46 protein-coding genes and 5 pseudogenes (1 of these 51 only partly in view) are annotated in these 57,671 nt (G+C 59.5%); 33 read left to right on the plus strand and 18 right to left on the minus strand.

Going from position 1 to position 57,671, the window contains the following annotated elements:
• Positions 1–1,071: the 5' portion of a MocR-like pyridoxine biosynthesis transcription factor PdxR gene (gene pdxR / locus H1B27_RS24260; RefSeq protein WP_197967816.1), read on the minus strand. 456 nt of this gene lie to the left of the window's left edge; the window shows 1,071 of its 1,527 coding nt (coding positions 1–1,071); the start codon lies at positions 1,069–1,071; its stop codon lies off the left edge, out of view.
• Positions 1,072–1,113: 42 nt separating this feature from the next.
• Between pdxR and H1B27_RS24265 the strand changes: the two genes are divergently transcribed.
• Both H1B27_RS24265 and H1B27_RS41070 read left to right on the plus strand, forming a co-directional pair.
• A complete protein-coding gene (locus tag H1B27_RS24265; protein ID WP_197967775.1) occupies positions 1,114–1,740 on the plus strand; it encodes an FMN-binding negative transcriptional regulator in 627 nt (208 codons plus the stop codon).
• A gap of 184 nt (positions 1,741–1,924) precedes the next feature.
• Positions 1,925–2,131, plus strand: a complete 207-nt coding sequence (locus H1B27_RS41070; RefSeq protein ID WP_311976981.1) for a LysE family transporter — start codon at positions 1,925–1,927, stop codon at positions 2,129–2,131.
• 1,645 nt (positions 2,132–3,776) lie between these two features.
• Here H1B27_RS41070 and cysN read toward each other — a convergent pair.
• From cysN to H1B27_RS24300, 6 genes are all read right to left on the minus strand, one after another.
• On the minus strand, positions 3,777–5,681 hold the full coding sequence (cysN, locus tag H1B27_RS24275; RefSeq protein WP_197967776.1) for a sulfate adenylyltransferase subunit CysN: 1,905 nt from the start codon (positions 5,679–5,681) through the stop codon (positions 3,777–3,779).
• Positions 5,682–6,617, minus strand: coding sequence for a sulfate adenylyltransferase subunit CysD (gene cysD / locus H1B27_RS24280; RefSeq protein WP_197967817.1), 936 nt, complete (start codon positions 6,615–6,617; stop codon positions 5,682–5,684).
• Between the two features lie 535 nt (positions 6,618–7,152).
• Positions 7,153–7,398 carry a hypothetical protein gene (locus H1B27_RS24285; RefSeq protein WP_197967777.1) on the minus strand — a complete coding sequence of 82 codons (246 nt, stop codon included), beginning with the start codon at positions 7,396–7,398 and terminating at the stop codon, positions 7,153–7,155.
• A gap of 1,431 nt (positions 7,399–8,829) precedes the next feature.
• Entirely contained in the window at positions 8,830–9,099 is a 270-nt protein-coding gene (locus H1B27_RS24290) for a hypothetical protein (protein WP_197967778.1), read from the minus strand.
• Between the two features lie 98 nt (positions 9,100–9,197).
• Positions 9,198–9,473, minus strand: a complete 276-nt coding sequence (locus H1B27_RS24295; protein ID WP_197967779.1) for a hypothetical protein — start codon at positions 9,471–9,473, stop codon at positions 9,198–9,200.
• A 189-nt stretch (positions 9,474–9,662) separates the two neighbouring features.
• A complete protein-coding gene (locus tag H1B27_RS24300) occupies positions 9,663–10,355 on the minus strand; it encodes a response regulator (RefSeq protein WP_197967818.1) in 693 nt (230 codons plus the stop codon).
• Positions 10,356–11,081: 726 nt separating this feature from the next.
• Here H1B27_RS24300 and H1B27_RS24305 point away from each other — a divergent pair.
• A complete protein-coding gene (locus tag H1B27_RS24305; protein WP_197967780.1) occupies positions 11,082–11,276 on the plus strand; it encodes a 4Fe-4S binding protein in 195 nt (64 codons plus the stop codon).
• A 272-nt stretch (positions 11,277–11,548) separates the two neighbouring features.
• Positions 11,549–11,683 (plus strand): annotated as a pseudogene (locus H1B27_RS24310) (aminotransferase class V-fold PLP-dependent enzyme); the annotation flags it as partial.
• A 647-nt stretch (positions 11,684–12,330) separates the two neighbouring features.
• Here H1B27_RS24310 and H1B27_RS24315 read toward each other — a convergent pair.
• Positions 12,331–13,128 (minus strand): calcium-binding protein, encoded by a 798-nt coding sequence (locus tag H1B27_RS24315; protein ID WP_197967782.1) that lies wholly within the window; start codon positions 13,126–13,128, stop codon positions 12,331–12,333.
• 475 nt (positions 13,129–13,603) lie between these two features.
• Between H1B27_RS24315 and nifD the strand changes: the two genes are divergently transcribed.
• The 8 genes from nifD (at position 13,604) to fdxB (ending at position 21,306) form a co-directional block, all read left to right on the plus strand.
• Positions 13,604–15,106 carry a nitrogenase molybdenum-iron protein alpha chain gene (gene nifD / locus H1B27_RS24320; protein ID WP_197967783.1) on the plus strand — a complete coding sequence of 501 codons (1,503 nt, stop codon included), beginning with the start codon at positions 13,604–13,606 and terminating at the stop codon, positions 15,104–15,106.
• A gap of 71 nt (positions 15,107–15,177) precedes the next feature.
• Entirely contained in the window at positions 15,178–16,734 is a 1,557-nt protein-coding gene (gene nifK, locus H1B27_RS24325; RefSeq protein WP_197967784.1) for a nitrogenase molybdenum-iron protein subunit beta, read from the plus strand.
• A 96-nt stretch (positions 16,735–16,830) separates the two neighbouring features.
• Positions 16,831–18,501, plus strand: coding sequence for a nitrogenase iron-molybdenum cofactor biosynthesis protein NifE (gene nifE / locus H1B27_RS24330; RefSeq protein WP_197967785.1), 1,671 nt, complete (start codon positions 16,831–16,833; stop codon positions 18,499–18,501).
• Positions 18,502–18,510: 9 nt separating this feature from the next.
• Positions 18,511–19,914: a nitrogenase iron-molybdenum cofactor biosynthesis protein NifN gene (gene nifN, locus H1B27_RS24335; RefSeq protein WP_197967786.1), complete on the plus strand. Its 1,404-nt coding sequence runs from the start codon at positions 18,511–18,513 to the stop codon at positions 19,912–19,914.
• Positions 19,911–20,306, plus strand: coding sequence for a nitrogen fixation protein NifX (nifX, locus tag H1B27_RS24340; protein WP_197967787.1), 396 nt, complete (start codon positions 19,911–19,913; stop codon positions 20,304–20,306). The genes nifN and nifX overlap by 4 nt, the downstream gene beginning before the upstream one ends.
• Before the next feature lie 6 nt (positions 20,307–20,312).
• A complete protein-coding gene (locus H1B27_RS24345) occupies positions 20,313–20,783 on the plus strand; it encodes a NifX-associated nitrogen fixation protein (protein ID WP_197967788.1) in 471 nt (156 codons plus the stop codon).
• 10 nt (positions 20,784–20,793) lie between these two features.
• Complete coding sequence (locus H1B27_RS24350) at positions 20,794–20,994, plus strand: CCE_0567 family metalloprotein (RefSeq protein WP_197967789.1); 201 nt, start codon at positions 20,794–20,796, stop codon at positions 20,992–20,994.
• 12 nt (positions 20,995–21,006) lie between these two features.
• Entirely contained in the window at positions 21,007–21,306 is a 300-nt protein-coding gene (gene fdxB, locus H1B27_RS24355) for a ferredoxin III, nif-specific (protein WP_197967790.1), read from the plus strand.
• A gap of 506 nt (positions 21,307–21,812) precedes the next feature.
• On the opposite strand, the gene H1B27_RS24360 is transcribed toward fdxB, so the two are convergent.
• From H1B27_RS24360 to H1B27_RS24370, 3 genes are all read right to left on the minus strand, one after another.
• Positions 21,813–23,543, minus strand: a complete 1,731-nt coding sequence (locus H1B27_RS24360; RefSeq protein WP_246515668.1) for a carbohydrate porin — start codon at positions 23,541–23,543, stop codon at positions 21,813–21,815.
• Between the two features lie 132 nt (positions 23,544–23,675).
• Entirely contained in the window at positions 23,676–24,593 is a 918-nt protein-coding gene (locus H1B27_RS24365) for a TauD/TfdA dioxygenase family protein (protein ID WP_197967791.1), read from the minus strand.
• 1,040 nt (positions 24,594–25,633) lie between these two features.
• Positions 25,634–25,924 (minus strand): hypothetical protein, encoded by a 291-nt coding sequence (locus H1B27_RS24370; protein WP_197967792.1) that lies wholly within the window; start codon positions 25,922–25,924, stop codon positions 25,634–25,636.
• 1,022 nt (positions 25,925–26,946) lie between these two features.
• Here H1B27_RS24370 and H1B27_RS24375 point away from each other — a divergent pair.
• The gene (locus H1B27_RS24375; protein ID WP_376708996.1) at positions 26,947–28,716 is read left to right on the plus strand and encodes an ABC transporter ATP-binding protein; all 1,770 of its coding nucleotides are present in this window, start codon (positions 26,947–26,949) and stop codon (positions 28,714–28,716) included.
• 542 nt (positions 28,717–29,258) lie between these two features.
• Here H1B27_RS24375 and hemN read toward each other — a convergent pair.
• The 3 genes from hemN to H1B27_RS24390 form a co-directional block, all read right to left on the minus strand.
• A complete protein-coding gene (gene hemN / locus H1B27_RS24380; protein WP_197967794.1) occupies positions 29,259–30,593 on the minus strand; it encodes an oxygen-independent coproporphyrinogen III oxidase in 1,335 nt (444 codons plus the stop codon).
• A 102-nt stretch (positions 30,594–30,695) separates the two neighbouring features.
• Positions 30,696–31,568, minus strand: a complete 873-nt coding sequence (locus H1B27_RS24385) for a xanthine dehydrogenase (protein WP_246515669.1) — start codon at positions 31,566–31,568, stop codon at positions 30,696–30,698.
• Positions 31,569–32,180: 612 nt separating this feature from the next.
• Positions 32,181–32,771 (minus strand): hypothetical protein, encoded by a 591-nt coding sequence (locus H1B27_RS24390; RefSeq protein WP_197967795.1) that lies wholly within the window; start codon positions 32,769–32,771, stop codon positions 32,181–32,183.
• A 277-nt stretch (positions 32,772–33,048) separates the two neighbouring features.
• Between H1B27_RS24390 and H1B27_RS24395 the strand changes: the two genes are divergently transcribed.
• The 17 genes and pseudogenes from H1B27_RS24395 (at position 33,049) to H1B27_RS24475 (ending at position 48,215) form a co-directional block, all read left to right on the plus strand.
• On the plus strand, positions 33,049–33,363 hold the full coding sequence (locus H1B27_RS24395) for a HesB/IscA family protein (protein WP_197967796.1): 315 nt from the start codon (positions 33,049–33,051) through the stop codon (positions 33,361–33,363).
• Between the two features lie 17 nt (positions 33,364–33,380).
• Positions 33,381–33,671, plus strand: a complete 291-nt coding sequence (locus H1B27_RS24400) for a NifU family protein (RefSeq protein ID WP_197967797.1) — start codon at positions 33,381–33,383, stop codon at positions 33,669–33,671.
• Positions 33,668–34,852 carry a cysteine desulfurase NifS gene (nifS, locus tag H1B27_RS24405; protein ID WP_210343473.1) on the plus strand — a complete coding sequence of 395 codons (1,185 nt, stop codon included), beginning with the start codon at positions 33,668–33,670 and terminating at the stop codon, positions 34,850–34,852. The genes H1B27_RS24400 and nifS overlap by 4 nt, the downstream gene beginning before the upstream one ends.
• Before the next feature lie 17 nt (positions 34,853–34,869).
• Positions 34,870–35,094: a putative nitrogen fixation protein NifT gene (gene nifT, locus H1B27_RS24410; protein ID WP_197967798.1), complete on the plus strand. Its 225-nt coding sequence runs from the start codon at positions 34,870–34,872 to the stop codon at positions 35,092–35,094.
• Positions 35,091–35,956: pseudogene (locus tag H1B27_RS41435) on the plus strand (SIR2 family NAD-dependent protein deacylase). Before nifT ends, H1B27_RS41435 begins: the two are co-directional and overlap by 4 nt.
• A gap of 386 nt (positions 35,957–36,342) precedes the next feature.
• Positions 36,343–37,839 (plus strand): nitrogenase cofactor biosynthesis protein NifB, encoded by a 1,497-nt coding sequence (gene nifB, locus H1B27_RS24420; RefSeq protein ID WP_246515678.1) that lies wholly within the window; start codon positions 36,343–36,345, stop codon positions 37,837–37,839.
• Positions 37,840–37,851: 12 nt separating this feature from the next.
• Entirely contained in the window at positions 37,852–38,076 is a 225-nt protein-coding gene (locus H1B27_RS24425) for a 4Fe-4S binding protein (protein ID WP_197967799.1), read from the plus strand.
• 136 nt (positions 38,077–38,212) lie between these two features.
• Complete coding sequence (locus H1B27_RS24430; protein ID WP_197967800.1) at positions 38,213–38,533, plus strand: nitrogen fixation protein NifZ; 321 nt, start codon at positions 38,213–38,215, stop codon at positions 38,531–38,533.
• A gap of 253 nt (positions 38,534–38,786) precedes the next feature.
• Complete coding sequence (locus H1B27_RS24435) at positions 38,787–39,146, plus strand: DUF3024 domain-containing protein (protein WP_197967801.1); 360 nt, start codon at positions 38,787–38,789, stop codon at positions 39,144–39,146.
• A gap of 36 nt (positions 39,147–39,182) precedes the next feature.
• The gene (locus H1B27_RS24440) at positions 39,183–39,452 is read left to right on the plus strand and encodes a DUF6129 family protein (protein ID WP_197967802.1); all 270 of its coding nucleotides are present in this window, start codon (positions 39,183–39,185) and stop codon (positions 39,450–39,452) included.
• A 956-nt stretch (positions 39,453–40,408) separates the two neighbouring features.
• Positions 40,409–41,293, plus strand: coding sequence for a nitrogenase iron protein (gene nifH, locus H1B27_RS24445; RefSeq protein ID WP_197967803.1), 885 nt, complete (start codon positions 40,409–40,411; stop codon positions 41,291–41,293).
• A gap of 160 nt (positions 41,294–41,453) precedes the next feature.
• The gene (locus H1B27_RS24450; protein ID WP_246515681.1) at positions 41,454–42,134 is read left to right on the plus strand and encodes a nitrogen fixation protein NifQ; all 681 of its coding nucleotides are present in this window, start codon (positions 41,454–41,456) and stop codon (positions 42,132–42,134) included.
• Positions 42,135–42,822: 688 nt separating this feature from the next.
• Positions 42,823–44,010, plus strand: coding sequence for a homocitrate synthase (gene nifV, locus H1B27_RS24455; protein WP_376708998.1), 1,188 nt, complete (start codon positions 42,823–42,825; stop codon positions 44,008–44,010).
• Between the two features lie 195 nt (positions 44,011–44,205).
• Positions 44,206–44,553, plus strand: a complete 348-nt coding sequence (gene nifW / locus H1B27_RS24460) for a nitrogenase stabilizing/protective protein NifW (protein ID WP_197967824.1) — start codon at positions 44,206–44,208, stop codon at positions 44,551–44,553.
• A gap of 903 nt (positions 44,554–45,456) precedes the next feature.
• Positions 45,457–46,566, plus strand: a complete 1,110-nt coding sequence (locus tag H1B27_RS24465; RefSeq protein ID WP_197967804.1) for an electron transfer flavoprotein subunit alpha/FixB family protein — start codon at positions 45,457–45,459, stop codon at positions 46,564–46,566.
• An 11-nt stretch (positions 46,567–46,577) separates the two neighbouring features.
• The gene (locus tag H1B27_RS24470; protein ID WP_197967805.1) at positions 46,578–47,885 is read left to right on the plus strand and encodes an FAD-dependent oxidoreductase; all 1,308 of its coding nucleotides are present in this window, start codon (positions 46,578–46,580) and stop codon (positions 47,883–47,885) included.
• Positions 47,886–47,918: 33 nt separating this feature from the next.
• Complete coding sequence (locus H1B27_RS24475; protein WP_197967806.1) at positions 47,919–48,215, plus strand: ferredoxin family protein; 297 nt, start codon at positions 47,919–47,921, stop codon at positions 48,213–48,215.
• 195 nt (positions 48,216–48,410) lie between these two features.
• Here H1B27_RS24475 and ahpD read toward each other — a convergent pair.
• Positions 48,411–48,957, minus strand: a pseudogene (gene ahpD / locus H1B27_RS24480) (alkylhydroperoxidase, AhpD family).
• Between the two features lie 6 nt (positions 48,958–48,963).
• Positions 48,964–49,518, minus strand: a complete 555-nt coding sequence (locus tag H1B27_RS24485; protein ID WP_197967825.1) for a peroxiredoxin — start codon at positions 49,516–49,518, stop codon at positions 48,964–48,966.
• A 1,600-nt stretch (positions 49,519–51,118) separates the two neighbouring features.
• On the opposite strand from H1B27_RS24485, the gene H1B27_RS24490 reads away from it, so the two are divergent.
• Together H1B27_RS24490 and H1B27_RS41245 are read left to right on the plus strand one after the other, a co-directional pair.
• Complete coding sequence (locus H1B27_RS24490; protein ID WP_197967807.1) at positions 51,119–51,322, plus strand: hypothetical protein; 204 nt, start codon at positions 51,119–51,121, stop codon at positions 51,320–51,322.
• Positions 51,323–52,113: 791 nt separating this feature from the next.
• Entirely contained in the window at positions 52,114–52,236 is a 123-nt protein-coding gene (locus H1B27_RS41245; protein ID WP_376708999.1) for a cold-shock protein, read from the plus strand.
• Between the two features lie 694 nt (positions 52,237–52,930).
• Here H1B27_RS41245 and modC read toward each other — a convergent pair.
• Together modC and H1B27_RS24505 are read right to left on the minus strand one after the other, a co-directional pair.
• Positions 52,931–54,015: pseudogene (gene modC, locus H1B27_RS24500) on the minus strand (molybdenum ABC transporter ATP-binding protein); the annotation flags it as partial.
• Positions 54,012–54,682: pseudogene (locus H1B27_RS24505) on the minus strand (molybdate ABC transporter permease subunit). The pseudogenes H1B27_RS24505 and modC, both read right to left, overlap by 4 nt.
• Between H1B27_RS24505 and H1B27_RS24510 the strand changes: the two are divergent.
• Positions 54,621–54,782, plus strand: coding sequence for a hypothetical protein (locus H1B27_RS24510; protein ID WP_197967826.1), 162 nt, complete (start codon positions 54,621–54,623; stop codon positions 54,780–54,782). The pseudogene H1B27_RS24505 and the gene H1B27_RS24510 sit on opposite strands and share 62 nt — an antisense overlap.
• Positions 54,783–57,671: the final 2,889 nt, after the last annotated feature.

Genomic DNA, 57,671 nt, shown 5'->3' on the forward strand with positions numbered 1-57,671 from the left:
GACATACCCCAGACGAAGCAAGGGCGAGAGCGTCTTTGAGAGTGTTCCGAGATAGATGACGTGAGCCGCCTCATCGAAGACATGCAAGGGCTGAATCGGACCAATATCGTATCGGTACTCGCCGTCATAGTCGTCCTCGATGACATAGGCTCCCGCCTTGTCGGCCCACTGCAGCAGTTGAGCACGACGCGATGCTGAGAGAACGTGACCTAACGGAAATTGATGTGAAGGCGTCACGTAGCAAAGCCGAGCCTTTTTGACATCCTTGAGGGCTTGTGTCTGCAAGCCGTCTTCATCGACCGGGACGAACTGAGGCATGGCTCCGGAACTCTCAAAAACATGGCGGGCGGCCCAATAGCATGGCGTCTCGATCACGAAGCGATCGCCGGGATCGAGCAATATTCGCGAGCATAGATCCAGACCCTGCTGTGATCCGTTGACGATGATGATCTGCTCGACGCCGCAGCGCAGACTGCGCGCACGCCACAGATAAGCCTGCAGCGCCGTTCGCAGCTCCATTGATGCCTGCGGGTCCTGATAGCGCAGGCTGCGCGGACCAGACGCCGTCAAGACTTTCGTTAGAGCGCGCCGCCAAGTCAGGCTCGGGAAATCGGCAGCTGCAATATCGCCGTAGCGAAAGTCGACCTGCTGGGCCTCGGTCGCGATCGGCGGTCCGGACAAGTCGAGGAGCCGTCGCCCGAACGCCGATAGACGCGCCGTTCTTGTCGCCTGGTTGCCGGCCGCCCGCGACAGGCGCCCCGATCGAAGCGCAGGCGCAACAAAGGCCCGACGTCCCTGCCGCGTCTCGATGAAGCCTTCCGCCAGAAGCTGCTCGTAGGCTGCCGTAATCGTGGTTCGTGAGGCTCCAAACTCGGCTGCGAGGGCGCGGGTCGAAGGAAGCTGGTCGCGCGGTCTGTAGACGCCATCCTCGATCTGGGCCTTCAATGCTTCATAAATTTGCCGCGCCCCATTTGGCTTATGGCACCGCTTTCCTGTCTCTGACTGGCCCACCAATATCGCTCCAAACTGGTCCTTCAAAGTGGCCTGTGTGCGGCCTAGATGATCAAGCATCAAGATCCGATCGAGGTGTTCGGATGCGGAGGAGTTCTAGTAATGTATATGCCGCCAGCCTTTCGCGTCGAGGACGTCGCCGAGATTCACCGGACCATGCGTGAGGCCCGCTCGGCAACCCTTGTCACTGCAACCGAAGAGGGGCTGATCGGAACGCCGGTCCCGATGCTTCTCGACGAGACGGAGGGTGCGAATGGCACGCTTTACGCGCACGTGGCAAGGTCTAATCCTCAGTGGAAGCTGCAGCCTTCCTGTGAGGCGATGGCCATCTTTGCGGGGCCTGAAGCCTATGTCACTCCGTCCTGGTACGCGACGAAGCAGGAGACGCACAAGGTCGTGCCAACGTGGAACTACGTTGCGGTACATGCTTACGGCCCGGTCGAGTTTTTCGACGACGCGGACCGGTTACTCGACATAGTGAGGCGACTGACGGACCTGCACGAGCAGTCGCAAAAGGACCGCTGGGCAGTCGCGGACGCTCCGGCTGATTTCATCCAAGCGCAGCTCAAGGCGATCGTCGGCCTGCGCATGCCGATCACAAGGTGCGACGCCAAACGGAAGGTGAGCCAGAACCGCAACGCAGCGGATCGCGCCGGCGTCATCGATGGATTGTCGAGGAGCGATCGCCCTGAAGACCATATTGTGGCCGCTCTGATACCGAGAGGATGACGCTGGAGGCTGCCGGGAGGGGGGTGAATGATCGTCGAATTTCAGGCGTTCCTGCTGTTCTTGGGAGCTGCGCGCCTGGTGGCGATCACACCAGAACCCGGATGTTTTACGTTGCGGCACGAACGTTTACAGGTGGCCGTGCGCATGGTCTGGCATCGAGCTTTGGTACCGGTGTTGGAGTCTGGTGCATGTCATTGCCGGGGCGGTCGGGATCTCTGCACTCGTTATGGCGAGTGCGGAAGCCTTCACTCTGCCCAAGCTCGCCGGAGCTGTCTGTCTGATCTGGCTTGGCTTCAAGACATGGAACGAAGCCGAGATCGTCGACCCGATCGGAGTGGAGATAGCCGGTGTCAGAGGGCATTTCGGCAAGACATTATTGTCGAAGCGCTGAATCCGAAGTCGGCTGCATTCTTTCTCGCCTTCACCCCGCAATTTATCGAACAACCGCCGATGTCGCCCGGCAGTTTGTCATCCTTGGGATCGTTTCAGTTGCGCTCAATACTGCTGCCGATGTGGTCGTGACCCATTAGGCGGCCAAAGCACGAGCGGGCCTGGCCAAGCGACCATCTGCCCTCGCCAAAATGCGACCGGTATCTGGTGCAGCTATGTGGACGCTGGGATCTTCACGTCGAGCTTCACTTCTTGTTGCGCGGCGGCTGGTTGATCACCCTGGGGTCCATTCTGTCAGCTGCGGCCTGTCTTCCGACGTTGCAGCGCAATCTTTCGGCTGACCGCTTAGGAAAGACGACACCATCTATGAAGACCACGGCGTCCATACGTCGTTCGCCTCAGATCGCGCTAGTTTGACGAGAGTGGATGTGCAGCATGTGGGTGATCGGTTCGCTCCGTCGCCGTAAGGGCCGGTCGCCAACCTTCACATCCCGAACAGCTCGGACATGAGTCCTGAATCAGCCGAACCGCGAGCCGCGTTAGAGTTTTTGGATTTGTTTCGCCGCCCGCGGCGAGATTTAAAATCTTCTCGGCAAGGCATGCTTTTAAGGAAGACGTCCGCGCAGGTTCCGGTGCCATTTGGACAGCATCGTCCAGGACGCGCCGCAACACGGCACGCAAGTGAGCGTCTGAACTCGCAGCTGTCATGGGGCTCATCCAACGGATCAAATCTGTGCGCGTTGGCTTCGGCTCTCAGCCAGTGTTCCTGAGAAGATCCGTCGAAGCCCACCGTTCGATAATACCGTGTCGTCTAGTGATTGGTGCAGTCGGCTTGGTTGCCGTCTCACCGACACATACAAGAAACATGTTTAGCGGAGGTGACACTGAAGCCTTGGAATGCGATTTCTTTGTTGGGTTCGCTTTGTCCAGAACGAAGGCGACAGGAGTTGTGTAACGACCGACCGAGTCTCGGTAGATCGTGCGGCCTGCAGCTCCGTTCAAGAGCACGTGGTAGAGGTGATCAAGGAATCTCTCTGCGGCGACATTTTTCTGCGTAAACTATCCGAACCGGCGGAGTATCGTCGCATGCAAGCAGCTCGTTTGGGTAGGAGCATCAGGCGGACGCTTAATTCGGCAGCAGGGTCGTTTTCCAAGAACTGCTCAGAACCCTGTCGCACTTCAGCAGCAAAGGCCAGGGCGTACCTATCCCACGCGGCGCGATGCGGCGAGCCGGGCTGGCAGGCAGCGCGTTTGATCGACAAGGTCGTCTGAACCGAAGACACGAGCCTGTGAGGGTAAAGCTAGTGCCGGAGACGAGCTCTACCACAACACCAAGGCGTCTTTTACAAGAGCGACCGTAGTCAGCTGTTGATCGGTGCCCCGACTGACGCAGGAAGGCAGGACATGAACCAGAGAAGCCAAACCGAGCGCGCCGCGTCTGGCCGCGCCTTTCATGAAGGAGAATGTCAGGCCAGTCTAGACCGATCCAGGCTCACTAGCGATGTAAAGCCCTTAAAGCTCGACGTCGGCGGATGGTGCAGGAGCTTGGCATCATGTGACGGCGTGGTGTTTGGGCCGATCAGCCGGATCAGGTTGGAGGTGAGCAATGTCAGCCCGTGCGCAAACAGCTCTGTCAGCCGAGCCGGCTAATTCTCCGTCCGGTTGGTCGGCACGATGATCCCTCGTGCGGCCAGGCAGTTTAGCACCGTATCGGCCAACCGTTCCGGCTGCTGGTTCAGTGTTGTCAAATGGATCTCTGGCGCGCTCGGCGCCTCGTACGGCGCATCGACGCCGGTGAAAGTCTTGACCATGCCTGATTTCGCCTTGGCGTAGCGCCCCTTCGGATCGCGCCGCACGCATTCGCCGATCGGCGTGTCCACAAAGACCTCGATGAATTCGCCGTCGCTGACGAGATCGCGCACCATGTCTCGCTCAGCCTTGTAGGGCGAGATGAACGAGCAGATCACGAGCAAGCCGCTATCGACCATTAATTTGGCAACCTGGCCTGCACCGCGGATGTTTTCAGCCCGATCGGATTCGGTCAAGCCGAGATCCCGATTGAGACCGTGCCTGAGATTGTCGCCGTCCAAGAGCATGGTGTGATACGACATCGCAAATAGCTTCTGGTCGACGAGATTGGCGATGGTCGATTTGCCCGCGCCGGAAAGCCCGGTAAACCAGATGATGCAGGCTCTTTGGTGCTTGAGAGCGGCGCGCTCCTTCTTGCCGAGTGAGAGCGGCCGCCAGGCCATGTTGACGGCACGCCGCAAGGGGAAGGCAATCATGCCTGCGCCGACGGTCCGGTTTGTCTCGCCGTCGATCACGATGAAGGAGCCGGTACGTCGGTTCGCTTCATAGGCATCGAAGGTTGCTGGCAATAGGGTTGCAATCTTGCAGAAGCCGATTTCATTGAGGCGCAAAGTGCGGGCTGCCACGTGAGCGCCTGTGTTGACGTCGATCCTGTATTTCATCGCGGTGATGCTGCCGGACGCGCTTGATTGCGTGCCGATCCGGAAGCCGTACGATCGGCCCGGGACCATGTCCTCCTGGTCCATCCAGATCACGTGGGCGGCAAACTGATCAGCGACCTCCGGTCGTTCCGTCGGCTTGGCGATGACATCGCCGCGGCCGATGCCGATCTCGTCAGCCAGTGTAATTGTCACCGCATCGCCGGCTTCGGCGCGCACAAGGTCGCCATCGTACGTCACGATCTGCTTGACGCGCGAATTGCGTCCCGACGCCGGAACGACGATTTCGTCGCCAACCGCAATGCTGCCGGAGACCACCGTTCCAGCGTAGCCGCGAAAATCCATATTCGGCCGGTTCACCCATTGGACCGGGAAACGGAACGGTAAGCCAGCCGTCTCGGACTGGATGTCGATGCTTTCGAGATAGTCCAACAGGCAAGGGCCGTGAAACCAGTCGGTATTGCGGGACCGGTTGATGATGTTGTCGCCGTGTCGTGCGGAGATCGGGATAGCCGCGATCGACGTGAAGCCAAGATTCGAAGCGAACTTGACATAGTCGCCCACGATGCGATCAAACACTTCCTTGCGGTACTCGACCAGATCCATCTTGTTCAGGGCCACGACCACGTGCCGGATGCCCAAGAGAGAGCAAATGTAGGAATGGCGTTTGGTCTGCACCAGGACGCCTTTGCGCGCATCGATCAGGATGACCGCGAGTTGGGCATTGGAAGCGCCGGTCGCCATGTTCCGCGTATATTGTTCGTGACCGGGCGTGTCGGCCGCCATGAACGATCGGCGCGGCGTGCTGAAGAAGCGATAGGCGACATCGATGGTGATGCCCTGGTCGCGTTCGGCCTCGAGTCCATCGACCAGCAGGGCAAAGTCGATAGCGTCTCCGGGTGTGCCGTGCTTGACGGTGTCGCGCGCAAGCGCCTGCAGCTGATCCTCATAGATTGCCTTGCTGTCGTGCAGAAACCGGCCGATTAGCGTCGACTTTCCATCGTCCATCGAGCCACAGGTGATGAAGCGCAGCTGATCCTTGCTGTCGGTGAAGGTGAGCTCTCGCAGCGCATCAGTATCCATTCAGAAGTAGCCTTCCCGCTTCGTTTTCTCCATCGACGCCACTTCATCGCTATCGATCAGCCGTCCCTGACGCTCGGAGAGTGTCGCAACCTGCATTTCCGCGACGACGTCTTTGATAGTGGCGGCGTCGGACTCGATGGCGCCGCTCAGCGGATAGCAACCAAGCGTGCGGAAACGCACCATCTTAAGCTCGGGCGTCTCGTTCGAAACCAAGGGTAGGCGCTCGTCATCCACCATGATCAGCGCGCCATTGCGATGGACCACCCACCGCTTTTTCGCGAAATAAAGCGGAACGACCGGAATGTTTTCCAGCATGATGTATTCCCAGACATCGAGCTCCGTCCAATTCGAAATGGCAAACACGCGCATCGTCTCGCCTTTCCAGCTGCGGGTGTTGAAGAGATTCCACAGCTCCGGCCTCTGGTTGCGCGGGTCCCAGACATGTCCGTGCGAACGGAAGGAGAAGATGCGCTCCTTCGCCCGGCTTTTTTCCTCATCGCGCCGGGCGCCCCCGAACGCTGCGTCAAAGCCGTAGAGGTCGAGCGCCTGCTTGAGCGCGTCTGTCTTCATCACCTGGGTGTGCAGCGTCGATCCGGAATCGATCGGGTTGATGCCGCGCTCGATCCCGTCCCGGTTCACATGAACGATCAGGTTGATGCCAAGACGCTGGGCCGTCTCGTCGCGAAAGCTGATCATCTCGCGAAACTTCCAGGTTGTGTCGACATGCAACAGCGAAAACGGGACCTTCGCCGGATAGAAGGCCTTCTGCGCCAGGTGCAGCATGACGCTCGAATCCTTGCCGATCGAATAGAGCATTACGGGCTTTCGAAAGTCGGCAACCACTTCGCGCATGATCTCGATGGACTCGGCCTCCAGCCGCCGCAGGTGCCGCGGCAGCGTGCGAGACTGTGGTTTAGCGATATTTTGTGCGTGCATTGTGAACATCTGCGGTTCGCTGCGCGGCAGGTCGCCGTTTCGATGATCTAGCTTGCCGTAGCTCATGGGCCGCTCTCAAGGTTCGTCACGGTGAACAGCAATCACGCCGAATATCCGCGTGCGCTTCTCGAAACTCATCCAGATCAAGTGCCTTGCTTACGTGCAGCTTTCGTTTCCGTATCCCGCCGGCGCAAGGGTTGAGAACGGAGAAAGGTGCCAACAGATTGCATCTGCAATGACCACCTCACTCGCGTGCTCGAAGCCGTTTGTTATGAGATGAGGAGATCAAGATCAACTCCATTTCAAGACCGAAACCCTGGAGCGATTCTCTCCATTTATTGTCTGGATGTGCGCCATCGACAGAATCGATTTTACCGATCGTGCGGGATGGCGGATAAAAAAAGCTCAGCTGGAGAAATAGATCATCAGGCCGGTTTGCCTCGTTTCATGTAAGACCGTCTCAGATGCCGATTGTCGGTTCTTGAGGGGCGTGCCATCACGCATCTTTGCGGCGGGCGTCATCCGGCAATGGCCTTCATTTTGACGTGTTGAAGGCCTCATGAAGAAACACGACGTCGATGGTCGACTTGTCGACGCGCGAGTGTGCGGAAGAATTGTTGACTCGCGCCATCAATAGAAAAATCGCAAGCGACAGCACTTTGTGTTCGTAATGGATATCGGCCTGCTCGTCGCCACGGTTAACGGCGAATGCCCTCGCCGTAAATGAACCGCCGGCAGCCCTCCATCTGCCGACGGAAGCTGGTGCGATGTCTTGAAGCATCGCTCCTCCCAGACTGAACTTCGCCCGGCCCCCAAAGGGTCGGGCTCTTTTTTATGCGGCCGGATCCATCCGCGTTTAGCGGGCCAGGGTTCGCAAGCGAGCTCAACGTCTTTCAGCGCACCCTTTGGGACGCGTCTGTCCATTCTGCCTGAGCCTGCCCGTTGACACGGATTGACTCCGACGGCCCAGGATGTTGTTGGGACTGCTCAATCGATCCAGCAGATGATGTCTTGCAAAGCCAAAGCTGATCGTCCGGAGGGTCCACCAAATTAACTCGATCGAGCACGAGGTGTCCCGGCATGAGTGAGTTTCCAAGTCGTGTGCTGATGCGGAACGCGCAATCGGGCATAGGAGACCGCGGCCATGCCCGTGTTCGAAGCCGTCCGAGCCGGCTGTCGCGCGGCCGTGATCGTCAGCGATAAGCATCATTGACAAAGACGGCCAGCCCGCTAGCCTACCTCAGCACTCGCGCTTTGATCAGGGTTCGTGGTCCGATGTGCCGCGCGGTGTAAGCCTCCTTGCGGAGGACCTCTCATAATCGGCGGGCGGGCGGGCGAGCAGTGGTGCGCCGCCAATCAAGAGAGTCAAGGCAACACCGTCTACGGTTTGAATGGTACAACGGTCCGCCTTTGCATCCATGCTGTGGATACATTCGATCAGAACAATCGATTTTACCGATCGACCTGGACGCCTGATAGTCAAGCGCCGGCTGAGATGGAATTGAGGCACGGCAGGTCGTCAAGATCGATCGTCGATCGGTGAGGCAGCCGGGCAGCCCAACGCGATCTGCGAGCCGGCAGGTCTCAATCTTTGAATTCGCGTGCAAGAAGGGTGCATGAGGCAGTCATGACTATGAGCGTGGACGGGTCCGGAGAAGGGACTAAGAGAGCGCCTGAAATAAGCGTATCGAGTGACAGCGTTTTGGGCGCTGCCACTTCGGCTATTCGCATTTCACCTGCTCAGGCGCGTCAAGCGTTTTTCGTAGTTCCAGTGAGGACACGTCAACAGCCGAGTCCAGCTGAACCTCTCCCCGTGGAGCGCATCGCGCAGTTTCATCGCTGCAAGTCGGGTGTCCAGCGCCTTAAGCAGAGGATTGGGCAGCAAGTCGAAGAGATTAGGAGGCTGATTGAGGATGGCAGGAACGAGCGTGAAGCGACGCAATTGCTGACTGAACTCACAATCGAGCTGATATCCGCAGGGCTCGGGCCGGAACGAGACGAGCGATCCGACAAGGCGGTCATAAGTGATGGGACAGGGCGAGTCTTACAGGATCACTGCAGCGTATGCGATCCAGAACAGCTGTCGGCTCTCGGACGTATCTTTGACGACGCAGTTGCGGCTCTACCGGAAGATATGCGAACTCCTAATTATCGAACGGAGGTCGCCAAACTCATTCTAGGACGTGCTGTAATAAATCAGCTTGAGCCGGGATCACTCATCAAAATTGTAATAGCCGTTGCCTCTGCCGTTTGATCGTTGATCACTTATTGCGCCGCCTGGGATGTCGTTGGATTTAGCTCGGAATCTTGCCTGGAACATGAAATACGTATTGTAAGGTCCTAAAAAGATGTCGGGGCGGTTCGTCGGGGACGTGACTTCTGCACGAGTGTGGACGACATAGAGAGCTAGCTCGTTGCGAGTACTGCTCTGTGGTTGCCCGATGCGAACCTCGGCTGCGTGCGGTGAGAACAGGTAGGCCATCGCGCGAATATCGTTCGCGTGCCATCGATGCCTGAACGTCGGAGGAGCCGACGTCCGTCAGCTCTCGCACTGTCCGCCGAGACCCAGCTGACAAGGATTCAGCACCAGATCATGATCTCGTCCGAGGTGTAGGTCTTGGTCTTGTCGCACGCGCCGGCCAATGTTCTATCCTGTCTTGAACGCACCGTTGCTTTGAAAGGCTGTGAACTACCGAGAGGAGACAAGGGGACGAAGACCGTCTGGTGTTCGGGCGCCTGATGATCCGCGAGCGTCGGGTCGGCTAGGAGGGGTGTGGCGACCGGCACGGACAAGTGAATCTTCTTGCCGAGCGAGCAGAAAAGCCGGCCTGCCGATGATGCGATGAGGAGCGGCACGCGTCTGCGCCGCTTGATTCATTGCGCTTGATCCGGACTGCGGCACGAACTGGACATAGCAGGAAGGCCGCAAAGAGGTCACACAGATAGAGCAAACCAACGGGGCCGAGGCTCAACGATGATCATCGATCGTCGCCGGAATGATTGTCACGGCCGATGTTCAAGGAAGCCGTGCTTGTCTAGTCCGACTCAGGGCGGGACGGATGCCGCGCCATTCAATTCAACTGAGTAGCCGATGCCGCGCGCGGTGGTGATCCGTAGCGTCGCAACGGACTTCCTCAAATGCCCGCGCAAGCGATAGATTGCGACTTCAAGCGCATTGGTCGAGACCTCATTGTCGAACGAATAGATGCTATCCTCCAGTGACGCGCGCGGCACCGTGCGGCCTGCATGACTGAGCAGATGCTCCAGAATGCACAATTCACGGCGTGCGATCCTTAGCGGCCGGCCATCAACCCAAGCTTGCCGGCCGATCGGATCGAACTCGACATTCCCAAGCCCGATAAGTGGCGCCGTCATTTGGTTTGATCGCCGCAACATGGCTCGCATCCGGGCGATGAGTTCTTCAGTGGACACAGGCTTGGACATGAAATCGTCCGCGCCACCGTTGAAACTTGCAATCCGGCGATCGAGATCGTTGAGATCGCTTATCACCATCGCGGGCATCGCCTTTCCGTTTCGCCTCAACTGCTTCAGCCAGTCCAAGCCGTCCCCATCGGGTAGAGCCAACTCGAGAAGAAGAATGTCGTACCGCGCGCAACCAACAGCGGCCGCCGCTTCATCCAGAGTGTGCGTCACGTCGACGGCGAACCCGCAATTCAACAGAGCTCCTTGGACGGAACGCGCATAGCCGGTGTGATGATCAACCAAGAGTGTTCGCATTTCATCTTCTTTCGTCAATCTGCGACGAATTCAGGTCGTTCACCGATCCGACAAGAGCCACGCCAACACAGCCATCTTTGATCTCCAACTGACCGTCCTGGTCCTGGCGCAAGTGGGTCGGCGGTGGTTCTCCCGCTTCCCCACCGGCCATGTTGATAACCTGCAACCGCGCGAAGCTTGAAGAGGTTGCGGTGCAAGCTTAAGGGTTCGAGACATTCGCAAGTCTGCTAGCTGTCAGGATGTTCCGATGCGACCGACGCGTCTCGCAGTCCGTGTCGGAAAACCTACAATCTGACGCTACGTGCGATTCAAGCCCATCCGTGGACCCCTTTCGAGATTATCCAGATATTCGCCAGGGCTTGCGCAACGAGAACGAAATGTTGAGGGGTGCAAGCCGTCGAGCGCCGACGGAATTGGTTTGGATTGTGGGGGTAGAGCCCGCTGCGTTGATAGTCGGGATAACGGGCGTCCAGCTCGATGCTGCGCTCAGCGAGAGCAAGTCGAGAGACTAAAGGCATCCCGGTTAGGGCGGCCTTTCCGAAGGGGCGGAGCGTGCTGCCATTTTGAGATGAGGCCTCGGGCCCCCAAGGTCCGGCTTGTGACACGCTGCTCGGCCCATACACCTGCAAGACCAGAAAATACGCAAGACAACTGGAGCGTTGGAGTTGGCACGTGCCTTGAAAGGGCGAAAGCCGTCCCGCATCGCATTCCCAGGAAATCACCATTATGGCTTACAAGATAGTCGCGTCCCAGTGCACCGCCTGCGGCGCATGTGAGTTTGAATGCCCCAACGCAGCAGTCAACCTCAAGCGTGACATATATGTGATCGATACGAAGAAGTGCACCGAATGCGAAGGACATTCTGACACGCCACAATGCGCCGCTGTCAGCCCAGTTCCCAACACGTGTGTTGCAGTCTAGCGGAGCGCTGATGAGGATGGCCGGTGCGAGCAGCACGGTCCCACAATCGAGCGCTGCAGCCTGTCTTATCGGCGACTTGGTTGTCGGTGAGCTGGCAAAGAGAGTTCCAGTCCGTGGTGGATCCCGGCCATTCCGTGTTCCAGGAGCGCATCATCGGAAACCCACGGAAATCGCAGGGCAGGGTAAACGCGGGCGCTGCTCCTGTCTGACGAGACCAAGATCGGCGACAAGCTGGAGCTGCAAATCTTCGGGATTTTGGGCGCGCCGGCACCCTTTGCGCGATGCCGCTGATCGAGCGGTTCGGCGTGCCGGCCACGTGCCGTGCGTCATTGGCGCTGTACAACACGCATGCAGATGTTGATGCACTCGCGCGGGCTGCTATTGCGGTCGATGAATTGCTCGCATAAACGGAGGGTGGTGCCCCAAGCGGCAACGGATGGCTCCGTCGCATCGCCGCATCAATACGTGTAATCCTATTAGCGTGTGGCCTCTGCCGGCGTGGTTGAGGCGGTTCTTCGGCGCGACCAAAAACGAGGGCACGCGCGCTGGAGGACAATGGCGCGGCATTGGCCGATGCGAGCGACATGAAAATCCGGTTGCAATGCTGGAGCTTTCACGATCATCCCTGCCAAGTCACGTTTCAATCCGCAGGTCCTGCTCGCGGTGATGCGCGCTACGACGCGCCGGATCCAGACCGGTCTTCGCCCTTGCTGTCGTCGGGATGAAGACGGTGGCCGCTATTTTGCCACCAAAACGACCGAACCGGAGACCCGGACTGCACCCGACATACCCTTCGACGCGAAGCGTACTGCGGCTTCGATGAAGTCATCCTGATCTCGGACAGAGGCAAAAAAGATCAAGTGGCGGCAGCAAACTCATGGATTGACTTTGGGGTGTTCGCCCGACGAGCTTCAGGGGATCGGGCCTGCGGGCAGCGCGCTTCGCACAGCTTCATCAAGCAGAACACGCTGCGCCGGCCATTGCCCTGGCAGCAGCGGAAAACGAAAGCGCCCGCCCGAAAAGGGCGGGCGCGGTTCAGCATGGGTTGCGCGGGTCAGTGGAATGTGAAGTCCGATGCGCTCAGGCCCAAGCTGGCCAGGCCGTCCACGCTGTGCACATTGCTCAGGTGGGCGAACTCATCCACGTGGTTCGCGGAGGTGACGTAGGCCAGATTCGCACTCATGCTATTGTATCCAAAGTAGACGATAATGTCGCCGGGGGCCGCGGAAATGGCGCTGGCTGCGTCAGAGCCGTTGGAGAAACCCCGATCGGTGATCACCACGACATGTTCCCCGTGAGCACCTGACGTCGGGCCACTGTAGAAGGTGTCCACCTGATTGCCAGAGCGCGCGTGATTGAGGAAGTTCGCGTTGAGCCCGTCGCTGCCAAAGCCGACCGCGTCGAATGAGAAGGTGTCCTGTGCCGGGTCGAAATCCACGATAGTGGTATGGTCGGGGTCCGGCCCGTACTGTTTGTCGAATCCGGAGATCGGGTTGTGGAACTGGAACGCAAAGGTGTCGTTGCCGGTGCCTCCCGTCAGGGAATCCCTGCCGTCACCGGCGAAGAGGACGTCGTCGCCGGGACCGCCGTAGAGTTTATCATTGCCCTCATTGACGATTCGCGGTTTGTCGGGGCCGATGTCACCGTAGAGGAAGTCGTTACCCTCGTCGCCGAAGACGTTGTCGTTGCCCTCGCCACCGAAGACTCGATCATTGCCCTCGCCGGCCGAGATGACGTCGTTTCCGGCACGACCGTCGATCCAGTCATCGCCCTTGGGGTCGATGATTATATCGTTACCGTCGCCGCCAAAGAGACTATTGCTGCCCGGACCGCCAACAACTGTTTTGTCCACCGCGAATACTCCTTGTTAGACAGCCCCACCACGCCACCTGGCTCGCTCATATTGCTCATCGGCCGATTAGAATAATTCATTGTTTTGATAGAACGCATCGACCTGGCGGATACATCCACGCGCGCTTCTTTGGCCTAACACCTCAGCGCATCAGCTGGTGCGACCGGTTTAAGCTGGTGCCCGCCCGGCCACGATGCAGTTGGTGGCGGGCGCGCCAAGCCCACCCAAGGCTAACGCTTTGCAGCCGAATATCAGCGGTGCATGACACGCTAGTCCTGTTTTCTATCGAACAGGCGCAAACGAGTCCGTCTATGGGGAAGCTCCCGATGTCGGGTTTGCAACACAGTCCGGTCGGGCTTGCCGACAAAGCTATGTGCTTCCAATTCCGCTAGTTTTTGCGCTTGCACGCGGCTGGCACGGTCGTTGCTAAACTCCTGGCCGAGCACTGTCGCGCTAACTCTCAAAGGTAATCAGCATGAGCTTCGCTACGACCGAAAGCATTGAAGAGATCAAGGCCCGCAATAAGGAACTCATCCAGGAGGTGCTGACGGTCTATCCTGACAAGACTGCAAAACGGCGCGCCAAGCACCTGAACGTTCATGAGGCAGGGAAGGCGGATTGCGGAGTTAAGTCAAATCTCAAATCCATCCCCGGCGTGATGACGATCCGCGGCTGCGCCTATGCAGGCTCCAAGGGCGTGGTCTGGGGGCCGATCAAGGACATGATACACATCAGCCACGGTCCGGTGGGGTGTGGCCAGTACTCTTGGGGGTCGCGGCGCAACTACTACGCTGGCACGACCGGTATCGATACGTTCGTGACCTTGCAGTTCACGTCCGACTTCCAGGAAAAAGATATCGTGTTCGGCGGCGACAAGAAGCTCGTCAAACTCATCGACGAGCTCCAGGAGCTGTTCCCGCTCAACAACGGCATCACCATCCAGTCGGAATGCCCGATCGGCCTGATCGGCGACGACATCGAGGCAGTATCCAAGGCCAAGTCGAAAGAATATGGCGGCAAGACGATCGTGCCGGTTCGCTGCGAGGGCTTCCGCGGCGTCTCGCAGTCGCTCGGGCACCATATCGCCAACGATGCCGTGCGCGATTGGGTCTTCGACAGGCTCACGCCCGAGAAGTCGTCCCGCTTCGAGCCGACGCCCTACGACGTTGCGATCATCGGAGATTACAACATCGGCGGTGATGCCTGGTCGTCTCGGATCCTGCTGGAGGAAATGGGGCTGCGCGTCATCGCCCAGTGGTCCGGAGACGGCTCGCTGGCCGAACTCGAGGCCACCCCCAAGGCGAAGCTCAACATACTGCATTGCTACCGCTCGATGAACTACATCTCCCGTCACATGGAGGAGAAGTTCGGCATTCCATGGTGCGAATACAATTTCTTCGGACCCACCAAAATCGCGGAATCACTTCGCAGGATAGCGGGCTATTTCGACGACAGGATCAAGGAAGGAGCCGAGCGGGTGATTGCGAAATACCAGCCGCTTGTTGACGCGGTGGTCGCAAAATATCGCCCCCGCCTGGAAGGCAAGACCGTGATGCTGTTCGTTGGCGGATTGCGTCCACGCCATGTGATCGGAGCCTACGAGGACCTCGGCATGGAAGTCGTCGGCACCGGCTATGAGTTTGGCCACAACGATGACTATCAGCGAACCGCCCAGCATTACGTCAAGGACGGCACGCTCATCTACGATGATGTCAATGGCTATGAGTTCGAGCGCTTCGTCGAGAAGATGCAGCCCGACCTGGTCGGCTCGGGCATCAAGGAAAAATATGTGTTCCAGAAGATGGGTGTGCCGTTCCGGCAGATGCACTCCTGGGACTATTCGGGTCCGTACCACGGTTATGACGGCTTTCCGATCTTCGCGCGCGACATGGACATGGCCATCAACTCGCCAGTCTGGAGGAAGACCAAGGCGCCCTGGAAGGCTGCCGCTGAACCGAGGCTCATGGCTGCGGAATAGGTGGCCTCTCCGCCTCTCTTCAGAGACGTCGAGCCGACATTGACCACGATTTTCAAGAGGATTCCCACGAAATGACGCAGAATGCAGAACACGTGCTCGATCATGTCGAGCTGTTCCGCGGTCCGGAATACCAGCAGATGCTGGCCAACAAGAAGAAGATGTTCGAGAATGCTCAAGATCCCGCGGAGGTCGAACGCATCAGGGAATGGTCGAAGACGCCCGAATATCGCGAAAAGAACTTCGCGCGGGAAGCTCTGACGATAAACCCGGCCAAGGCTTGCCAGCCGCTTGGTGCGGTCTTCGCCTCGGTCGGATTCGAGGGCACGCTGCCCTTCGTGCACGGCTCCCAGGGCTGCGTCGCCTATTACCGCAGCCATCTGTCGCGGCACTTCAAGGAGCCGAGTTCCTGCGTCTCCTCGTCGATGACCGAAGATGCCGCAGTGTTCGGCGGCCTAAACAACATGACCGATGGGCTCGCCAACAGCTATAACATGTACAAGCCCAAGATGATCGCGGTCTCCACGACCTGCATGGCGGAGGTGATCGGGGATGACCTCAACGCCTTTATCAAGACCTCCAAGGAGAAGGGATCGGTCCCGCAGCATTTCGATGTGCCATTCGCGCACACGCCAGCCTTCGTCGGCAGCCATATCACGGGCTATGATAATGCGCTGAAGGGTATCCTCGAGCATTTCTGGGACGGTAAAGCCGGGACAGCACCGAAGCTCGAACGCGCCCCCAACGAGAAGATCAACTTTATCGGTGGCTTTGACGGCTACACTGTTGGCAATACCCGTGAAATCAAGCGCATCTTCGACCTGATGGACGTCCAGTACACCATCCTCGCTGATAATTCCGATGTGTTCGATACACCGACCGACGGCGAGTTCAGGATGTATGACGGCGGCACCACGTTGGAAGACGCCGCAAACGCGGTTCACGCCAAGGCGACGATATCTGCGCAGCAATGGTGCACGGAAAAGACCCTTGCGTTCATCGCCGGCCATGGCCAGGAGGTCCTTGCTTTCAATCATCCGGTCGGCGTCTCCGCGACCGACGAGCTCCTCATGGCGTTATCGCGCATCAGCGGCAAGGAAATTCCCGAGGCACTGGCGCGAGAGCGCGGCCGCCTGGTCGACGCGATGGCCGACTCCAGCGCACATATCCATGGCAAGAAATTCGCGATCTACGGCGATCCAGACCTATGTTATGGGCTAACTGCCTTCCTGCTCGAACTGGGCGCCGAACCGGTCCATGTGCTGTCCACGAACGGCAACAAGGCCTGGCACGATAAAATGCAGGCGTTGTTTGCGAGCTCGCCGTTCGGGCAGAACTGCCATGCTTACCCAGGGCGCGACCTCTGGCACATGCGATCGCTGCTGTTCACGGAACCGGTCGACTTCCTGATCGGCAACACGCATGGCAAATATCTGGAGCGCGATACCGGCACCCCGCTGATCCGCATCGGTTTCCCCATTTTTGATCGCCATCACCATCACCGCTCTCCGGTGTGGGGCTATCAAGGCGGCATGAACGTTTTGGTGAAGATCCTCGACAAGATCTTTGACGAGATCGACAGGAAGACCAGCGTGGCAGGCACCGACTATAGCTTTGACATCATTCGTTGATGACGAAAGACGCTTAAGTCATCGCCGGCAAAGATCGGCGATGGCTTGAGAAGGACGCGCCGTTTTTCACATAATCGCGATTGAGAGGAGAGAGCGATGAGTTCGCTTTCGGCCAGAATCCTGGACGTCTTCAACGAGCCGGGCTGCGCCAAAAACGCTGACAAGTCGGAGGCTGACCGCAAGAAGGGCTGCACCAAGCAACCTAAGCCGGGCAGCGCGGCCGGCGGCTGCGCCTTCGACGGCGCCAAGATCGCGCTGCAGCCCTTCACCGACGTGGCCCATCTGGTGCACGGACCCATCGCCTGTGAGGGCAATTCCTGGGACAACCGCGGTGCAGCTTCGTCCGGTGCCAGCATCTGGCGCACCGGCTTCACCACTGACATGAACGAAACCGATATCGTGTTCGGCGGCGAGAAGCGACTTTACAAGGCCATCAGGGAGATCTTGGCGAAATACGATCCGGCGGCGATCTTTGTCTATCAGACCTGCATTCCGGCCATGATCGGCGACGATATCAATGCCGTCTGCAAGGCGGCTTCTCGGAAGTTCGGCAAGCCCGTGATTCCGGTCAATTCGCCAGGCTTCGTAGGGTCGAAAAACCTCGGCAACAAGCTTGCGGGCCAAGCATTGCTTGATCATGTTATCGGCACCGAAGAGCCGGACTACACCACGCCCTGCGACATTAACCTGATCGGCGAATACAATCTGTCGGGCGAATTGTGGCAAGTCAAGCCGCTGTTGGACGAGCTCGGCATCCGCATCCTCTCCTGCATTTCCGGAGATGGGAAATATCGTGAAGTTGCCTCATCGCATCGGGCGCGCGCCGCCATGCTGGTGTGTTCAAAGTCGATGATCAATGTGGCGCGCAAGATGCAAGAGCGCTACGCCATCCCGTTCTTCGAAGGCTCGTTCTACGGCATCCAGGACTCCAGCGACGCCCTGCGCAACATTGCACGCGTGTTGGTCGCGCGCGGGGCACCGGAAGACCTGATCGGCCGTACCGAGGTGGTCATAGCGCGGGAGGAGGCGCGCGCGTGGGCGAAAATCGGATCCTACAGGCCCCGCCTGGCCGGAAAGAGAGCACTCCTCATCACAGGTGGTGTGAAATCCTGGTCCGTGCTGGCCGCGTTGCAGGAGGCTGGCCTTGAGCTGGTCGGCACCAGCGTCAAAAAATCCACAAAAGAAGACAAGGAGCGCATCAAGCAGCGGATGGGGCAGGATGCCCATATGATCGACGACATGGCGCCTCGCGACATCTACAAGATGCTGAAGGGCGCAAAAGCGGACATCATGCTCTCCGGTGGCAAGTCGCAATTTGTGGCGCTGAAGGCGGCGATGCCCTGGCTCGACATCAACCAGGAGCGCTCTCATGCCTATATGGGCTATTTGGGGATCGTGAATCTGGTCGCGGAGATCGACAAGGCGCTGTTCAACCCGATGTGGGAGCAGCTGCGCCGGCCGGCCCCATGGGACGGGATCGCAAAGCATGGCCACCCCAACCCCATGGTCCTTGCGCAGACGGATGGGCAGGCTGCCGAGCCCCCCGCGCTTTTAGAGGTGAGCCGCCGCGCAAAAAGGGTCTGTCTCTGCAACACGGTCGATCGCGGCACGATCGAGGATGCAATCCGCTTGCACGGTCTGACCAGCGTCGATTCTGTCAGACTGCACACCAACGCGTTCGGCGGTTGCTGCAGGAGCCGGATCCAGGACATCCTGAGGGCGATGTCGGGCTCCCAGCCGCCTGCCATGCAGCAGGCCGCGGAATAGGACGGCGTCATGGCTATCGTCAGCACGCCGAGCAAGGCCTGCACGGTCAACCCGCTAAAAATGAGCCAGCCCATCGGTGGCGCATTCGCGTTCATGGGCCTGCGTGGGGCGATGCCGGTTCTGCACGGCTCGCAAGGCTGCACTTCGTTTGGGCTCACGCTGTTCGTGCGGCATTTCAAGGAGCCGGTCCCGCTGCAGACCACCGCGATGAGCGAGGTGACAACCGTGCTCGGCGGGTATGAAAATATCGAGCAAGCCATCCTCAACATCCACAATCGAACCAAGCCGGAGATCATCGGGATCTGCTCGACCGGGGTCACGGAAACGAACGGCGACGATATCGACGGCACCATCAAGCTGATCCGCAAGAAGCATCCGCAACTTGCCACATTTCCCCTGGTCCATGTCTCGACGCCCGATTTCAAGGATGCGTTTCAGGACGGTTGGGAAAAGACCGTGGCGCGCATCGTCGAGATGCTGGTGAGGGCGCCGACCAGCGAGGTAGAGCGCGATCCGGCGCGAGTGAATGTCCTTCCCGGATGTCACCTGACGCCCGCCGACCTCGATGAGATCAGGACGATTCTGGAGGATTTCGGACTAAAGCCAAGCTTTCTGCCTGACCTTGCGGGATCGCTGGACGGGCATATCCCTGAGGAGTTTACGTCAACGACCATCGGCGGCATCGGCATTGAGGAAATTGCCAGCATGGGCCAGTCCGGCTGGACCATTGCCATCGGTGCGCAGATGCGGCGGGCGGCAGAGGCCATGCAGACCAGGACCGGGGTGCCGTTTCGCCTGTTCGAGCGATTGTGCGGCCTCCTCCCCAGCGATGAATTCATCGCTTTCTTGAGTGAGATCAGCGGCCGCCCTGTGCCACCAAAATACCGGCGCCAGCGCGGGCAGCTCGCCGATGCGATGCTCGACGCCCATTTCCAGATCGGCGGCCGTAAGCTCGCGATCGGTGCAGAGCCTGACCTCCTGTTCGACCTGTCCAGCATGCTGCACGACATGGGCGCGCAGGTCATGGCGGCTGTGACGACCACGCCCTCGCCGGTGCTGGAGCGGATAAGGACCGACGAGGTGCTGATCGGCGATCTCGAGGATCTGGAAGAGCGAGCTCGGAGACAGAATTGCGATCTGCTGATCACGCATTCGCATGGCCGCCAACCGGCGGAACGGCTGAAGATCCCGTTTCATCGCGCGGGATTTCCGATGTTCGACCGGATTGGCGCAGGACACCAGCTGTCCGTTGGGTATCGCGGCACGCGCGATCTGATCTTCCAGATCACCAACCTTCTCATCGCCGATCGCGAGGAAAATCATCAGCCCTGCCCCGACAGCTGGCGGACCTCAACACCGCCTCTCAAGTCCGGACGCAGCTACACCGACGCATCAGAGAGGTCGATTGCATGAAGGTCGCGTTCGCTACCCAGGACTTGAGGCGCGTCGATGCGCATTTCGGCTGGGCCAAGAACATTGTGATCTATGACGTCGGGCCGGACGGTCACGTCTTTCTGAAGGCGGTGCAGTTCGACGGCGACCTCAAGGAAGACGGCAACGAGGATAAGCTCGCGCCCAAGATCGAGGCGATCAAGGATTGCGCCATCCTCTATGTAATTGCGATCGGCGGCTCCGGGGCGGCGCGGGTGGTGGCGAATAAAATCCACCCCATCAAGGTGGATAAGCCGGAGAACATCCTCGATCTGCTGGGGAAGCTCCAACGGATGCTGAAGGGCACGCCGCCCCCCTGGATCCGCAAGGCCCTGGCGAAGGCCAAGGAGCGCACGTTCGATTTCGAGGAATGAGATCACATGCCTGAGGCCGCAGAAGCGAGGCAACCCGATACTGCTCTTGATGCGCCGTTCGTCAAGCAGCTGGTCAAGATCTGGCGCGCTGAGGACAGCCATGGGGCTTGGGAGGGCAAGAGCGATCTCGACTTGCTCGAGCCCTATATCTTGGACAAGGAGAAGCGGCACGCGCTGCCGATCGTGGGCGATCCAGATCCGGACACGGTATGGCGCCTGGAGTTGTTCTTCAATGCGGTCGCGCTCTCGATCGAGAAGGCGACCGGGGTGATGATCCAGCCGTTACTGAAGATGCATCATGAAGGCTTTGGCCGCATGGTGCTGATCGGAGGCCGCTTGATCGCAGTTAACAAGCAGCTGCGCGATGTGCATCGCTTTGGGTTCGAAAATCTTGCGAAGCTCGCCGCCGAGGGCGACAAATATGTCGCAGACGGGATCGGGATGATCCAGAAGTTTCCGGACGCGGCGAACTATTAAGGGCGGGAACATGAACGAGCTTGAAAGGCTGAAGGCAGACATCAAGAAGCTGTCAGCCAAGGCGACACAGGCCAAGATGGACCTGCACGACCTGTCAGAGGAACTGCCGCTCAACTGGCGCTCGATCATGGTGGTGGCGCAAAGAGCACATGAGGCATTTGCCGAGCTCGAGAAAAAGCGCGAGGATCTCAAGGCGCAGGAAAGGGCCTAAGGGTATACAAGCATGTCATTTGCAACGCGCGACGGCCGCGGCTGGATGCCCGATTATCTCGTCTCGATCGATTCCGGAAAATGCATCGGATGCGGACGCTGCTTCAAGGTCTGTGGTCGCCATGTCATGATATTGAAAGGGATCAACGAGGAGGGCGATCTTGTCGAGCTTGACAGCGACGAGGACGATGAGATCGAAAAGAAAATCATGGTGATGAATGATGAGGGTGCCTGTATCGGCTGCGGCGCCTGCGCCCGGGTCTGTCCGACCAGCTGCCAGACTCACGCGGCCGCCGCGACAGCAGGGGCTTGACGGCCGGCTTCGTTCGTCTGTGGAGGACAAGGACGGACGCTCGGTGCGGAGCCGTGGTCGAAAGAATTTCGGCGGCTGCAAATTCATGCTGCGTGTTCGGTGGCGCAATTTGGCGAAAGCCGCGGACAGTAGCTAGGCCCGCTTCGATGAGCATCCGAACACACGAACATGCCCGTCTCCCTTGACGGAGACCTGATGACGATGTCCGGTCCGTAAAGGTACGCTCACTTCATGTTGGAGCGATCAATGGACGGGCGAGAAGACTGGCCAGGACTTGCCCCAAGGAAGGGTTTGCTAAGCGCATGCGACAATGGATGGTATCTCCGTGCGCGGCGTGGATGGCATCACCGCCGTGGTCCTCGTGCCGCCGCATTTAGGAGCGGGACCACTCGATGCTCGACTGAAGCTCGCGGTGGCCTGGCGACGGCGGAGTCCTTGCGCAGCTCGCGCTCAGAACTCGGCAACTGCCTCTGGCGTGGTACTCGCGGCAGAATCCACCAACGGACTTAGAAGAATACTGATGTCGACACCAAGACGTTCAGGGCATGTCCGGTTTGGCGTGTGTAGGTAATGGCTGTCGGATTATTGATGTATAGCAGGCCCAGGGTTGCATAAACCCCTGGCGCCAGCCGTGCGGTGTATCTTCCCCGGATCGCAGTGCTATCGCGATGGACGAGATCGCCTTTAGCCAAGGCGGCATCGACTGCAAAATGGCTCCAAGCGATGTTGGTGGCAGCAATGGCAATCTGATCACCTGGCCGGCTGCTAAATAGTCCTTTCGCATAAAGACGAACTTCGAGATAGTGGCTGACCTTGTTGACGTCAGACGGAGCGTACATGGCGGAGAACCCACCATAGATCCCCCGAGCTGGCGAGCCCTCGGCATCAGATTGCCAAAACTGCCTGTCCACGGCCACGTAATAGGCGCTGTTTGCGTTAGCTCTCGGCTGGATCGGATATGCCAAGTGCGGATAGCGGCTGTCGTTGAAACCGATTCCGGCCCGCAACCAGGTCTCGGGTGATCCCACAGCCGCCTTGTTCTTGTATCCAAATTCATCAAGCAGCAAAATGCCGGCATTGGCCGTGCGCCAGTTCAAGCCGGTGGGATTTTCGCTCATGTGCGCCAATTGTCCATCCGGACTGACCGAGCGCTGGATCGAAATCTTGTTGTAGAGGCGGTCGTCAAGATTGTACCTCACGTTGAGAGCCGGCGTCGGCGCGGAATTGTTGCTCATTCCAGCTTGGGATAAAATGACCGGCGTCGGCCCGAACGGATTCATTCCCAAGAATTCGTCATGATTTCCGAGGTAACCCATCTTGAGTTCGAGCGTCCTGTCGAAGAACGTCTGGTAATAGGCAATTGTATTGATTCCCACCCGATCTGGCCCGGCAGGCTTCCGCGTCCAATATTGTTGCTCGACCCCCATGGTTATCTGACCATCAGGAATTCCAAATCGGCCAAGATCGTAGGTCACGATCATGGAATTTACGGTACCGAATGTCGGACTCTCGCCAATATACCGCTGATTGAAGATGGTGCTCTTGGCTGCATTCGGCATTCGGTTGTCGATCAAGCTGTTTTGCGTCCAGCCCACATAGCCGATCCCGAGATTCGCCAGCGCAGACCTAACTCCACCCTTATCCTGATTGATCGTATCCGCAGGCCCGGGTATATTGAGCCAAATGCCTTTCTCACGCAGGTGATCGAATTTCGCGAACGGGTCGACCTTCTCTCGGCGCTTAGTCTCAGCAACTTTGTCCGGACGATCGTGCCGCGAATCTGGGGTATTGGTCGCTCGTGCCGGCGCCGAGGGGGCGGCGAGAGGCGCCGTGCGGTTGATCCGACGGCTTCGGATGCTGATGATCGCGCCGCTCTGCTTTTGAATTGCTGGTCCAGGAGCCTCATCCGGCGCCTCGCTCCTGGTGTCTGATATTTTCTCTGCCCCTGCGAAGGCCGAGCTGCAGACGAGACTCGCCGCACAGACGGCGGTGGCAAGCCCGGTTTTCGAGATAATTGATCGAGTGCTAAAGACCGGAACCGCAGCCGAGCGAGTGCGAACCGTCATCGCCACGCGCGCATGCGACCCGAGTTTCCCCTCCTTGTTGCTGGCCTTGATAGATTGTGCGCCGACCAGATTGGCTCGTAGCTCACTCGCAACGCCCGGAAGGTGCTGCGTCAGAAAGCGCGATATGGACTTCCATGAGCAAGGGGAGATCGCGGTCGGAGAAGAGATCATCGCTGCAGGCGCCGGGAAAGGACATTGTTCAATACCGGCATCGGTCTACGCCCGTTGACGCTGCTAGAGCGAACGAGCAGTAGAGTCTGCGCCGGCGGGATCTTTGACTCTATGGTGAAAGTCTTAGGCGACTTACGCGGACGGCTCTTTGCCGGCCTTTATGCGCATCGAGCTCAATCGACCATCGGTGCTGACGGGCACCTCGCCAGCGACGGTGGCACGGCGAACGACACGACGCTGGTCGCCGTAATCCCTGACCGCATAATGTTGCGTGGCGCGGTTGTCCCAAATCGCCACATCGCCCACCTTCCAACTCCACCGCACGGTGTTTTCGGGCGCGGTGATATGGGACTGGAAAAGGGTGAATAGCTTCTGGCCGTCGTATTTCGGGATGCCAACCAAGCGTTGCACCACGTCGCCGAGCACCAGCGCGCGTTCTCCAGTTTCGGGATGGACACGCACGACGGGATGCTCGGTCTCATAGACCGTCCTGGCGAACACCTCGTCGAGATGCTTTTTGTCGGCCTCGCTGTTGGCCATGACGGAGTAGTCGAACGCATTGCTGTGAACCGCCCAGAGTTCGTCGGCAAGCCGTTGCAGCGGCGCGGAGAGGTCCAGATAGGCGGCCGCGGTGTTTGACCAGATCGTATCGCCGCCAAATTGTGGGATCACAACGCCTCGCAGGACCGCGATTTTAGGATAAGCCTCGAAGAAGGTCCCGTCGCTGTGCCAGAGGTCGGCTCGGCGAGGGGGGCGCGCGGAATCAAGCTCGATCATCGATACCGTTCCCTCGATGGCACCGAGTATCGGATACGCCATAAGCGTTCCGAAACGAAGGGCAAGGCGCTCCTGCTCTGCGTTGTCGAGATGGCCCTGATCGCGAAAGAAGAGAACCTTGTGCTCGAGCAGCAGGCTGTTGATCGCGGTAATCGTCTCCGCCGGCAAATCGCCCGACAGCTTGATGTTCCTGATTTCAGCGCCGATCCGCGCCGCGCGCTTTGCGATGTCGGCTTGCGGAATGATACTGTTGATCGAGGATATCTTGGTCATGCTGTCATTCTCCTGAAAACGCATCTGTTCGCAAAACCAACCTTTTGGGCTGGGACGCGAATGAGTAAGTCGCAGAATCGGACGGCACATGCAGCGTTATCAATTGCCGCTGCGAATGGACCCGTTGCTGCGCGTTTCACGCGATAACAACGAGACCACGATTGACCTGCACGACGTCTCATTTTCTAATTTTCCGGCCGTTTGACATGCCCAGTCACCTCAGACAATTACAAAGACTGGTAGTTGACCTAGGCCTATTCACGTTCATGCGAGATTGACGAGGGGATGCTGCCCGTCAGACCCCTTGTATCCCCATGGGGCATGTCTCAGCAGCCGTGGCAGTAGAAGAGCTGAGGATCTAATCTATTGCGTCGCCGCTGGCGTTTGACGATGTGCGATTGGCGCAAGTAGCGATACAGTGCGCCATTTTCAGCGAATATGGTCGTCGCTACGTGCGTGTGGAGCGAGTACCACGAGCAAGCGTTACTGATACCAGGGTGTATCTCGATTCCGTGCCGTTCCTTGGTGAGAAGGTCAAATGCATGTAGCGGTGAGCCGGATCATGCAGACGCCGCACAAAGAATGGCAGATCCAGCTTTTGATGGTTCGGATGTCTTTCTGGCCCCGGCCGTTGGATGATGTTCAACACCAGCCAAAGCGACGTCGGTTCGGAGCGTAATGGGTGCGACTTGCGACAATGCCGGTTGTTGGCACGCCACAACCAGCCGCTTGTGCGAGCGAAATCGAATTGCGATGTGGTTTCTATTGGGTGGCGACGTGGCCCATACCGCCGCTCGCGAACGACGCCCGACACACCTGAGAATAAAAAGGCCCGCACGGCGGAGCCCCGTGCGGGCCTTCCTGGAATCGGTCAATCTGGTTACCTCCGCCAGTCTGGACCGATCCAAGCTCGCTGGGACGAAAGGCCTGCAAAGCTGGACTTCATCAGGCGGTGCAGCAGGTCTGCATCTTCCTGTCCCCGAGACCGAGAGGCTAGCTGGGGACGGGCGGCGATTTAGCTGGCCGCCTGACAACGCGCTTTAGAGTATGAGATGGAGCGGATGAATTGGCTCCCATGAGAGGAATGGATCGGTGAGGCGGCTGAGAATGGACCACGCCAGCTTCGCAAATGGGGTGCGCTGGCGACTCTCGCTGTTCGGTTCTTGGCTGAATAGTCCAATGACCGTGTCTCGCTCGTGATGGGACGTCGAATTCAAACTGCCGTGAGCTTCGAAATCGCGCTGCCTTGTGGCCGCACCTTCGTGTCGAGCGATTAGGAGAAGCGTCTCGACCTCCAGCGGCTTGACGGCGTCATGCTTGGCTCCAGTCATGAGAATGATCCTTCTAGCTAAGACAATGCCTCCGTTTCGGTGGCGCGATACGCGATGCAAATTGCTTGCCGAATGAAAAGTGGTGCTCGACCGGCGAAGGCAAAAATGCCGCGCGGGGTATCGCAACGCCTCGTAAGCCCTCCGTCAGGAGCCCTTCAGTCTACCCTGCGGTAGCCGAGGCGGGAATGAGAAGCCTACGCATTGTGACATGCGAGGAGAATTTGCACGGTCGCCTCTTGTCTGAGAGGGTTGAGGACTTTCAGACTCTGACCCTCAGACAAGAGGCGTTCGGATGGGTCAGGCCAGCCCTGTCCTCCGACGCATGACCGAGGACATGACTCTCCGTAATTCGCCGCCGCCGCCGCCAATCAAGATGTTCGGGGTTCGTCCAGACGACGGGACGTACTCACTCAGAGCCTGTAAAAACCGCGTTACGTGCACCCGCATGAACGCCTTACGCCCCAGTCAACTACTAACCTTAGCAATTGATCGTTTCGGCGCACATATGGCAATCGTGGGGGCATGACGCTGCGCATGTCATGCGTCTGGGAAATCGGAATGCAATTTAAGTTTCTGCGCGCGAACGAACTTGATGGACATGTTGACCCGCCGTCTGCAACTACCAGGGTTACTCCAAGCGCGAGATCTTCGTTATCACGGAAACCCATGATGGACGTTCCCTCGCGATCGCCGAGCGGGCGCGCGACACCCTGCTTTCCGATGACTGCGATCGCTCGAAGGAGAAGTCTTCCCAGGAGCAGAACGCTCTGTATGAAAAAAGGCCGAAGCCGTATGGTGGAAAAGGCGGGGCGTTCCCGGTCGGCCAAGAATGCCAGGCTTCCAGGTCCGACCAACTTGGGCTGTTGGCGTCGAGCGTCTCGCTCCGCGAAGGGGTGCCGACCGAGGACCGGCGATCTCTCGCGCCCTTGCGACGCTGCGGTTAATTCAGAAAGAGCCAGCTTGCGCGGTGAGCATGGCCGGATTGAGCTATGAGCGCCCCAGCTGACAAACGTCGGAGTGCGATGCACGCGGTGATTCCGTTCGTGTTGCGTCGTTGGCTGCTCGAGCCCTACCGGGCCGCCATCGTGGTCATTGGCTCTGTTGGCGGAGCGGCGGTCGACCTGTTCATGCCGGTCTACTCCGGCCATCTGGTTGACGCTTTGACGTCGGGCCCTTACGACCTGGCGACGCGACATGCGGTGCTGGTTGCCTTCGCAAGCATCGTCACTCTCGGCTTAGCATCGATCACCTTGCGCTTGGTAGGTCTGCAAGGGATCGTGCCGTTCACGCACAAGACGATGTCGGACGTGGCGTGCGAGGCATTCATGCGCGTTCAGCGCTTCTCGACCGAGTGGCACGCCAACTCTTTCGCCGGCTCGACCGTGCGCGATATCACGCGCGGCATGTGGGCGGTCGAACAGATCAACAGCACCATCATGATGGTGCTGTTGCCCTCGCTCGGCGTGCTGCTCGGCTCGATGATCCTGCTAGGCATGCGCTGGACCTCGCTCGGCGTGGTGATCGCGCTCGGCGGGGTGCTCTATGTCGTGCTGACCGCGCAGTTCTCGACGCGCTACGTCACGCCAGCTGCCCGTGTCTCCAATGCCTGGGACTCAAAGATCGGCGGTACGCTCGCGGATGCGCTGACCTGCAATGCCGTGGTAAAATCGTTCGGCGCGGAGGCGCGCGAAGATGCGCGGCTCGCCCGCGTTATCAACCGCTGGCGCGTGCGCGCGCGGCGGAGCTGGCTACGCTACAATTGCAACGCGATATCGCAGCTGTTGCTGCTGCTGGGTCTGCGCACGTCGGTTATCGGGGTCTCGGTGCTGCTGTGGATGTCGGGGCAGGCCTCGCCCGGCGACGTCGCCTATGTGCTGACCAGTTATTACGTCATCCACGCCTATTTGCGCGACGTCGGCATGCACATCAATATCCTGCAGCGGTCGGTCAACGATATGGAGGAGCTGGTTGCGATCCATGACGTACCGAACGGGATCGAGGATGCACCGGATGCGGGCCCAATCCTGATCGAGGGCGGCGAGATCGCGTTCGACGACGTCACCTTCCAATATGGCGGCCATTGCGCGCCACTCTATGAGGGGTTGTCGGTCTGCATCCGCGCCGGCGAGCGCGTCGGCCTGGTCGGCCGCTCCGGCTCCGGCAAGACCACATTCGTCAAGCTGGTGCAACGGCTCTACGACGTCTCTGGCGGCCGCGTGCTGATCGACGGGCAGGATGTCGCGCTAGTCACGCAGCAATCGCTGCGCAGCCAGATCGCAATTGTGCAGCAGGAGCCGATGCTGTTCCACCGCTCGCTCGCCGAGAATATCGCCTATGGCCAGCCCGGCGCCGGCCTGAAGGCAATCGAGCAGGCAGCGCGGCTTGCCAACGCGCATGACTTCATCCTCAGCCTCCCGAAGGGCTACGGCACCCTGGTCGGCGAACGCGGCGTCAAGCTCTCTGGCGGCGAGCGGCAGCGCGTGGCGCTGGCGCGCGCGTTCCTGGCCAATGCGCCGGTGCTGATCCTGGACGAGGCGACCGCGAGCCTTGATTCGGAGTCGGAAGCGCTGATCCAGCAGGCAATGGAGCGCCTGATGAAAGGACGGACCTCGATCGTGATCGCGCACCGGCTGTCGACGGTGCGCGGCCTCGACCGTATCCTGGTGTTCGACCGCGGCCAGATCGTCGAGCAAGGCACGCATCTTACACTGACCAAGCGGCCCGGCGGAATCTATCGCGGGCTGTTCGAGAGACAGGTCACCGAGTTCAGCCATATCTCGCGGGCAGGCTAGCCGCAGGGATCATAGAATTGATATCTCAATCGTTCGAGGCGACGTCGCTGGGCTTTGTTTAGCGGAACCGCGAAATCGCCGCGATGCTGGTCTCGTGATCGTCTCGAGCTGAGCTTCACGAAACTCGCGTATTCGCGCAGAGACAGCTGTTTCGCCGATGTAAGGATAAACCCGGCTGCCTGAATCGTCAGGATGTGCTCCAGATCAGCGGTTTGGAGATGAAAGCGGCTCGCGATGGGACGCCCGCGGGCATGGCGAAACCGCTTGTCGATGAATCTTCGCGGACGGGTGCTTGCCTGTATTGGGAGCGTGTTCAGTTTGGCAAGCGGTCGAGTGTTTTGGTATCAGAGCGGCGCGCGTAAGACACTGGCGAACGCGCGGGCGGGAGCAAGGCGATGCCCAGCCGAGAGCCAGGGCGATCATCGCATGTCTCACCGGATTGATGACACAGCCGAGTTTCGAACCCAGCCCACTTACACGAAGTCAACCCACCACGGCGGCCGTTGCTAGTGGTTGTCTTCCACAAATGTCGGCCGCATGAATTAGTAGGGTGAGCGGTCGAGATAAGCGTCGAATGCCGCAGCGACAGCGCGAAGCAAGAAGCGGTACTCCTGCCTCACGCGAATGAAGCCGCCTTCGATGTCCACGACCCCGTCCTCGGCGAGCATCGGCAAGCGTTCAGCTGAATCGAGCAGGGGAACCGGATCAAAGCCAAAGGCCGCACAGATTGCCGGAACATCAGCCTCCAGATCGCACATCAGCCGCTCGATGATAGCCGCCCGGACGCGGTCCTCGTTACAGAGAGGATAGCCCTTTGAGGCCGCCAGACGGCCAGCTCGGATGTGCCGCGTGTAGGAACCCGTTGCAACGTCGTTCTGGACATAGCCGCCGCCGAGGCGGCCAAGAGCCGAGGTACCCAGGCCGATAACGGTTTGACACGTATCAGCCGAGTAACCCAGCGAGTTGCGCCGCATGCGACCGGTTGTCTGCGCCAGCGCGAGTTCGTCGTCGGGCAAGGCGAAATGGTCGAGCCCGATTTGGCGGTAGCCGGCAGCAACCAGCGTGCCGACCACGGCCGCGGCCTGTTCGGCTCGGGAAACTGTGTCCGGCAGCGCGGCTTCCTCGATCAGGCGCTGATTTTTCTTGAAGGAGGGAACATGCGCGTAACCGAAGACCGCAAGGCGGTCCGGGCGCATCGCCACTGCCGTCTCCGCCGTCCGGACGCAGGACTGCACCGTCTGATTTGGCAGACCGTAGATGAGGTCGAAGTTGATGCGGTCTATTCCATTCCGGCGGAGATTTTCAATGGCCGCCGCCGTCTCCGCTTCACTTTGGATCCGGTTGATAGCTTTTTGAACGACGGGATCGAAGCTCTGCACACCCAGGCTCGCGCGGGTCACGCCGGCTGCTCCGAGGGTTTCGGCCATTTCGACTGTGAACGTGCGCGGGTCGATCTCGACGGCGACCGCAGCTGGTTGCCTGAAGGTAAATCGGCGGCGCAGAATTTCCATCAGGGCCAGGAACTCGGCCGGCGCGATGAGGGTCGGCGTTCCGCCGCCGAAATGCACATCGCTCACGGGCAGCGCATCCGCCGCTTTCGCCGCCACCAAACGGATCTCCTCACGCAGCACCGCCAGATAATTGAGGATCGGCGGATCCCGGCCAGTGCTGCTCCTCGGAAAGCCGCAATACCAGCAGATCGACCGGCAGAACGGAACGTGGATATAGAGCGACACGGCCTCGTCCGTCGGCAGGCGCCTCAGCCATTCCTCACAATCCCTGGCGCCGATCGCCGCGGAGAACTCCTGTACTGTTGGATAGATGGTGTACCAGGGTAGGCGGGCATCGTAATACTTCTTCAGGATTGAGGTCTGCAACGTTCCTGTCCCATGCTAGCTCACCCTGACCGCTGGGGAGCGGAGTTTCGTCGCTCTGAAACTGCAAAGTGATGCGTTCGAGGCGGCCGGTAGGGCTGCCAGTTACGCCTGTCCCGACATCTCCGCTTCAAAGACTAGGCCGAACCGCGGCGCCGAACCTCGAAGGACCGCACTTAACGTCGCGTTGGCGATTGCCCGACCGCGGTCGTCGATGCCGGTCCATTGCGCCAGTATGCCGCGCGGGTCGATCTCGAGCAGCTTGACCCCGGAAGGAACCTCGGTCCCGTCACGGATGATGCCGCGCAGTACCCCATTGCGCGGCGCCATGATGGGTACGCCGGAGTGATGACCGAGCACGAGGTCCTTCTCGACATGCGTTCCAATTGCGATCGATGTTCGCCAGGTACCAACGAAGCTGGAATAGACAAAACGTTCCGCGCCGAAATCACCGAGCCGGCTCGCAATTCCGTCAGCCGCCTCCGTCCACCCGTCTCGCTGGACCAGGCCGATCCTGCCGGGCCGGGTTTCGATCGCGACATCGCAGTTCGAGCTTCCGGAGAAGCCGGGGCCCAGACCTATTGTCAGTCCCGCGAGCCGCCGCAGGTCGGGCCTGATCCGGCGCTTCTGCAGACGCGCATCGATCAGCACATCAATACGGCGGATCGGCAGCAGGTCGACAAGGCCGAGACGGGAGACGATCACCCGTCTTCCTCGGCTAGCGTCCCCGCGCAGCACCCTAAGCACCTGCATGGCCTCGTCGAGGCGCTCACCCACAATATCTTCGACCTGCGCGATCCCGGCGAACAGCGCGTCATGGAAAGCCATCCTGCGCCGGATCACAGGCGGATCGGGATCGTGCGACAGCACCACGCAAGTTCCGCCGCGTGCAAGCTGGACGGCGATCGCGGATGCAATCTCATTGGTGCCGAGGATAATCGCGAACAGTCGACCCTGGTGATCAGTTCCTGGAGACATTCAGACCTCGAAGAGAAGTGTCCTCGCTGCAGCAAACGCTGCCGGACAACCAGTTAGGCTGCGTGATTACGGTGAGACACGGGAGCAAGAGCCGCGCCAATCAACAGGCGCCTGAGCATTAGTATCGCGAATGACAGCAGGACCGTTCAGCGTGAGTTCTGTCCCCAAAGCAAACGTATGGCTTGTTGCAGAGCCGCAGACCTGTTTGGAAAAGCACATCCTGTAGAAGGCCCGAACGCATTCACGTTGGTCGTCGGTTCGAGCGCCCGCAGTGCGCCTAGACGCAGGAATTTCCATCTCGTGGTCGTTGACGAGGACGACAGCCGCAGGCCGTCGTCCGTTCTTTGTGGTGTGCCGGGGTAAGCGTTTCTTTGGCTCCGCTAGGTTGGGATCCCATCAATTCGGGGTGCGAACGCCTGCGGTTTCTCGTCGCGACAGCATCTGGCTGATGCGTGGCTCGGAAGATTCGCATCGAGCGCCGCACGCGCGCTGCGTTGATGGCGCTGCAACGCGCGCGGCTCACGCTCATCACGGCGATGAAAATGGACGGCGACATCTGGTGGCGGTGCGACTTGTCGGGCAGGCCGTTTTGGCGAGATCCAAAGTCACCGCTCAGACCGGCCGGTTCTGGTTGCGATTCTTCACGGGCCCCATTCGCTTCAGCCCGTCTTCGTAAGGGATCTCCTCATAGGAGACATCGAGAGCCGTGGCTGCGTCGAGCAGGTAATCCAGCTTGCCGCCTGCATCGAATTTCTTGAAATCGTTCTTGTCGAGCCCGGCCAGGTCCATCATCTCTTTCCAGACGGTCGATTCATCGCACGGGAGGATGTGAAAGGTGATGTCGCCGACCTTGGTCCGGTATTTCGCCAGCAGATCTATATTGTTGCAGAACATGAAGTAGCGCCCGTCGGGCCGCAGCACGCCATCCAGAACGCTGCCGACGTCGGTGAGATAGGCCAATGAGTGCAGATAACCGGCCAACACCGGGATCGTGCTTTCGCCCTCCTGCGCAACCGTCAAGACCTGCTCGATTGAATAATCCGGCGGCCGTTTCTCGTCCGCGAGCTGGGCCTGGAACTTTAACGCGATATCGCCACGAAAACCGAATCGACCCGGCCTGGTCGTCTCGCTCTTGAGAACAGCGTTGAGAAGTCGTCCCTCCTTGTCCAGTCGGCCGAGTGCGGTGTTCTCGATTGCAGTCATGAAAAGTGTCCTCGATCTAAGCTCATCACCGGCCGTCGACCGGCACAACACGGAATGCAAATTGCTTGCCGACCCCGGCACAGCGTTTCATCTCTGTAACCGCTGAAGAAACGCACGAGCGCGCTTCGATCCGGAAACAGCATGGTCGGAAAGCCGACACGGGTCGCAAAGCCAACAGGCGAGAAGCGAAAAGGCAGCCTTATCAGGCGCGTGTGCGCTGGCATGCGAATTGCCAACTTACAGCCAGCCGAGCCACGCGGGGGTGAAAGGATGAGCCATGATCAATTTGACAGATAACGCACTGAATGCGGTCAGGGGCGTGATTTCAACATCGGGAGCGAGCGGCTTGCGCATTACGGTTGAGTCCGGCGGCTGTGCCAGCTTCAAGTACATCATGGGCTTGGCCAATGAGACGAAATCCGACGATAACGTGATCGAGCGCGACGGGATCAAGTTGTTCGTCGACAACGACAGCCACAAATATCTCGCCGGCACCACCATCGATTTCGTGCTGGCGCAGGAGGGCTCGGGTTTTACTTTCGATAACCCGAACGCCAACGCGAGCTGCTCGTGCGGCAAGTCCTTCAGCTGATGAACGAGATCACAAGCATGCTGGCCGAAACCAAGCATCCAACACAACTGCCGCCTGCCGAGGTGGACCGGGAGCAAGTGATTCGAACCGCCATCGAGGAAATCCGCCCCAATCTGAAACGCGACGGTGGTGACTGTCAGCTGGTTGCGATCGACGGCACCAAGATCATGGTCAAGCTGACCGGGGCCTGTGTGCTCTGCAAGCTGTCAGCTGCGACGCTCGAGGGCATTCAGGCGCGGCTGATCGAAAAGCTCGGCGAATTCGTTCGCCTGATCCCGGTTGCCGGCGCGCCCACGGCGCGACATTGAGCAAGGTTTCAGTGGCGGTTTATCTCGACAACAATGCGACCACCCGAACGGATCCGTCGGTCGTGCAGGCCATGTTGCCGTTTTTCACCGAAGAGTTCGGCAATGCTTCCTCAGCCCATGCCTTTGGCAGCCAGGTCGCGGGCGCCATCAGGCAGGCGCGCCGCAGCGTCCAGGCGTTGTTAGGGGCTGCCCATGATGATGAGATCGTCTTCACCTCTGGCGGAACTGAGTCCAACAATGCCGCTATCGTTTCGGCGCTCGCGACGCAGGAGGACCGGGACGAGATCGTCACCACCTGCGTCGAGCATCCGGCGATCCTGGCGCTGGTCGAACAGTTGGCCAAAGCCGGCGTCAAGGTTCATCTGATCGCGGTGGATTCGCGCGGCCGGCTCGACTGTGAGGCGTTTCGGTCGGCGCTTGGACCACGTACGGCGATTGCATCGGTGATGTGGGCCAACAACGAGACCGGCACCATCTTCCCGGTGGAACGTCTGGCTGGATGGACGCGCGCCTGCGGCGCGCTGTTTCATATCGATGCCGTGCAGGCCGTTGGCAGGGTACCTATCGACCTGAAGGTCAGCGATATCGACGTGCTGTCGCTGTCCGGGCACAAGCTGCACGGACCCAAGGGGATCGGGGCGCTTTATTTGCGCAAAGGCACCAAATTCAGACCGCTGATCTGGGGCGGAGGACAAGAACGCCGGCGCCGCGGCGGAAGCGAGAACGTCCCCGGCATCGTCGGCCTCGGAAAAGCGGCAGAGCTTGCTGCAGAGCGGCTCGACCGAGACCGCGTTCGTGTTACTGCGTTGCGCGATCGTCTGGAGCAGTCGATATTGCAGAACGGTCACTGCAAGGTCCTTGGCGACCACTGTAACCGGCTTCCGAACACAACCAATATCGCTTTCGAGAGCCTCGAAGGCGAAGCGATCGTCCATCACCTCAATCGCGCCGGCATTGCCGCATCGGTCGGATCGGCCTGTAGCTCAGGCGCGATGGAGCCGTCGCATGTCCTGCGCGCCATGCATGTGCCGGCGAGCAGCCTGCACGGCGCGGTTCGCTTTTCCCTGTCCCGTGAAACCACCGCTGAAGAGATCAACCAGGTCGTGCGCACGTTGTCCAGCATCCTGGCTCGTCTGCGTGGCATGTCCCGAGAGTTCGCCAATCCAGCCAGCAACCCGTAGTCCCTGGAGTTGATCTCATGAAAATCATGATCCGCCGTTCTCCTGAGGCGGGCCTGTCGATTTACGTGCCGAAGAAGGATATTGAAGAGCAGATCGTCGAATCCGAGCACGAGACGTTGTGGGGCGGCTGGATCAGATTAACGAATGGATGGGTGCTCTATTTGCCCGAACTGGCCAGCGATACGCCGCTGCCGATCACGATCAATGCCAAAAGGCTTGGCGGGAACGGCGATGAACCATGAACGCAATGCCGCAAATCAACGTTCTCAAGGGAACGGACGCAGAGGCGTTGCTCGCCAATGTTGCGGCCAGGCTGCGGAACGGTAGCATTATCCCCTATCTCGGCCCCGGGGTCGCCGAGTTGTCCAAGCCTGACGTGCCACTGACACCTGATGCGCTGGCGATCTTCTTCGGCACCAAGGTCGCGCTGCCGCGCCGGGCCCGCGGCAATGCCTGGGCTGCAGCACAGCATATCGAGAGCAACAAGCATCGGTCCACGGTGACGGGTTTGATGGCTCAGGCGTTTTCCGCACCGGTCGAGCCGACGGTCTTGCATCGTCATCTCGCTGCGTCACGCTTACCGATGATCGTCGATACCTGGTATGATGGCGCGATGCGCGCCGCATTTGGCAAGCGTGACGGATGGGGCGAAGTCCAAGGCATCACCCGCGCTGGGATTAGCGAGTTTCACTGGTATCGGTTTCTATGACGCCGATGGAAAACGAGGTCGATTCCGTGGCCGCCGGCAACTGGACCACGGTCCTCTACAAGCCGCATGGCGGCGTGCTGCCGGCAAGAAACTTCCTGATCTCCGACGCCGATTATGTCGAGGTACTGACCGAGATTGATATCCAGACGCCGATTCCGGAAGTAATCAAGCAGCGGCGGATTGGGCGGAGCTTTGTTTTCATCGGCTGTCGGTTTGACGATCAGCTCTTGCGCATTTATGCGCGGCAGATCACGAAGCGCTCGGCAAACGTTCACTACGCACTTGTCGAACCGGATGCGCTCTCGCGAAACGAGCGGAGCTTCCTGCTCGACCAAGGCTTGATCCCGCTTGCGGTGGCGCTCCCGCGCGCCGTGGAGATCTTGCTAGCCAATTAGAGGCCCTGTCAAACCGAAGCCGTCCCACCTCGACCCGGCCCCGTGACAGCCGTCCGACCACGGTAAAGAGTGCCGGTGCCGCTGAGCGGGAGCGTATTGATGGACTGGCGTGGCAATCGCTCCCAGCATCCTCAAAATCTGTCGCATTTCCGACACGCCCTATACTCGCTGTCGCGGGCGCAACAGGGCAGATCGTTCTCGCTAACCGATTGGTGTTGATGAGAAAATCCGTCGCCTGCCGCGATGGCATGCGAGTTGCTCACTCTCATTCAGGGGCTCGCTCAGGAGTGACTCCGGGAAGCCTGTTCGGCTTGGAGGAAGAACTGGACATGGACGCAGTGGAGCGCGGCAGCAGCGCTAAAAATGCACGAGATGGCGGCGAGACCATGCTCGCCGCCGAGCCCAACGGCTGCGGCACCTTGATCAGACGCGGCAAAGCAACCTGCGGGGCACACGGCGACCAAGGCGATCTGCCGCCGGCGATCTGGGACAAGGTGAAGAAGCATCCCTGCTACAGCGTGGAGGCGCATCACCATTACGCGCGCATGCATGTTGCCGTCGCGCCAGCCTGCAACATGCAGTGCAACTACTGCAATCGCAAATATGACTGCGCCAACGAATCGCGCCCGGGCGTGACCAGCGAGAAGCTCACCCCCGAGCAGGCGGCCAAAAAGGTGCTCGCGGTCGCCTCCCGCATTCCGCAGATGACCGTGCTTGGCATTGCCGGTCCCGGCGATCCCCTGGCCAATCCGGAAAAGACCTTCAGGACTTTCGAGCTCGTGGCCAAAGCCGCGCCCGATATCAAACTGTGTCTATCCACCAACGGGCTCGCCTTGCCCGATCACGTCGACACCATCGCCCGGCTGAACATCGAGCACGTCACCATCACGATCAACATGATCGATCCCGAGATCGGCGCCCAGATCTATCCATGGATCTTCTATAACCACAAACGCTACAGCGGGATTGAGGCGGCCAAAACTCTGACAAGACGTCAGCTCCAGGGCCTCGAAATGCTCTCGGCGCGAGGCATTCTCTGCAAGGTCAATTCAGTCATGATCCCCGACATCAACGAGCAGCACCTGGTTGAGGTCAACAAAGCCGTGAAGTCGCGCGGCGCGTTCCTGCACAACATCATGCCGTTGATCGCAGCCCCCAAACACGGCACCGTGTTCGGTCTCAAGGGCCAGCGCACGCCGAGGAATTCCGAATTGAAGGCGCTGCAGGACGCGTGCGAAGGCGAGATGAACATGATGCGGCATTGCCGCCAATGCCGCGCCGATGCTGTCGGCCTGCTCGGCGAGGATCGAAGCGCGGAGTTTACGAAGGAGAAGATTGTCACCATGAACATCAACTGCGACCCTGAGATGCGCAAGGCCTACCAGGCTGGAATCGAGGAGGAGCGCCGCGCCAGAAGTATGCCCAGGCAGGAGCAAGTGGGGGAGCATGCAGGCGGGACAAGCGACATCAAAGTACTGATCGCGGTCGCAACCAAGGGCGCTGGCCTCATCAACGAGCATTTTGGGCATGCCAAGGAGTTCCAGGTGTATGAAGTTTCGAGATCCGGCGCCAAATTCGTCGGGCACCGCCGCGTCGATCACTACTGCCAAGGTGGTTATGGCGCGCAGGATGACCTTGCGGCCATCATCCGCTCCATCAATGACTGCCATGCCGTGTTCGTCGCCAGGATCGGTGGTCGCCCAATGAGCGAGCTCAACAAGGCTGGCATCGAGCCGGTCGATCAATACGCGCACGAGTTCATCGAGAACTCCGGGATCGCATGGTTCAGCGCTTATCTCGAGAAGGTGCAAAGCGGCCAGATCCAGCATGTCGATCGAGGTGACGGAGCGATCCGCCAGGACCCGATGATTTCGGTGGCGTGAAGAGGACATCGGATGCCGTTCAAGATCATTTCTTCGCAATGCACGGGCTGCTCCGCGTGCGAGACCGAATGTCCCAACGTGGCAATCTTCGAGAAGGGCGGAACGTTCGTGATTAATCCGAAAAAATGTACCGAATGCATCGGTCACTTCGAGGAGCCGCAATGTGTTGCGGTCTGCCCGGTGGACAAGACCTGCGTCATCGACACCTCATTGGCGCGTTATCAGCCGCCGGCCTGAAGGAGAGTAAGCTTGATGGCGTTCACGTTGACGGTAGCTGCCGGGAAAACCACCCCGCTTCGTCCCGGCAATCGCGGCCACGGCGGCCTGCGAGCACGCAGAATGCGGCCCGATCGAGTTCATGACGGAGTGATGCATGAGCAACATCGTCCGCGACAGTGACGTCATAGAGCTGGATGGACCTCCGGCCTTCAACCTTGGTGAAAAGGTGAAGGCCAACCGCACGGTCCGCAATGATGGAACTTTTGCCGGCAAGGAGATCGGGGACGTCCTGGCTAAGAGAGGTGAGGTTGGCTACGTCGTTTCCATCGGCACGTTCCTGCAGCAATTCTACGTCTACGGTGTCGAATTTCTTCAAACCAGCAACCGCGTCGGAATGAAATGCAAGGAACTTGATTCGGTTGATGCTCGCACCGAGTTCGATGGCCCGCTATCGCGAGAAGGGCCCCCCTCATGATCGCGCCCCATCATTCGACAGCCGAGTGGCGCCCGCGGCTCAAATCCTCCGGCGACCCCATAAACGGCGGCTGTTTCACGGATGATCGCCGGCTTGATGGACCTTTTGGCGGCTTCGGCCGCATCGGGCGAGATCGTACGCTTGAGAGCGCACACGCAAGCGAATGTACGGACCTAGCTTCTAGAGTTTTGCGGGGCGGCCGGTCGGCTGTGCTGAAGTGCAAAGAACGCGGCTTTCAAGTGGGGCTTTCGCAATGAATGCTGCGGTCATGAAAAGGACAGTCGTCGGCCTGAACCCTCACCCGAACGAGGTCGATCGCAAGCGGATCGAATCCGCATTGGGCTCCCGCAGACGCTATCGCTATGTCTCACCCAGTGTGAAGCCAATTAAGGGCGGCTATCTCATCGAGAGCCCCTGTTGCTCACGCGACATCGACAAGGATGGCCGCGTGATCGATGTCGCGTTGATCCATCATGACGCCGTATGCGGATTGTGGAAGCTGTTCTGGAAAGACCATGCGCGAGGAACCTGGCAATTCCACAGCGTCCATCAGCGGCTGAGCGCAGTGACCGATGAGGTTAATGCCGATCTCGACCGGGTGTTTTGGCAATAAAATTGATGGTTTCGGTCATAAACAATAAGGGTGGTCATGGCGGTAGACGAAAACGAGCTGATCGAACTTGAACAGGTGATCACGGCGGCAAAAGGTCACGCGAGTCCCTTTACCGAGCTGCGGCGCCGTTTTCCGCATCTCGCCCTGGTGCGATGCGATGCCTCTGATGTCACCGAGCCGCCCTTTCGCAGCTTTCCGCAACTCGACCTGCACTTGCTCGACCGGTCCGAACACTGCGTCCAGATCACAGCCGATCCGCTGCTGGCGATCGGCATTGTTCTGGCGGCAAAGGGCCCTTTGGGGTGACTGGGGGTTGCATTCGCAGACGTTTACGGCCCTGTCGCTGGGGGCGGGCAAAGCGCATCACCGTTACCGCAGTGACGAGTTCCCGGACGCGGAAAAGACTGCCGACGGCGCGGTGGCGCTACCGCTTTCGCACCGATGAAGGTTCGAGTTCATCGTGGAGACGATTACTGGGGCGTCCACCAACGTTGGCATGCGCGCAGCTCTCTATGAGGGGCGCTGAACCGGATCGAGGGCACGCGCTCCGTGGGCGGCCGTGTGGGGCAGCCTCAACGTCTTGTCCTGAATAAACCGCATGCGAGCGGTCCGACAATCGGGATCGCGATGACCGATTTGCGTCGCGCATCCGTGGCTTCTCTAACGAGGTCCAGTCAACACCAGATAGAATTCCGGCCAATCGAGTTCCCGGCGCGCGGGAGCCGGAAACGTCTCGGTCCCGAATTCCTGATGCAGCGTGAGGGTAAGCGGCCATCACATTTTCATCAAGCGTGAACACCCGTCTTTGGCGAACGGCGCTCGAACTTCGATGCCGATCGGAGCATCGCTTCTGAAAATCGCGGCCGAGAGGCTCGGCGGCAGCTGCATTTTGACCTTCCATTGAGGAGTTGCGTTTCGCGGATGAATGCGCCGCAAGCAGACTTATGTTCCTGCAAAAATTGTGAGCGCTGTCAGATTGCTCACAGCCACGCAGCTGCTGTCAGGTTCGAAACATCGAGCGAGATGGCGATCTCGCGAAGTTTGCAGTGCATCATCACAAGCTTAGACGAGGAGGCCGGCGTTGGCACGGCAGTTGCTACTGCGATGCAGCAACACTGAGTAAGGGCTGAGTGCACGCCGACGCGCAAGACGAGCGATGCTCTCCTACCCTTGGACCCGTGTGCCCCGTTTCTGAAAGAGAAACAAGCTCGCGTGCAAAACAGCACGCAATCTTTGGCAAATCGGTTGATGGAGAGAGCAACATGGCTTCACTGAGACAAATCGCGTTCTACGGCAAGGGCGGTATCGGAAAGTCGACCACGTCGCAGAACACGCTGGCGGCACTGGCCGAGATGGGTCACAAGATCCTGATCGTGGGCTGCGATCCCAAGGCGGACTCCACTCGCCTTATTCTGCACGCCAAGGCGCAGGATACGATCCTGAGCCTGGCCGCCAACGCCGGCAGCGTCGAGGACCTCGAACTCGAGGACGTGATGAAGATCGGCTACAAGGATATCCGCTGCGTCGAGTCCGGCGGCCCGGAGCCCGGGGTCGGCTGCGCCGGGCGCGGCGTCATCACCTCGATCAACTTCCTCGAAGAGAACGGCGCCTATGAGGAGCGCGACTATGTCTCCTACGACGTGCTCGGCGACGTCGTCTGCGGCGGCTTTGCGATGCCGATCCGCGAGAACAAGGCGCAGGAAATCTACATCGTGATGTCCGGCGAGATGATGGCCATGTATGCCGCCAACAACATCTCCAAGGGCATTCTGAAATATGCGAGCTCAGGCGGCGTGCGGCTCGGTGGCCTCATCTGCAACGAGCGGCAGACCGACAAGGAGCTGGAGCTCGCCGAAGCGCTCGCCAAGAAGCTCGGCACTGAGCTGATCTATTTCGTGCCGCGCGACAACATTGTGCAGCATGCAGAACTGCGGCGCATGACTGTGCTGGAATATGCGCCGGACTCCCAGCAGGCCGATCACTACCGCAACCTCGCGCGCAGGATCCACAACAATGGCGGCAAAGGCATCATCCCGACTCCGATCACCATGGACGAGCTCGAGGACATGCTGATGGAGCACGGCATCATGAAGGCCGTTGATGAGTCCATCGTCGGGAAAAGCGCCGCGGAACTTGCGGCATCGTAAAGCGGCACAACACGGCAGCCCGGCCCTCCCAATAGCCAAAAAAAGGGGGGCCGGCAGTCGGGCGAAAGGGTGTCTCCCGAGTGCCGACGCGGTGATGCGTCCTTGACCAATGTGGAAAGAGTAGCGAACGCCCATGTTCGAAGAGCAGTTCTATCCTGTCATGGTTGTTGAGACGAATCATGGGAGCGTCCAGGGAGGCGGAGGAATTGCCAGCTATCGCCTCCTGACCGGAATGCACCCTGCGGATGCCGATATAAGCAATGACAGCGGTTTCGACCGCCACGTGCTGGCGTGCATTCTCGCGGCCGGTGTGATGGAAGGTGGTCGTCTCTTCGAGAAGGTCGGACTATCTAGCGATGACCTGGCGGCGTTGTTCAAGCAAAAGTTTCCATCGGTCCGGATTAAAGGCGATGACTTGCTTCTGGGTTCCAAGCGCGATGACAACGACGAGGTTACAATGGTGCGTGATCTCTTGCTCGCGCGACGATCGACGGAAGGGGACACCGGCCGTTGGCTGGCCGCGATGATCGCGCGCCGCGTCATGGAGCCGAGTCATCTGTGGGCAGATCTCGGATTACGCAATCGTGGTGAACTGTCTCGTCTTCTCAACCGCCATTTCGGGCCGCTCGCCAGGCGCAACGTCAACAACATGCGCTGGAAACGCTTCTTTTATCGCATGCTATGCGAGGACGAGGGCCTCATCTTGTGCACGACGCCAATGTGCACAGAGTGCAAGGACTTCAACCACTGCTTTGGCGATGAAAGCGGTGAGAGCCGTATGGCCGATCGCCGGCGCGATGGTCTGTTGGCGCCGGCCGCTCCGGTCGCGGGCGGCAGCTGACCTGTATGGCCGCCGCCCGATGGATGATTCTTTGGCGCAATATGGGCCGACGGCGCGCAGCCGGTCGAGGACGCGCAGGCAATGCGGCCAAATCTGCTGCAGCGGATTAGGGCGCGAACCGGCAGGGCGCTCTTCTGCTCAAGGCCAGCTTGTGCCCGGGCCGCAAACCCTGGGGCCTGAAGAGATCTGTGCTTTGTCAGCGCTGACAAGGGATGTCGCTGCGGCCATGTGCTGGGGCGAGGCTGCTTAACTCCAGCGTCCCGGGCTCGGCAGGCGGCGTCCATCAGGTTGTGGATCAATCGCCCAAGTGGTCCTGTCGCGGTTGGATGATGCCTGATGCCTCACGATGGTGTTAGATGCCGATACCACACCCCATCCGTAATGTTGTCTACGGCGCTAGGGTCGTGCTCATTATGACAAAGCAAATCTCCTGATGCGACGTGCCCGGGTTTGCGAACCGGTGAACTCTGACGCGTCGGTCTGATATTCGATCCGCGCCGCAACCCGAGCTGATCCAGAGCGCAGAAGGGTGAGAGCTCAAGTGGTGCGTCGGTTTTGCGACACTGTCGTCCTGCGACATCCGATCGCGGGCGAGAAATCGTTGATCTTCAATACGTTGGGGTCCTGCGGGCGTGGCATGCGGTTTGCCAAAGCAGTCCTTGCCAAGCACAATCAGGAGGACTCCGTGATCGACGCCAAAGCGACAGCTGCCAAGCCGTCATGGCCCGAGTCGGCATGGAACCGGCGGACCGTGCTCAATGACACAACGCTGCGCGATGGCGAGCAGGCGCCTGGCGTTGCGTTCACCACGGCGGAAAAGGTGGCCATCGCGGGTGCGCTGGCCCGGGCCGGCATCACAGAGATCGAGGCCGGAACCCCCGCCATGGGCAATGACGAGATCGCTTCTATCCGCGCCATTGTCGAAGAGGGGCTGCCGCTCACCCCTATTGCTTGGTGCCGCATGCGTGAGGCCGATGTCGACGCGGCCATTGAGGCCAAGGTGTCGATGATCAATGTTTCGATCCCGGCTTCGGACGTGCAGATCGCGGCCAAGCTTGGCGGTAACCCCAAGCAGGCATTGCAGCGGGTGGAGCGGGTGGTGGGTTACGCCCGCGAGCGAGGGCTTGATGTCGCCGTCGGAGGCGAGGATTCTTCCCGCGCCGATGTCGAATTTCTCATAAGTCTCATCGCGACTGCGAAAGCCGCGGGCGCGCGGCGGTTTCGGATCGCCGATACGCTCAGTGTCCTCGATCCCGATTCCGCCTATGCGCTGATCGCGCGCCTGCGCGCGACCACCGATCTCGAGCTCGAATTTCACGGGCATGACGATCTCGGCCTCGCAACCGCCAACACGCTCGCTGCCATCAGGGGTGGAGCGAGCCACGCATCTGTCACTGTCATCGGGCTCGGCGAACGGGCCGGCAATGCGCCGCTCGAGGAAGTTGCGGTCGCACTCAAGCAACTCTACGGGCGTGATACCGGCATCGTGCTGCCGGAGCTCATAGACGTCGCCGCGCTGGTCGCGGCCGCGGCCACACGTGCGATTCCTCCCAACAAGGCGATCGTCGGGGAGCATGTGTTCACGCACGAATCCGGCATTCATGTCGACGGGTTGTTGAAGGACGAACGGACCTATCAGTCGCTCGATCCGCATTTGCTCGGTCGCTCCAATCGTATCGTGATCGGCAAGCATTCCGGGGTCTCGGCCATCACCACGCTGCTTTACGAACTGCAGCTTGCCGCCACCACCGAACAGGCCAGACATATTCTGTCCCGCGTGCGAAAATACGCCATCGAGCACAAGCGGCTGGTCGCGCGGGAGACAGTGGCGGCGATCTGGCGCGATGTTTGTGAATGCTCTTCCGATCGCACATGAGCGAGCTCTCGGGTTTCACTTGGCCGCCCACCAAATCAATCGGAGCACGAGCGAAGCGCTCACAGATCGCGTTGAAGTCCGAGGACACGGGCTGTGTGGCCATCTCCAGCAGGCCCTACGTGAAATGGCCTTTTTTCGTGAACTCACCAGGCGCTGCCGGATCTCGACCGAGACGGGTAGGCCAATCCAGGGAAGATTTCAATGAGCAATGTACCCCAGAGGGTCGGCATCCTCGACCGGCTCAACAACGCCTCCTCGGCTGAGGAGATCTTTGCGCTGCTTGGCGTCGACTACGATCCCAAGATCGTCAATGTCGCGCGCCTGCATATCCTCAAGCGCATGGGGCAACATCTCGCCAAGGAGCAATTCGCCGGTGCCGCGGAAGCGGAGATCGCTGCGCGCTGCAAGGCGATGCTGGAGCAGGCCTATGCCGATTTCGTGGCATCTTCGCCAATCGACCAGCGGGTCTTCAAGGTCCTGAAGGATGCGGTCGCGGAGCCCAAGAGACCGACCGCCTTCGTGCCGCTCAGTACGTTGAAATAGCCGTCTCTTAGATGCCTTCTGCCTCAGAGAAAATAGTTGCGGCGCGCCCCGGCGTGCGCCTCTTCGTTCGGTCGACTCTGCGGAGCGATGCGGGAGACGACCTTGTCGCGTTTCCGACGTATGTCGTGGCCCTGTTGCCCCGACGCTAGAAACCACTTTGGCATATGCGCCCAATTCATTCGTTTGGTGCATGAACTCGCAGTGTTCTCAGTTGGTATGACACTTGCTGCTCTGCACCTAAGTCCGCCCGACAACAAATCGACCTTGTCCTGGAGAAGCGCATGCATAGCGTCATCTGCATCAAACGGGACCCCGCAGCGCAAATCCGCGCGCGATTCCTGTCAAACACGATTGTGCAGCGGGGGGTGCCGACCAACAGTCGCGAAGCCGTAGCCGCGGAGGCGACCCCCAGTTCAGTGGCTAGCCCGCCGGCGAGATCACGATGCACGCTATGGGACCGTATTCACCCGAGCCCTGACTGCGGAAGGTGCGCACCTTGGGTGCCGAAGCTGCGGTGCTGCTTACCGAATGCTCCGCTCTCGATGACTCGACGCTACCCACGACGCACGCACGCACGACTGCGATCTGGAAGATCAGAGAGCAATCCGGTGGGGCCGCTGTCGTCTTCATTGGCGAGTCGGCCATCAATGGTGACATGGCCGGGGTCGCAATGTAGCGCTGTTTGTCGCAGCTCAACCAGCTCGCCGCAATCGTTGGCCTCGATCTCACCTCCTGCAGCTTCTCGCGCCGAGCGTCAAGAGTCCTGTCCTCCGCGAAGAAGGCCTTGGGTGTGAGCCGCGAGCAATCGGCGAACGCGCCCATCAGGGCCATGTTCAACCGACAGTCGAACCCAGAACCCGGTCGTGACGCGCAGGGCGCGCATCGGAAGGAGAATGCGAAGCGATGAGCAACGTCATCAAGGCTCCCACGTCAGCCACAGCGGGCCGCGCAGGCACCAAGAAGCAGTTGCCGGATCGGTTCAAAGCCTACAAACATGTCTGGGTGTTCGTCGAGCAGGAGCGCGGGCAGGTACATCCCGTCTCGTGGGAGCTTATGGGGGCGGGCCGCAAACTTGCCGACAGGCTAAAGGTTAAGCTCGCGGCTGTTGTCGTCGGGCCTGAGCGCGAGGCCACACGCAATGCCGCGCTCGAAGCCTTCTGCTACGGCGCCGATTTGACTTATCTCGTGGCCGATAATGTGCTCACGGATTATCGTAACGAGTCCTACACCAAAGCGCTGTCCGATCTCGTGGAGATCTACAAGCCCGAGATCCTGCTGTTGGGGGCAACAACGCTCGGTCGCGATCTCGCGGGCTCCGTCGCGACTACTATCCTGACAGGCCTCACCGCCGACTGCACCGACCTCGACGTGGACGCGGATGGCTCGCTTGCGGCCACCCGTCCGACCTTCGGAGGCTCGCTGCTCTGCACGATCTACACGCTGAATTACCGGCCGCAGATGGCAACCGTCCGCCCGCGCGTGATGCCGATGCCGGAGCGTATCGAGCGCGATCCCGGCCGCATCATCGTCCATCCGCTCGGCCTGGTCGAAGATGACATCGTTACCAAAGTGCTGTCGTTCATCCCCGACCGTGATTCGGCCAAATCCAATCTTGCGTACGCCGACGTCGTAGTCGCCGGCGGGCTCGGGCTCGGTTCTCAAGAAAACTTTCAGCTAGTGCGCAAGCTCGCCGGCGTGCTTGGCGCCGAATATGGCTGTTCCCGTCCACTCGTGCAAAAGGGATGGGTCACCTCCGACCGGCAGATCGGCCAGACGGGTAAGACGATCCGGCCAAAGCTCTATATCGCCGCTGGCGTTTCCGGTGCAATCCAGCACCGAGTTGGTGTCGACGGCGCGGATCTGATCGTTGCCATCAATACCGACAAGAACGCGCCGATCTTCGACTTTGCCCACATCGCCATCATCAGCGACGCCATGCATCTGTTGCCGGCGCTGACGGACGCGTTTCGTGCGCGGCTCTCGTCACATTCGCGCGACCGGATTGCGAGCTAAAGGAGGTTATCATGATCGAGGAAAGGTTTGATGCGATCGTTGTCGGCGCCGGCATGGCGGGCAACGCGGCGGCACTGACCATGGCCAAGAAGGGCATGAAAGTGCTGCAGCTCGAGCGCGGCGAATATGCCGGATCGAAAAACGTTCAGGGCGCAATACTTTATTCCGACATGCTGGAAAAGCTGATCCCGGAGTTCCGGGAGGACGCACCGCTGGAACGCCATCTGGTCGAACAACGGTTCTGGATCATGGATGATCGCTCCCATGTCGGGCTGCATTACCGCTCAGAAGACTTCAATGAGGAGCGGGCCAACCGGTACACGATCATCAGGGCGCAATTCGACAGATGGTTCTCTTCAAAAGTCCGTCAGGCTGGTGCGACCGTGCTGTGCGAGACCACCGTCACCGATCTTGCGCAGGATTCCTACGGCAGGGTCATCGGTGTTCGTACAGATCGCCAGGACGGCGAGATCCACGCAGATGTCGTGGTGCTGGCCGAAGGCGTCAATGGCCTGCTCGGCACGCGTGCGCGCCTGCGTGAGCGCCCCAAGCCTAACAAGGTGGCCCTCGCGGTGAAGGAAATGCACTTTTTGCCGCGCGAGACCATCGAGGCGCGGTTCAATCTGAGCGGCGACGAAGGCGTTGTGATCGAAGCTGCGGGTACCATTTCTGGCGGCATGACGGGAATGGGCTTCATCTACGCCAATAAGGAATGCATTTCGCTCGGGATCGGGTGTCTTGTCGCGGACTTCCAGCGCACCGGAAAGACGCCCTACGAGCTGCTCGATCGCTTCAAGCGCCACCCGTCCGTCGCGCTCCTGATCGAAGGCTCCGAGGTCAAGGAATATGCCGCGCACCTCATCCCTGAGGGCGGCTACAAGGCCATCCCGCAGCTCTATGGAGACGGCTGGGTCGTTGTTGGTGACGCGGCGCAGCTCAACAACGCCATTCATCGCGAGGGATCCAATCTTGCGATGACCTCCGGTCGGATCGCAGCCGAAGCGATCTTTCAGGTCAAATCCCGTCGGCTTGCCATGACCAAGGAAAATCTCGCGCTCTACAAGAGGATGCTGGATCGCTCCTTCGTCTTGAAGGACATGAAGAAGTACAAGGACATGCCGAGGCTGATGCATACGAATTCGCAAAACTTCTTTCTGACCTACCCCCAGCTCATCTCCAAGGCGATGCAGACCTACCTTCGGGTCGACGGTACGCCAAAGACTGAGAAACAGAAGTCCACGCTGAAATCCTTCGTCAATGCGCGGTCCTGGATAGGACTGTTCGGCGATGCATTCCGCTTGGCCCGCGCATGGCGCTAGCTTGTGAATGAATCCGAACCAACGAGGCTGACTATGAAGGTCGAGCGATCAGTGCGTGTCGAAGACAAGTTGTTTTGCAACCGCTATTTGGTGGATGCGGGACACCCCCACATCAAGGTGCGCGCACATACGAAGCCCTCGCCGCAGCTCCTTGCGCTTTTGAAAGCCTGCCCCGCGCGCTGTTATGACCTCAATGACAAGGGCCATGTCGAGGTCACGGTCGACGGCTGCATGGAGTGCGGCACCTGCCGCGTCATCGGCGAGCCCACCGGCGACATCGAATGGAGCTATCCGCGTGGCGGATATGGGGTGTTGTTCAAGTTCGGGTGAGGGCAGTTACGATTGCCGCCGTGCTATCGGCCCGGCGGAGAAGATCTCGCGGCGGAGCTAGATCGCGGTAGCTTGCGTGCACCAGACGAAAATCGACCAAACGCTCGAATATTTGGCCGTGCGGCGAACTCAGCTCGTGGATAGGGGCTTCCACCTCGACCATGCCCGGAGAAGAGGGGGCGAAAGGTGCAACTATTACTCGGCCCCTGGCGGCGTGCCATGCCGTGCCGCCCCGATCGCAACCGCAACTGACTGCACGATCGCGGCAAAGCGCGCGGCCGTTTGAATTGTATCCGGGCCGACGCCGGCTTGCCGCGGCGCCTTTTCATGGGCGTCGATGCAGGCACCGCACCCATTGATTGCGCCTACCGCCAGTGCCCACAATTCGAAATCGGCTTTGTCCACGCGGGGATTGCCAAGCCAATTCATCCGCAGCCGGGCGGGCATCGTCTTGTATTCCGAGTTAAAGGCGAGATGAACGAAGCGGTAGTATACGTTGTTCATCGCGGATGACGGATGCTGCGGACGTCGCCGCCTCGACCGCCGCTGGCGTGATCGCCGCGCACGCGGCAGATTCCATTGCGGCCGTCACGATCGGATTGCGCGTCGCGATCGCGCTGGCCAGCAGCAGCCCGTATTTTCTCTGCGATGACAATGTTTCGTCTGGCATCATTGAGGCCAGATTGAGCCTGACGTCCTTGGCAAAATCAGGAATCTGGTCTTTCAACTGGTCGATCGTCATATCCCCTCAAGCGACCTTCAGTGTCTCCCCGCCGACCTCGCGGTTGCAGGGGCAGAGCTCGTCAGTTTGCAGGGCATCCAGGACGCGCAGCGTGTCCTTGGGGCTGCGGCCGACATTGGGATTGGTCGCATAGACATGCTGGATTGTATTCTCAGGATCGACGATGAAGGTCGTGCGGTGGGCAACGCCCTCGGACGAGCGGCCGCCCAAGCCATCGACCAGCGCGCCGTCCGTGTCGGAAAACTGCCAAATCGGCAGATGGTGCAGGTCCTTGTGCTCGCGCCGCCAGGCAAGCTTGCAGAACTCATTGTCCGTCGAGCCGCCCAGCACGACCGCATCGCGGTCGGCGAAATCCTTGGACAGGCGGGCGAACTCGGCGATCTCGGTCGGGCAGACGAAGGTAAAATCCTTAGGGTAAAAAAAGATGATCTTCCATTTGCCGGGAAAGCTCCTTTCGGTCAGCGTCTCGAAGGCGCTTTCTCCCTTCTCTTCGTGCAGGTGAAAGCCGGGCTTCACGCCGATAACTTCGAACGCCGGCAACTTGCTGCCAATTCCAAGCATTTTTATATCCACTCGTGTGATTGGGGCGGACCCCAGTGAACGTGCCATCAGCAAAGCAAGCGATGTGCCATCAGATCGCGTGGTCTAGCTGTCGCCAATACAACATTGTCGTTGTCATTATGCCAGTTCAGGCGGATGTCGCGACATCGGAGACCATGGCTGTTGGGCCCACGCCGCCTTGAAAAATCGGAGCAGAGCATGCGGAGCTTATTACAAGCTCCGCCCTTCTCAGGCGAGACAGGACAGGCGTGAGTCCCTGTCCGTGAGCAAGCCGGCAACGATGTTTGCGGCGAGAAACAGAATGAGGCAAGATCCTGAGCGTGTCCACGGAACGCACGACGGCACGGCATTGCAGCGTGGCAAGAAGTTGTGGCCGCGAATAGCCCCTGAGGATCGGTTCGTCTCACCGTTGGGCACGTGAGGTTTCGGGTGCAACGTCCATCTGCGTCGCTTCGTATGGCCCCAGAACGCTCTCGACGTACGCCACACGCTGGCGTAGCTGAACGTCATGATGTTGCGCTTCACCAGCTTGCGGTCGCCCAACTTTCGATTTGAGCAGATGAATGAAGCGGTACCTTGTCGTTTCCTTGCCTATACACGACCGCTAAGCGATTTTTCGATGAGCCGTTCCTCAGGAGTGTTTGGGTGGAATCCGGAGAATACCAGACGGGGCGATTCCGCTCCTGCGGGAACGAGTGATGCCCACCGAGCCCAGCCGAATAGGCATACCTTTTGCTGTTGATTGTAAGCTCGACAACCGAGGCGATTGGGGAATGACGGGCATTTTATCTCAGTTCATCCTTGTCGAGCAATGCACTTGGCCTGGATCCCAATGAGCCTGCCATTACCTCCCAAGGTCGAGCAGTGAGCGCTATCAGCATAGGAGTGAGGAGAACCAGATGGTCGAGGCCAGGAAGGAAAGAGTTCGCGAACTTATTCGGTCGCTCGAATCGGTCAAGGTGCGAAGTCGGGCTCTCTGCGACGAAGGCGATGCGTTCGAAGGCAGCTCGTCCTCCTCAACGAAGAGCGGGGTTGGCAGTACCCGCAAGATGCAGCCCATTCCCCATGTGAAGACTGGGACGACATCTAAAGCGCCATCGGTCACATGAAACTCGCTGTCGGTGACAAGAGTCACGCCGGAACCCAAAGCCAGCACCGATCACCGCCGCGCCTGACAGGCCGACGCCAATGCGCGTCTCACGGGGCACTGGTGCGCAGTCCCGGCTGAAAAACGCTCCCCCTGTCCCGCGCGGCTGGAGTTTGACGTTACCGGAAGCGGGCCTCGATCCCCGCCAGGTCGTCCGCTCATACTGCGCGCACTGCCAGAGGACGGGAGCGACGACACATCACGTGACCTGTCGGCTCGACGGCGATTCCACTTGAGGCACTGCAAGTGATTTCAATGGCTTGCGCGATCAAGGGCATCTCGGTCGATATGGAGGAACTCACCCTAGCGCGACCGCGCGTGACTGCTCAGGGCAATCAGAGCTGTTGAACGCTGCCGATGTCACCGCAATGGCGGATTGGCGTCGTCGTCTACTCTGACCTTAGCTTGACTTGGCGAAGCGAGAGGCTCTGGAGGCCAACCGCCCGCGCGCCTATGGCGCGGCCTGCGCCGCGCGATGGGCCGCGGGTTGCGAACGAACAGCAGCGCGAGTCCGACACTGAGAGGCCGATCGAAGCCGACATCACATTGACTATCGTTCCCGCGATCATCGCCGCGGGCGCCGCGCTGCGCCCCGAACTTGAGGTGGTCAACAAAGAGCTGGCCGCAACGGCGTTGAGCCCGGCGCGAGGCGGCTAACAACTTTGGACGGTACTCGCGCTCGCGCCGGCGATAGTGCAGGCGAGGTTAGACGCCGGAAGCGCGAGGGTCACCAACAACCCCATGGCGTCGCCGTTCTAGTCGCGGCCTCACTTGCGCATCTTTGAACGAAATGACCTGGGTGATTGGCTGCAGCCACAACCCCGCGGGTCCGCCCGTGGCCTCTTTTTTATTACGAGACCCATCCAAAAGTTACGAACGCAGGGGAATTTCCGCGCTCGTGATTGTGACGTCCAAAGTCTCGAAACGTCGACGACGTGAAACGATCTCGGCGAATCGCAAATATAGGTGAGATGTGAGGCCGCCGCGGTTTCCGGCTCGACGATGAAGTCGCAGGATTGAAGTGCGTGCGTGGCCAGTCTGACGGCTTCGCGGATCTTGATCGGCGAACACAGCAGCAAGCCGAAGATCGGCCGTCGCACCCGCGAAGCGTATCGCGCCGGTGACGGCGCCGCCTAGAGGTGTGGCTCAGTGGGTCGATAGTCGCCACAACCGTGTTCACGTCTCGGAGGCGACTGCAATTTTGGCCTCCATCCGGGTGGGCGTCCATTGCAGAACGCCCCCGCCTCCTCAGAACGCCGGCTGTGCCGCCTGTCCACCGTTTTGGTATGAGGGGCAGGACCGGAGATCACAAGTCTGGCTTAAAGCTTGCAATGGTCGAGACGACTGGAAACATGGCAAAGACGCGCGCCGCGACATCCGCCGGTTACAGCGGCGGCCGTCTGCGCTCATGAGCACTGTTGGAGATTGTAAAAGTGACGATAGGCATTGTGAAGTGGTTCAATCCTGTAAAGTGGTACGGATTCATCAGGCCTGACGACGGCAGCGGTGACGTCTTCGTTCATATCGGCGGTTCAAAAGGCCGAGCTCACAACTTTAGGGTGCGCGCGTGAGATACGAGCTCCTCCCGGGTCGTCCGGCAAGATGTCGGCTGAAAACCTTCGGGTTGGCTGAAGCCGGAACCGCCGCTGCTACGCTTAGCGAATCGGGAGGGGACTCGACCAATGGTGTGCCACACTCTCAACTCACCTGGCGAGTACCTCAAGCCCGCTGGCCTACAATGGAGTCGAGCGCACCGAGAGAGCGATTTTGATCGCGGCAGGCTCCGGTGCGCCTTTGAAGCAGCATCAGCATGCATCACGTTGATCGCAGCGCAGTTTGGACCTTCGGCGTTGAATGCTGAGCTGTGAGCAGGTTAGCTTGACGGATCCCGATGTGGCGACTGGAAATATGTGTCGGATGACTGCGGTCGACGGACGCTGGTGTGCCTTCCGGGGCTATTCATAAGTCTCGGTCCGCTTTGCTCTTGTGGAGAGGACAGGTCCAGTGCATTGCGCCTCCTGTTGCAAAGTTGTGTTGACAGGAGGAAATCGACACCGCCTTCGATCGCGAGAGCTAAGTCCGCGAGCAGGCAATCGAGGTCGTGTTCCGGCCGGTCGACCGAATTGGGATCGGTCCTTGCCGAGCTTTTTCGATCAAAGTTCTGAGCCTCTTATTAGCTGTTTTCAGGCTGCGGCGCTTGCCAGTTCGGATTGTCCTGCCGGCGTGGAGGTCCCCATGGCTTGCAGGGGGCGGTTCAGAGGCTGAGGCGAGCGAGACGTGCTTGAGCTGGGCAAACACGTCCATTCTGACCTTGAGCCCTAGCGAATCGAACGAGTAACGCGTGACGCGGGCCAAAATGTCGGAACCCGAGCCGCCGGTGCCGAGCGCTAGCACCAGAGTGATCTCGTATGCGCCGATCGGAAAACAAGCCTTAATCCGCGCCGGACAGACATTGAGGATGGTGCTTCAGCGCGGCGCTTCGCGCGAGACGATGACATCGCTGGCCGCGATGCGCGGCCGCTGGTGCACGCCAGGTGCAAGCGGCGCCGCCGGCACCAAAAGGCGTGCATCTTTGAGACGGTAGATGAGTAGCCCGTAGCGCCCATCATAGCCGCCGACCACGGCATCAAGGCTGACGGCGGCTTCGTGATCCGCCGCAAGGGGCAGCGCCGGATCACTCTGCAAGATATGCAGCGGTCCGGTCGCGGTAATTGTGCCACGCTCCATCATCACGAGGTGATCGGCGAGGTATTCGATCTCAGCCATGTCATGGCTGATGTAGATCATCGGCACCGTGAAACTTTATTCAGGCGCTTAAGACATGGCAAAATCTCACGCCTGGCGTGGCGATCCAGGGCGGCAAGCGGCTCGTCCATCACAAGCACTCTGGGCTGCGACAACAGCGCACGGCCGATGGCGACGCGCTGCCGCTCGCCGGCCGAAAGATGCGCTGGCGAGCGGTCGAGTAACGACGTTATGGTAAGCAATTCGGCCACCTCATCAAACGCAATCGGCCTCGGCTTGCGTTTGGGGCGGCGTAAAGCAAGTTGCACCTGACCGACAAATGCGGAAAGAGGCACGGCTCCTTAAAGACATAACCGATCGGGCGAAGATGCGGCGCGCGGAACGTCGTCTCGTCCTGCCACACCTCACCATCGATGATGCAAAAGCCGGTCGAGAACCGCTCGAGCCCTGCGATGCAGCGCGCCACCGTGGTCTTGCCGCAACCTGGCGCCCCGAACATTCCGGCCAACGCCTTTGGCGGGTATGCTGAACTGCGCGTTCAGGGAGAAACTAGCGCGCTTCCCGCTGAACGCGACTTCGATCCGGCCCGGTGTGGCTGTCCTCACGTGCTCCTCCGTCCGACGTATTTATCGATTAAGGTCAAGACCAGGATGACGGCAAAGGCGAACATCAACATGCCGCCGGCAACCCAGCTTGCCTCGTGCCAGCGCGATGCTTTGATATAGTCGAAGAGAAAGGCAGACAGTACTTTGGTGTGGCCGGGAATGCTGCCGCCAACCATCAGCACGACCCCGAATGCGGCGATCGTATGCGCAAAGCCAAGCACGGCGGCGGTGAGAAAAGCCGGTCGTGCCAAAGGTAGTGCGACCGTAAGGAAGGCATATGATGGAGAGGCGCGCAGAGTGGCGGCAACTTCCAGGGGGCCGCCTATAGTCGTGAAGGCGTTGCGGATAGGCTGCGACAACAGGCAGCGCGCTCAAAACCGATCCGATAACGAGCCCTGTGAAGGTGAAGGCACGCGTGCGCTCGCCCCAGAGAGAGGCGAGCAGGCCGCTCGGGCCGGTGGGGCCGAGCAAAGCCAGCAGATAGAAGCCGAGCACCGGCTGCGGCAGCATTGGTGGCAGTACGATGATCTGCCTCGCTCCACATGCTCTTCGAGCGCGCTAGCCACCACGCGAGCGGCGTACCGAGGATCAAGAGGATCACGGTCGTGATGCTCGCGAGCTCGATTGTTAGCCTGACCGACACCCGGATCTCTGAAAGGCTTTCCATGCTGTCAACTCTACGCTTGCCGCACGGAGCCGTGGCGCGCGATGCCTGCGTGGTTTCCGATCCCTTTGAGAAGATCGATGAGGGCGGCTCTACCCTTTAAGCCAGTCGCCAAAAGCATGGCGTGCTGCCGGAGGGGATCAGAAGTCTGTTGCGGCCTCTGCCGGGTCGGTTTTTGCGAATTGAGCGCGTTCATCGCGTGCGCTGCGGGTACGCCACAACAAGGCGCGAGTCGAATGCTGGTCGACAATTTTGCGAAAGATGGCATCTCGAACGCTTCCGCGCTATTTGCGAATCTAGCACTCGATCTCCACAGAACGAGTCTGTTTGTCGAATGGCTGAAGCTGTGTTCGGGAAGCGCGAGAGGCCGTTCTCGACCAACTGTGCCCGGGCGAAACCGGTTGACCGAAAGAGGCAGCTGAATTGACACGGACTGTTGATATGTCTGAAAGGCTCTCCGCTCGCTCCGAGCTCAGGATCCTGTGGTGCGGTTCTTCGGTCTGAACTGCGCTGCCGTCCCTTCGCCCGGCATGGGGAAGTTCGAGGTGGCGGCCACAGTGACGTTCTCACCTTGCGGCTTTCCAAGCATAAGCAGCGTCAGAATTTAAGTGATCATGATCAATGAACATCGAGAACTCCTAACATGGGGCGCCTACGACCACTTTAGCCGCCGCGACTCTTTGCTCTTCCACAATTCCAGCCGTTGCGGATTGCGCTAAAGTTCCGACAAAAAGAGAGGCTGGATGTGCGAAGTCATCTAAGGTGGGGGTCGCGAGTCCTCGAGGGACGGTTGTCCTCAGCTAACGTTTCGCGCACGTCTTAGTGGCGGCGAGACAGCGTGAACAAAGGTTGCTCCAACGCATAATATGCAGCGTTAGCGCGTGTGAAACGTTCTGAGTAATGTCTGACGGGAACGATTAGCAACTCTTCGGGCCTGCGTTCGAGAAGGGCGATCGCAGCCTGGCTGCCGAAGATTGTCGCCGGTCCTCCCGAATAACCCGAAGCACGCATAGGAATTAGGGCCGAATGCAACGATCTTCGGCAGCTGATCCGCGGTCACTGCTATTGTTCCGCTCCAGGCATGTTCGAACTTTAAATCGACAATGGCCGGGAAGAGCTTACGCAATTCTCGTCGCGCCCAGGTGTAGTGAATGCTTGCTCCAGGAGCCTCGCAACTTCCTATGCCACCAACGATCAATCGGCCGAGACTGTCGATGGAATGAGGACGTCACAATCGCAATGTCCCAACAGCCTCCGCCGTTGGCAAGAATGTTTCCACGTGTGGTGCCGGCATGGGTTCTGTGGCGCACTGGCAATAGCTCACAGGTGTGAACTGGGCCTTGAATGGGATCCCAATGTCGAGCTGATAGGCATTCGTTGACAGGGATTTTGCTCGGACTTCGTGATGATTTACCTCCGCCACCAAAATGCCATTTCGGTACCTAATCGATAATGCCCGTGAACTACTGTGCACCGCCGCGCCCTTTGCCTTTGCCGCGCGCGCAAGGCCTCCGCAATACGAGACCGGCTAAATAGTTCCTCCGCCAGTGTCAAATAGCGAGCCATGATCGATCGGCCGTACTCCCTGCACGATGGGCTGTTTCCGCGCAATTTAGCAGTGGCAGCGGCGGAATATAAAGCTTGCCCTGGTGATGCCGCTTATGAAGATCTCTAACTCCGGCTGGCGAATGGGCCAAGTGCAACGTGCCCTTGCGCGTCGCTTCACGATCGATTGCTTCACGCTCGACCAGTGAGAAAACGCGGTGTGGGGTGTCTGCAAGGATTTGGATGAGACGCCAGCCGGCATCCTGCCCTAATAGTGGGACAATCGTGTCCGGCGGGAGCCAAATACCACCAAACCAACGTTATGCCCGGTCCGCGATGACCCACCGTTTCGGCATCAAGCACTCAAACGGAAGCTCCACGTCTTGTGGCCTCAAGTGCTGCGGCACGCCCGGTGAAACCGCCCCCGACAACGACCAAGTCGACCGATAGGTTGCGATTTATCGCTGGCGCATCAACTCGTTTGAGGGAACTTGCGCGCCAGAGAATCAAAGTGCGATCCTCGTTCATGTTGTCTGAGCTCATGAGCACTTGAGCGGGCAGCAGATGCCGCCATACTTCTGAGAAGAGCAGAAGAAATTTCCGCGCCATGTATGAGCGCAACTGGCCCCTTCATGCCTGGTTTCGTTGAGCTTCGGACAGACAATCTCTTCTATGAGATTGGATATCGCGTGCCAGTGTGCCGATACTGTGCTGCCGGATGAGCTCCATGCGCGGCTGTGGATCGAAAACATCACCGAGGGTGGCCGACCGAAGGCGAGCGGTGCACGATAACGACGCGATGAGGTGTTGCCGCCTAGCAGGAGTATGTGCGACTTCAGTAGCAGGATCTGCTGCGGCAGTCTGCGCGGGGCGAGAACCTTGAGGACCGGCTCGAATCGTGTTGCTAGTCGCCAGGAGCCATCCGGCCGATCAATCCGTCGAAAGAGGTAAGTGCCTTCCGGTCAATAAAGCCGCGGAGGATCCCGCTCCGATCTCGCTGATGCCTCTGATTGCCACAACCTCGATCACGATTCCTAAAAGCGTCGTGTGCTTGTCCGCCGTATGCCAGGATATGAGACATGAACTGGCAGGCATCCGCGTCTACGCGGACGGAAACTCAATGTTCATCGAGAAATGCTGTTGACCAGAAAACGCCGAGCACGACGACACGAATCGACCGAATAGGATTGTTATGACTTCGGGGTGAAACAACTGGGCTCGCGCTGTTCGCTCAGTTGCAGTATTCCTGACCTCTGAGGCAATGGCGTTTCGCATCCGTGATCTGCAATGTTTTTAGGTCAACGCGCGCGCAAATCCGAGTATGTACGTTGGTCGATCCAACGAGACGCTGATAAATGCACGCCAATTGAGCACAGCGAGGCCATCGCGCTGGCGGCCGCGATCTGAGAGAGACGAGCGCGCTCGTGCTGGTCGGGCGTTTCGGCCA

The organism is Bradyrhizobium diversitatis, assembly GCF_016031635.1.
GTDB lineage: Bacteria > Pseudomonadota > Alphaproteobacteria > Rhizobiales > Xanthobacteraceae > Bradyrhizobium > Bradyrhizobium diversitatis.

What these genes read in the sequence shown, in the direction of transcription:
- H1B27_RS24265 (WP_197967775.1), top strand. Translation starts at nt 1,114, where the DNA reads ATGTATATGCCGCCAGCCTTTCGCGTCGAGGACGTCGCCGAGATTCAC.
- cysN (WP_197967776.1), bottom strand. Translation starts at nt 5,681, where the DNA reads ATGGATACTGATGCGCTGCGAGAGCTCACCTTCACCGACAGCAAGGAT.
- cysD (WP_197967817.1), bottom strand. Translation starts at nt 6,617, where the DNA reads ATGCACGCACAAAATATCGCTAAACCACAGTCTCGCACGCTGCCGCGG.
- H1B27_RS24285 (WP_197967777.1), bottom strand. Translation starts at nt 7,398, where the DNA reads ATGCTTCAAGACATCGCACCAGCTTCCGTCGGCAGATGGAGGGCTGCC.
- H1B27_RS24290 (WP_197967778.1), bottom strand. Translation starts at nt 9,099, where the DNA reads ATGGCCTACCTGTTCTCACCGCACGCAGCCGAGGTTCGCATCGGGCAA.
- H1B27_RS24300 (WP_197967818.1), bottom strand. Translation starts at nt 10,355, where the DNA reads ATGCGAACACTCTTGGTTGATCATCACACCGGCTATGCGCGTTCCGTC.
- H1B27_RS24305 (WP_197967780.1), top strand. Translation starts at nt 11,082, where the DNA reads ATGGCTTACAAGATAGTCGCGTCCCAGTGCACCGCCTGCGGCGCATGT.
- nifD (WP_197967783.1), top strand. Translation starts at nt 13,604, where the DNA reads ATGAGCTTCGCTACGACCGAAAGCATTGAAGAGATCAAGGCCCGCAAT.
- nifK (WP_197967784.1), top strand. Translation starts at nt 15,178, where the DNA reads ATGACGCAGAATGCAGAACACGTGCTCGATCATGTCGAGCTGTTCCGC.
- nifE (WP_197967785.1), top strand. Translation starts at nt 16,831, where the DNA reads ATGAGTTCGCTTTCGGCCAGAATCCTGGACGTCTTCAACGAGCCGGGC.
- nifN (WP_197967786.1), top strand. Translation starts at nt 18,511, where the DNA reads ATGGCTATCGTCAGCACGCCGAGCAAGGCCTGCACGGTCAACCCGCTA.
- nifX (WP_197967787.1), top strand. Translation starts at nt 19,911, where the DNA reads ATGAAGGTCGCGTTCGCTACCCAGGACTTGAGGCGCGTCGATGCGCAT.
- H1B27_RS24345 (WP_197967788.1), top strand. Translation starts at nt 20,313, where the DNA reads ATGCCTGAGGCCGCAGAAGCGAGGCAACCCGATACTGCTCTTGATGCG.
- H1B27_RS24350 (WP_197967789.1), top strand. Translation starts at nt 20,794, where the DNA reads ATGAACGAGCTTGAAAGGCTGAAGGCAGACATCAAGAAGCTGTCAGCC.
- fdxB (WP_197967790.1), top strand. Translation starts at nt 21,007, where the DNA reads ATGTCATTTGCAACGCGCGACGGCCGCGGCTGGATGCCCGATTATCTC.
- H1B27_RS24360 (WP_246515668.1), bottom strand. Translation starts at nt 23,543, where the DNA reads ATGATCTCTTCTCCGACCGCGATCTCCCCTTGCTCATGGAAGTCCATA.
- H1B27_RS24365 (WP_197967791.1), bottom strand. Translation starts at nt 24,593, where the DNA reads ATGACCAAGATATCCTCGATCAACAGTATCATTCCGCAAGCCGACATC.
- H1B27_RS24370 (WP_197967792.1), bottom strand. Translation starts at nt 25,924, where the DNA reads ATGACTGGAGCCAAGCATGACGCCGTCAAGCCGCTGGAGGTCGAGACG.
- H1B27_RS24375 (WP_376708996.1), top strand. Translation starts at nt 26,947, where the DNA reads ATGCACGCGGTGATTCCGTTCGTGTTGCGTCGTTGGCTGCTCGAGCCC.
- H1B27_RS24385 (WP_246515669.1), bottom strand. Translation starts at nt 31,568, where the DNA reads ATGTCTCCAGGAACTGATCACCAGGGTCGACTGTTCGCGATTATCCTC.
- H1B27_RS24390 (WP_197967795.1), bottom strand. Translation starts at nt 32,771, where the DNA reads ATGACTGCAATCGAGAACACCGCACTCGGCCGACTGGACAAGGAGGGA.
- H1B27_RS24395 (WP_197967796.1), top strand. Translation starts at nt 33,049, where the DNA reads ATGATCAATTTGACAGATAACGCACTGAATGCGGTCAGGGGCGTGATT.
- H1B27_RS24400 (WP_197967797.1), top strand. Translation starts at nt 33,381, where the DNA reads ATGCTGGCCGAAACCAAGCATCCAACACAACTGCCGCCTGCCGAGGTG.
- nifT (WP_197967798.1), top strand. Translation starts at nt 34,870, where the DNA reads ATGAAAATCATGATCCGCCGTTCTCCTGAGGCGGGCCTGTCGATTTAC.
- nifB (WP_246515678.1), top strand. Translation starts at nt 36,343, where the DNA reads ATGCTCGCCGCCGAGCCCAACGGCTGCGGCACCTTGATCAGACGCGGC.
- H1B27_RS24425 (WP_197967799.1), top strand. Translation starts at nt 37,852, where the DNA reads ATGCCGTTCAAGATCATTTCTTCGCAATGCACGGGCTGCTCCGCGTGC.
- H1B27_RS24430 (WP_197967800.1), top strand. Translation starts at nt 38,213, where the DNA reads ATGAGCAACATCGTCCGCGACAGTGACGTCATAGAGCTGGATGGACCT.
- H1B27_RS24435 (WP_197967801.1), top strand. Translation starts at nt 38,787, where the DNA reads ATGAATGCTGCGGTCATGAAAAGGACAGTCGTCGGCCTGAACCCTCAC.
- H1B27_RS24440 (WP_197967802.1), top strand. Translation starts at nt 39,183, where the DNA reads ATGGCGGTAGACGAAAACGAGCTGATCGAACTTGAACAGGTGATCACG.
- nifH (WP_197967803.1), top strand. Translation starts at nt 40,409, where the DNA reads ATGGCTTCACTGAGACAAATCGCGTTCTACGGCAAGGGCGGTATCGGA.
- H1B27_RS24450 (WP_246515681.1), top strand. Translation starts at nt 41,454, where the DNA reads ATGGTTGTTGAGACGAATCATGGGAGCGTCCAGGGAGGCGGAGGAATT.
- H1B27_RS24465 (WP_197967804.1), top strand. Translation starts at nt 45,457, where the DNA reads ATGAGCAACGTCATCAAGGCTCCCACGTCAGCCACAGCGGGCCGCGCA.
- H1B27_RS24470 (WP_197967805.1), top strand. Translation starts at nt 46,578, where the DNA reads ATGATCGAGGAAAGGTTTGATGCGATCGTTGTCGGCGCCGGCATGGCG.
- H1B27_RS24475 (WP_197967806.1), top strand. Translation starts at nt 47,919, where the DNA reads ATGAAGGTCGAGCGATCAGTGCGTGTCGAAGACAAGTTGTTTTGCAAC.
- H1B27_RS24485 (WP_197967825.1), bottom strand. Translation starts at nt 49,518, where the DNA reads ATGCTTGGAATTGGCAGCAAGTTGCCGGCGTTCGAAGTTATCGGCGTG.
- H1B27_RS24490 (WP_197967807.1), top strand. Translation starts at nt 51,119, where the DNA reads ATGGCGCGGCCTGCGCCGCGCGATGGGCCGCGGGTTGCGAACGAACAG.